At 65.2% G+C, this 55,456-nt stretch carries 60 protein-coding genes (2 of these 60 cut by a window edge); 38 read left to right on the top strand and 22 right to left on the bottom strand.

All coding sequences use genetic code 11. The features are described from left to right. On the bottom strand, positions 1-35 hold the start of the coding sequence (locus G9408_RS08785; protein WP_168453660.1) for a lipopolysaccharide biosynthesis protein. Its footprint begins 1,510 nt before the window's first position; the window shows 35 of its 1,545 coding nt (coding positions 1-35); the start codon lies at positions 33-35; its stop codon lies beyond the left edge, outside the window. Positions 36-346: 311 nt separating this feature from the next. Between G9408_RS08785 and G9408_RS08780 the strand changes: the two genes are divergently transcribed. From G9408_RS08780 to zapE, 5 genes are read left to right on the top strand one after another with little or no spacing between them, the layout of a single operon-like run. Beyond that, the gene (locus tag G9408_RS08780; protein ID WP_120215432.1) at positions 347-1,129 is read left to right on the top strand and encodes a succinate dehydrogenase iron-sulfur subunit; all 783 of its coding nucleotides are present in this window, start codon (positions 347-349) and stop codon (positions 1,127-1,129) included. Beyond that, positions 1,129-1,374, top strand: coding sequence for a hypothetical protein (locus G9408_RS08775; protein ID WP_168453659.1), 246 nt, complete (start codon positions 1,129-1,131; stop codon positions 1,372-1,374). The genes G9408_RS08780 and G9408_RS08775 overlap by 1 nt, the downstream gene beginning before the upstream one ends. An 11-nt stretch (positions 1,375-1,385) precedes the next feature. Continuing rightward, the gene (locus G9408_RS08770) at positions 1,386-2,102 is read left to right on the top strand and encodes an MBL fold metallo-hydrolase (protein ID WP_168453658.1); all 717 of its coding nucleotides are present in this window, start codon (positions 1,386-1,388) and stop codon (positions 2,100-2,102) included. Further along, a complete protein-coding gene (locus G9408_RS08765; RefSeq protein ID WP_168453657.1) occupies positions 2,099-2,596 on the top strand; it encodes a PaaI family thioesterase in 498 nt (165 codons plus the stop codon). The genes G9408_RS08770 and G9408_RS08765 overlap by 4 nt, the downstream gene beginning before the upstream one ends. Beyond that, entirely contained in the window at positions 2,593-3,717 is a 1,125-nt protein-coding gene (zapE, locus tag G9408_RS08760; protein WP_168454082.1) for a cell division protein ZapE, read from the top strand. The genes G9408_RS08765 and zapE overlap by 4 nt, the downstream gene beginning before the upstream one ends. A 116-nt stretch (positions 3,718-3,833) precedes the next feature. Here the strand turns inward: zapE and G9408_RS08755 are convergent, their stop codons facing one another. Further along, positions 3,834-4,877 (bottom strand): polysaccharide deacetylase family protein, encoded by a 1,044-nt coding sequence (locus tag G9408_RS08755; RefSeq protein ID WP_168453656.1) that lies wholly within the window; start codon positions 4,875-4,877, stop codon positions 3,834-3,836. Positions 4,878-5,189: 312 nt separating this feature from the next. Between G9408_RS08755 and mdh the strand changes: the two genes are divergently transcribed. The 9 genes from mdh to G9408_RS08710 all read left to right on the top strand — a co-directional run bounded on the left by mdh (position 5,190) and on the right by G9408_RS08710 (position 16,069). Beyond that, positions 5,190-6,152, top strand: a complete 963-nt coding sequence (gene mdh, locus G9408_RS08750) for a malate dehydrogenase (RefSeq protein WP_137870134.1) — start codon at positions 5,190-5,192, stop codon at positions 6,150-6,152. 7 nt (positions 6,153-6,159) lie between these two features. Further along, positions 6,160-6,471, top strand: a complete 312-nt coding sequence (locus G9408_RS08745; RefSeq protein ID WP_168453655.1) for a hypothetical protein — start codon at positions 6,160-6,162, stop codon at positions 6,469-6,471. Beyond that, positions 6,468-7,358, top strand: coding sequence for a succinate--CoA ligase subunit alpha (sucD, locus tag G9408_RS08740; protein ID WP_168453654.1), 891 nt, complete (start codon positions 6,468-6,470; stop codon positions 7,356-7,358). Before G9408_RS08745 ends, sucD begins: the two co-directional genes overlap by 4 nt. Before the next feature lie 90 nt (positions 7,359-7,448). Beyond that, positions 7,449-10,271: a 2-oxoglutarate dehydrogenase E1 component gene (locus tag G9408_RS08735; protein ID WP_168453653.1), complete on the top strand. Its 2,823-nt coding sequence runs from the start codon at positions 7,449-7,451 to the stop codon at positions 10,269-10,271. A gap of 32 nt (positions 10,272-10,303) precedes the next feature. Then, a complete protein-coding gene (gene odhB, locus G9408_RS08730) occupies positions 10,304-11,530 on the top strand; it encodes a 2-oxoglutarate dehydrogenase complex dihydrolipoyllysine-residue succinyltransferase (RefSeq protein ID WP_168453652.1) in 1,227 nt (408 codons plus the stop codon). 100 nt (positions 11,531-11,630) lie between these two features. Then, positions 11,631-13,034, top strand: coding sequence for a dihydrolipoyl dehydrogenase (gene lpdA / locus G9408_RS08725; RefSeq protein ID WP_168453651.1), 1,404 nt, complete (start codon positions 11,631-11,633; stop codon positions 13,032-13,034). Between the two features lie 25 nt (positions 13,035-13,059). Continuing rightward, complete coding sequence (locus G9408_RS08720; protein WP_168453650.1) at positions 13,060-14,397, top strand: amidohydrolase; 1,338 nt, start codon at positions 13,060-13,062, stop codon at positions 14,395-14,397. 6 nt (positions 14,398-14,403) lie between these two features. Continuing rightward, complete coding sequence (locus tag G9408_RS08715; RefSeq protein ID WP_168453649.1) at positions 14,404-15,036, top strand: trimeric intracellular cation channel family protein; 633 nt, start codon at positions 14,404-14,406, stop codon at positions 15,034-15,036. Between the two features lie 130 nt (positions 15,037-15,166). Next, entirely contained in the window at positions 15,167-16,069 is a 903-nt protein-coding gene (locus tag G9408_RS08710; RefSeq protein WP_168453648.1) for an alpha/beta fold hydrolase, read from the top strand. A 125-nt stretch (positions 16,070-16,194) separates the two neighbouring features. On the opposite strand, the gene sppA is transcribed toward G9408_RS08710, so the two are convergent. From sppA to G9408_RS08680, 6 genes are all read right to left on the bottom strand, one after another. Continuing rightward, the gene (gene sppA / locus G9408_RS08705) at positions 16,195-18,177 is read right to left on the bottom strand and encodes a signal peptide peptidase SppA (RefSeq protein WP_168453647.1); all 1,983 of its coding nucleotides are present in this window, start codon (positions 18,175-18,177) and stop codon (positions 16,195-16,197) included. 180 nt (positions 18,178-18,357) lie between these two features. Next, positions 18,358-19,275, bottom strand: coding sequence for an NAD-dependent epimerase/dehydratase family protein (locus G9408_RS08700; RefSeq protein ID WP_235957648.1), 918 nt, complete (start codon positions 19,273-19,275; stop codon positions 18,358-18,360). Positions 19,276-19,417: 142 nt separating this feature from the next. Then, positions 19,418-20,524, bottom strand: a complete 1,107-nt coding sequence (gene proB / locus G9408_RS08695) for a glutamate 5-kinase (RefSeq protein ID WP_168453646.1) — start codon at positions 20,522-20,524, stop codon at positions 19,418-19,420. Positions 20,525-20,817: 293 nt separating this feature from the next. Next, positions 20,818-21,624: a MipA/OmpV family protein gene (locus G9408_RS08690; protein ID WP_168453645.1), complete on the bottom strand. Its 807-nt coding sequence runs from the start codon at positions 21,622-21,624 to the stop codon at positions 20,818-20,820. Between the two features lie 64 nt (positions 21,625-21,688). Next, positions 21,689-22,732, bottom strand: coding sequence for a GTPase ObgE (gene obgE / locus G9408_RS08685; RefSeq protein ID WP_168453644.1), 1,044 nt, complete (start codon positions 22,730-22,732; stop codon positions 21,689-21,691). 176 nt (positions 22,733-22,908) lie between these two features. After that, positions 22,909-23,517, bottom strand: a complete 609-nt coding sequence (locus G9408_RS08680) for a TetR/AcrR family transcriptional regulator (RefSeq protein ID WP_168453643.1) — start codon at positions 23,515-23,517, stop codon at positions 22,909-22,911. 58 nt (positions 23,518-23,575) lie between these two features. Between G9408_RS08680 and G9408_RS08675 the strand changes: the two genes are divergently transcribed. From G9408_RS08675 to G9408_RS08665, 3 genes are all read left to right on the top strand, one after another. Continuing rightward, positions 23,576-24,466, top strand: coding sequence for a metal-dependent hydrolase (locus G9408_RS08675; RefSeq protein ID WP_168453642.1), 891 nt, complete (start codon positions 23,576-23,578; stop codon positions 24,464-24,466). Between the two features lie 185 nt (positions 24,467-24,651). Further along, on the top strand, positions 24,652-25,212 hold the full coding sequence (locus G9408_RS08670; protein ID WP_210423299.1) for a hypothetical protein: 561 nt from the start codon (positions 24,652-24,654) through the stop codon (positions 25,210-25,212). A 31-nt stretch (positions 25,213-25,243) separates the two neighbouring features. Next, entirely contained in the window at positions 25,244-25,774 is a 531-nt protein-coding gene (locus tag G9408_RS08665) for a GNAT family N-acetyltransferase (RefSeq protein ID WP_168453640.1), read from the top strand. 134 nt (positions 25,775-25,908) lie between these two features. Here G9408_RS08665 and G9408_RS08660 read toward each other — a convergent pair whose 3' ends face one another. Both G9408_RS08660 and G9408_RS08655 read right to left on the bottom strand, forming a co-directional pair. Beyond that, positions 25,909-26,355: an NfeD family protein gene (locus G9408_RS08660; RefSeq protein WP_168453639.1), complete on the bottom strand. Its 447-nt coding sequence runs from the start codon at positions 26,353-26,355 to the stop codon at positions 25,909-25,911. Between the two features lies 1 nt (position 26,356). Further along, positions 26,357-27,277 carry an SPFH domain-containing protein gene (locus G9408_RS08655; RefSeq protein ID WP_120215452.1) on the bottom strand — a complete coding sequence of 307 codons (921 nt, stop codon included), beginning with the start codon at positions 27,275-27,277 and terminating at the stop codon, positions 26,357-26,359. Positions 27,278-27,371: 94 nt separating this feature from the next. Between G9408_RS08655 and G9408_RS08650 the strand changes: the two genes are divergently transcribed. Both G9408_RS08650 and G9408_RS08645 read left to right on the top strand, forming a co-directional pair. After that, entirely contained in the window at positions 27,372-28,163 is a 792-nt protein-coding gene (locus G9408_RS08650) for an HpcH/HpaI aldolase/citrate lyase family protein (protein WP_235957646.1), read from the top strand. 176 nt (positions 28,164-28,339) lie between these two features. Beyond that, the gene (locus tag G9408_RS08645) at positions 28,340-29,845 is read left to right on the top strand and encodes a M28 family peptidase (RefSeq protein WP_235957644.1); all 1,506 of its coding nucleotides are present in this window, start codon (positions 28,340-28,342) and stop codon (positions 29,843-29,845) included. Positions 29,846-29,958: 113 nt separating this feature from the next. On the opposite strand, the gene G9408_RS08640 is transcribed toward G9408_RS08645, so the two are convergent. Next, positions 29,959-31,332: a class II 3-deoxy-7-phosphoheptulonate synthase gene (locus tag G9408_RS08640; RefSeq protein WP_168453636.1), complete on the bottom strand. Its 1,374-nt coding sequence runs from the start codon at positions 31,330-31,332 to the stop codon at positions 29,959-29,961. Between the two features lie 253 nt (positions 31,333-31,585). On the opposite strand from G9408_RS08640, the gene G9408_RS08635 reads away from it, so the two are divergent. Genes G9408_RS08635 through G9408_RS08625 form a run of 3 tightly spaced genes read left to right on the top strand, consistent with a single transcriptional unit; the run spans position 31,586 to position 33,742 of the window. Further along, entirely contained in the window at positions 31,586-32,263 is a 678-nt protein-coding gene (locus tag G9408_RS08635) for a Crp/Fnr family transcriptional regulator (protein ID WP_232014800.1), read from the top strand. 58 nt (positions 32,264-32,321) lie between these two features. Further along, positions 32,322-32,672, top strand: a complete 351-nt coding sequence (locus G9408_RS08630; protein WP_168453635.1) for an ArsC family reductase — start codon at positions 32,322-32,324, stop codon at positions 32,670-32,672. Beyond that, entirely contained in the window at positions 32,669-33,742 is a 1,074-nt protein-coding gene (locus G9408_RS08625; protein ID WP_168453634.1) for a glycerophosphodiester phosphodiesterase, read from the top strand. Before G9408_RS08630 ends, G9408_RS08625 begins: the two co-directional genes overlap by 4 nt. A gap of 227 nt (positions 33,743-33,969) precedes the next feature. Here the strand turns inward: G9408_RS08625 and G9408_RS08620 are convergent, their stop codons facing one another. The 3 genes from G9408_RS08620 to G9408_RS08610 are packed head-to-tail and all read right to left on the bottom strand — an operon-like array spanning position 33,970 to position 34,778. After that, entirely contained in the window at positions 33,970-34,191 is a 222-nt protein-coding gene (locus G9408_RS08620) for a helix-turn-helix transcriptional regulator (protein WP_168453633.1), read from the bottom strand. Further along, positions 34,184-34,324 (bottom strand): hypothetical protein, encoded by a 141-nt coding sequence (locus G9408_RS08615; protein ID WP_168453632.1) that lies wholly within the window; start codon positions 34,322-34,324, stop codon positions 34,184-34,186. Before G9408_RS08615 ends, G9408_RS08620 begins: the two co-directional genes overlap by 8 nt. 34 nt (positions 34,325-34,358) lie before the next feature. Beyond that, positions 34,359-34,778 (bottom strand): hypothetical protein, encoded by a 420-nt coding sequence (locus tag G9408_RS08610; protein ID WP_168453631.1) that lies wholly within the window; start codon positions 34,776-34,778, stop codon positions 34,359-34,361. Positions 34,779-34,903: 125 nt separating this feature from the next. Between G9408_RS08610 and panB the strand changes: the two genes are divergently transcribed. From panB to G9408_RS08580, 6 genes are all read left to right on the top strand, one after another. Beyond that, positions 34,904-35,767 (top strand): 3-methyl-2-oxobutanoate hydroxymethyltransferase, encoded by an 864-nt coding sequence (gene panB / locus G9408_RS08605; protein ID WP_168453630.1) that lies wholly within the window; start codon positions 34,904-34,906, stop codon positions 35,765-35,767. Positions 35,768-35,874: 107 nt separating this feature from the next. Further along, positions 35,875-36,648, top strand: a complete 774-nt coding sequence (locus G9408_RS08600) for a tetratricopeptide repeat protein (RefSeq protein ID WP_168453629.1) — start codon at positions 35,875-35,877, stop codon at positions 36,646-36,648. A 1-nt stretch (position 36,649) separates the two neighbouring features. Then, on the top strand, positions 36,650-37,984 hold the full coding sequence (locus tag G9408_RS08595; protein ID WP_168453628.1) for an outer membrane protein assembly factor BamB family protein: 1,335 nt from the start codon (positions 36,650-36,652) through the stop codon (positions 37,982-37,984). Positions 37,985-38,033: 49 nt separating this feature from the next. Then, positions 38,034-39,413 (top strand): ribosome biogenesis GTPase Der, encoded by a 1,380-nt coding sequence (gene der, locus G9408_RS08590; RefSeq protein WP_168453627.1) that lies wholly within the window; start codon positions 38,034-38,036, stop codon positions 39,411-39,413. Further along, on the top strand, positions 39,403-39,630 hold the full coding sequence (locus G9408_RS08585) for a sulfurtransferase TusA family protein (protein WP_168453626.1): 228 nt from the start codon (positions 39,403-39,405) through the stop codon (positions 39,628-39,630). Before der ends, G9408_RS08585 begins: the two co-directional genes overlap by 11 nt. Before the next feature lie 115 nt (positions 39,631-39,745). After that, the gene (locus tag G9408_RS08580) at positions 39,746-40,150 is read left to right on the top strand and encodes an Hpt domain-containing protein (protein ID WP_210423298.1); all 405 of its coding nucleotides are present in this window, start codon (positions 39,746-39,748) and stop codon (positions 40,148-40,150) included. Here G9408_RS08580 and G9408_RS08575 read toward each other — a convergent pair. Further along, positions 40,144-41,406: a DUF418 domain-containing protein gene (locus G9408_RS08575; protein WP_168453625.1), complete on the bottom strand. Its 1,263-nt coding sequence runs from the start codon at positions 41,404-41,406 to the stop codon at positions 40,144-40,146. The genes G9408_RS08580 and G9408_RS08575 overlap by 7 nt on opposite strands. A gap of 28 nt (positions 41,407-41,434) precedes the next feature. Continuing rightward, a complete protein-coding gene (locus tag G9408_RS08570; protein ID WP_120215467.1) occupies positions 41,435-42,109 on the bottom strand; it encodes a nitroreductase family protein in 675 nt (224 codons plus the stop codon). Positions 42,110-42,223: 114 nt separating this feature from the next. Between G9408_RS08570 and G9408_RS08565 the strand changes: the two genes are divergently transcribed. After that, entirely contained in the window at positions 42,224-43,006 is a 783-nt protein-coding gene (locus tag G9408_RS08565) for a ubiquinone biosynthesis protein COQ4 (RefSeq protein WP_235957641.1), read from the top strand. Between the two features lie 145 nt (positions 43,007-43,151). Here the strand turns inward: G9408_RS08565 and G9408_RS08560 are convergent, their stop codons facing one another. The 4 genes from G9408_RS08560 to G9408_RS08545 all read right to left on the bottom strand — a co-directional run bounded on the left by G9408_RS08560 (position 43,152) and on the right by G9408_RS08545 (position 47,320). Continuing rightward, positions 43,152-43,892, bottom strand: coding sequence for a DUF72 domain-containing protein (locus tag G9408_RS08560; protein ID WP_168453624.1), 741 nt, complete (start codon positions 43,890-43,892; stop codon positions 43,152-43,154). 112 nt (positions 43,893-44,004) lie between these two features. Continuing rightward, positions 44,005-46,248, bottom strand: a complete 2,244-nt coding sequence (gene purL / locus G9408_RS08555; RefSeq protein ID WP_168453623.1) for a phosphoribosylformylglycinamidine synthase subunit PurL — start codon at positions 46,246-46,248, stop codon at positions 44,005-44,007. 81 nt (positions 46,249-46,329) lie between these two features. Then, positions 46,330-46,626, bottom strand: a complete 297-nt coding sequence (locus G9408_RS08550) for a hypothetical protein (RefSeq protein WP_168453622.1) — start codon at positions 46,624-46,626, stop codon at positions 46,330-46,332. Between the two features lie 277 nt (positions 46,627-46,903). Beyond that, positions 46,904-47,320 carry a DUF2177 family protein gene (locus G9408_RS08545; protein WP_120218053.1) on the bottom strand — a complete coding sequence of 139 codons (417 nt, stop codon included), beginning with the start codon at positions 47,318-47,320 and terminating at the stop codon, positions 46,904-46,906. Positions 47,321-47,430: 110 nt separating this feature from the next. Here G9408_RS08545 and G9408_RS08540 point away from each other — a divergent pair, with 110 nt between their 5' ends. From G9408_RS08540 to queA, 5 genes are all read left to right on the top strand, one after another. Next, entirely contained in the window at positions 47,431-47,706 is a 276-nt protein-coding gene (locus G9408_RS08540; RefSeq protein WP_168453621.1) for an exodeoxyribonuclease VII small subunit, read from the top strand. Between the two features lie 72 nt (positions 47,707-47,778). Further along, positions 47,779-48,633, top strand: a complete 855-nt coding sequence (locus G9408_RS08535; protein WP_168454079.1) for a polyprenyl synthetase family protein — start codon at positions 47,779-47,781, stop codon at positions 48,631-48,633. After that, a complete protein-coding gene (gene coaD, locus G9408_RS08530; protein WP_168453620.1) occupies positions 48,633-49,139 on the top strand; it encodes a pantetheine-phosphate adenylyltransferase in 507 nt (168 codons plus the stop codon). Before G9408_RS08535 ends, coaD begins: the two co-directional genes overlap by 1 nt. Before the next feature lie 86 nt (positions 49,140-49,225). Continuing rightward, complete coding sequence (locus tag G9408_RS08525; RefSeq protein WP_235957639.1) at positions 49,226-50,020, top strand: peptidylprolyl isomerase; 795 nt, start codon at positions 49,226-49,228, stop codon at positions 50,018-50,020. Positions 50,021-50,034: 14 nt separating this feature from the next. Beyond that, positions 50,035-51,072 (top strand): tRNA preQ1(34) S-adenosylmethionine ribosyltransferase-isomerase QueA, encoded by a 1,038-nt coding sequence (gene queA, locus G9408_RS08520; RefSeq protein ID WP_168453619.1) that lies wholly within the window; start codon positions 50,035-50,037, stop codon positions 51,070-51,072. A 29-nt stretch (positions 51,073-51,101) separates the two neighbouring features. On the opposite strand, the gene G9408_RS08515 is transcribed toward queA, so the two are convergent. Beyond that, entirely contained in the window at positions 51,102-51,770 is a 669-nt protein-coding gene (locus G9408_RS08515; protein WP_168453618.1) for a helix-turn-helix domain-containing protein, read from the bottom strand. Between the two features lie 146 nt (positions 51,771-51,916). Continuing rightward, positions 51,917-52,240, bottom strand: coding sequence for a hypothetical protein (locus tag G9408_RS08510; RefSeq protein ID WP_168453617.1), 324 nt, complete (start codon positions 52,238-52,240; stop codon positions 51,917-51,919). Positions 52,241-52,285: 45 nt separating this feature from the next. Between G9408_RS08510 and G9408_RS08505 the strand changes: the two genes are divergently transcribed. From G9408_RS08505 to G9408_RS08490, 4 genes are all read left to right on the top strand, one after another. Next, positions 52,286-52,822 (top strand): hypothetical protein, encoded by a 537-nt coding sequence (locus G9408_RS08505; protein WP_328804421.1) that lies wholly within the window; start codon positions 52,286-52,288, stop codon positions 52,820-52,822. A gap of 145 nt (positions 52,823-52,967) precedes the next feature. After that, complete coding sequence (locus G9408_RS08500) at positions 52,968-53,741, top strand: hypothetical protein (RefSeq protein ID WP_168453616.1); 774 nt, start codon at positions 52,968-52,970, stop codon at positions 53,739-53,741. A 97-nt stretch (positions 53,742-53,838) separates the two neighbouring features. Next, a complete protein-coding gene (locus G9408_RS08495) occupies positions 53,839-54,645 on the top strand; it encodes a fimbrial biogenesis chaperone (protein ID WP_168453615.1) in 807 nt (268 codons plus the stop codon). Between the two features lie 251 nt (positions 54,646-54,896). Beyond that, positions 54,897-55,456: the 5' portion of a fimbria/pilus outer membrane usher protein gene (locus G9408_RS08490; protein ID WP_235957637.1), read on the top strand. The gene runs 1,813 nt beyond the window's last position; only the first 560 of its 2,373 coding nucleotides appear in the window; it begins with the start codon at positions 54,897-54,899; the stop codon falls past the right edge of the window.

Raw genomic sequence — 55,456 nt, 5'->3', positions numbered from 1 at the left:
CTGGTGACGGCGGGTTGGGCGGCGCTTTCGCTCATCGCTGCGCACGTAGCGTTTGTTGGCTGACGAATAAAGCAATCTTCCCTCCCCCCTTGATGGGGGAGGCAGCGAGACTTGCCAGCTTGCTGGCTTACTCGCAGCGGAGGGGGTGCGCTGTCGGCCTGAAACCACGGTGCCAGGGCGCACCCTCACCCCCATCCAACTTCGCCTAGCCGCTTTGCGGCAAGGCTGAGTATCCTTCGCCTATCAAGGGGGAAGGCAATTTCAGGGCGATTTCACCCTATCCAACCCCTTGTCGTCCCTGCCAATCGGGTCTAGTCAGCCCGCAATCGTACAGGGAGCCCGCGACATGGCCGAATTCCGTCTGCCCAAGAACAGCCGCCCGCAAAAGACGGGCAAGGTCCACAAGGCCGAAGGCGCGGCCGCGGTCAAGACGTTCAAAGTCTATCGCTACGACCCCGACAGCGGCCAGAATCCGCGCTTCGATACCTTCGAGATCGACACCCAGAAGTGCGGCCCGATGGTGCTCGATGCGCTGATCAAGATGAAGAGCGAACAGGATAGCTCGCTGACCTTCCGCCGCTCGTGCCGCGAGGGGATTTGCGGCAGCTGTTCGATGAACATGAACGGCAAGAACGGCCTCGCCTGCACCACCGCGATCGAGGATCTGAAGGGCGACATCACGATCACGCCGCTGCCCGCGATGGACGTGATCAAGGATCTGGTTCCCGACTTCACCCATTTCTATGCGCAATATGCGTCGATCGAACCCTGGCTGAAAACCAAGACGACGACGCCGAGCGGCAAGGAGCGGCTGCAATCGCCCGCCGAGCGCGAAAAGCTCGACGGGCTTTATGAGTGCATCCTGTGCGCCTGCTGCTCGACCAGCTGCCCCAGCTATTGGTGGAACAGCGACAAGTTCCTGGGCCCCGCGATCCTGCTTCAGGCGTATCGCTGGCTCGCCGATAGCCGCGACGAAATGACCGGCGAGCGCCTCGACGAGCTGGAAGACCCCTTCCGCCTCTATCGCTGCCACACGATCATGAACTGCTCGAACGCCTGCCCCAAGGGACTGAGCCCCGCGCGCGCGATCGCCGAGATCAAGAAAATGGAAGCCGAGCGGCAGGTCTGATGCGCTGGGGGGTGTTCGCCGCGCTGGCGCTCGCCTCCTGCACGGCAACGCCCGCAGTCGAAACCGTTCCGGCGCCGCGCACTTATGCGCACGGAATTGGCGGCGCGACCTTCCTGATCGGCGGCACTTTCCCGCCCGGCCGCTCGCCGGACGGCAACAGCGTGATCCTGTATGGGCCGGAGGGGGCGATCGTTGTCGACACGGGGCGCCATGCCGAGCATCTGACCCTGATCAAACGGGGCTGAGCGGAATCGGCATGTCGCTGGTCGCCATCGTCAACACCCATTGGCATCTTGACCATGTGAGCGGCAATCCGGCGCTGAAGGCAGCTTTCCCGAGGCTCAAGGTCTATGGCACCTCGGCGATCGACGGCGCGCTGATGGGCTTTCTCGCGAACAGTGCTGCCGCCTCGCGCAAGGCGCTTGCCGAGGGCGCCGTCCCCGCCGCGGCCGTCGGCGACGTCGAGGGCGACTTGGCGACCATCGCGCGGGGGACGGAGCTTCGGCCCGATGTGATCGTCGACGAAACGCGCGACATGGTCATCGCCGGGCGTCCGCTGTCGCTTCGCGTCGCCCACCTCGCGGCGACCGAGCGCGACCTGTGGATTTACGATGCGGACCAGAAACGCGCGATCGTGGGCGATCTGGTCACGTTACCCGCACCATTCCTCGACACCGCCTGCCCCGAAGGCTGGCTGGCGGCGCTGGATGACGTCGCCGCTTCGGGTGCCGAACAGGTCGTCCCGGGTCATGGCCCGATCATGTCGACCGCCGATTTTCATCGCTGGCGCGACGCCTTTGGCGATTTTATCGCTTGCGCGCGCGGCGCAGGCGCGCTTGAGGGCTGCTCGGCGGGCTGGCTCGCGGCCGCGTCGCGGTGGATCGGCGATGACAGCGTGCGGGCCAAAGCGATGGCGGACTATTATGGCGGGCTGATCCGCGCGGGAAAACTGGACGGATATTGCACGGCATGAACGACGGGATCGAGGAACCGAAGCGGCGTGACCATTTCAGCGCCGAGGCACTCGACGACGGCTGGCTGAGCTGGGATCTCAAGGACGCGAGCCGCTTCAACAGCTTTATCGAGCCGCTGACGGTACGGGTCGAGCCGCCCACGTCCGACGGCCGCCCCTGTGCGCGGGTGCGCATGATCCCGGAGCGCAAGCACAGCAATCTGGGGGATAATGTCCACGGCGCGGTCACGCTGGCACTGGTCGACATTGCGCTGTTCGCGGCGTCGCACCAGTTCGGATCGCTCAATGCAGGCCATTCGGTGACGCTCGACCTGTCGACGCAGTTTGTCGGCGCGGGTCGGCTCGGCGAACCATTGGACGCGGTGGTCGAGCTGGTCCGCGAGACCGGTCGCCTGATCTTTCTGCGCGGACTGGTGGTGCAGGGTGAAGACGACAGTCATATCGTGCTCAGCTTTTCGGGCACCATCCGCAAGGCGAGCAAGGATCGCGGCTGATGTCGGTTCTCGCCGCCTATGATGCGCTCGTCGCGGGCGGCGAACTCCGCCCCGACGCCGAGCAGCGCGCCGCCGCCGAACGGTTGAACGCGTTGCAGGCCGAACTGGAAGCGGTGCCGCCGCGCGGGAGCCTGCTTTGGCGGCTGACCGGGCGCAAGCCCGAGAGCCCGCGCGGCGTCTATCTGTGGGGCGCGGTCGGGCGCGGTAAGTCGATGCTGATGGACCTGTTCTACGACCAGCTGCACATCCAGCGCAAGCGGCGCGTCCATTTCCACGCCTTCATGCTCGACGTCCATGCGCGGATGCGCGAGGTGCGCAAAAGCGAGGCCGGCGACCCGATTCCGCTCGTGGCCGACGCGCTGGTCGAAAATGTCCGCTGCCTCGCGTTCGACGAAATGGTCGTGAACAACAGCGCCGATGCGATGATCCTCTCGCGGCTGTTCACCGCGCTGATCGACCGCGGCGTCACGGTGGTCGCGACCTCGAACCGTCCGCCGTCCGACCTTTACAAGGACGGGCTCAACCGCGAGCATTTCCTGCCATTCATTGCGCTGGTCGAGGCGAAGCTCGACGTGATGGGCCTGAACGGGCCGACCGATTATCGCCGCGACCGGCTGGGTGATGGCGCGCGTTGGTTCGTCCCCGCCGATGAGGCGGCGAGCGCCGCGCTGTCGGCGGCCTTTTTTCGCCTCACCGACTATCCGCCCGAAGACCGCGCGCATGTCCCGACGCTCGATCTCGACCTTGGCGGTGGGCGGACGCTACACGTGCCAAAGGCGCTGAAAGGGGTCGCGGTCTTTTCGTTCAAGCGGCTGTGCGCCGAGGCGCGCGGCGCATCGGACTATCTGGCGGTCGCGCGGCATTTTCATACCGTCATCATCGTCGGCATTCCGCGCATGGGGCCGGAAAATCGCAACGAGGCGGCACGCTTCGTGACGCTGGTCGACGCGCTGTACGAATATAAGGTCAAGTTGCTGGCTAGCGCCGCGGCGATGCCCGATGATCTGTATGTCGCGGGCGACGGCGCGTTCGAATTCGAACGCACCGCAAGCCGCTTGTCCGAAATGCAGTCGGACCACTACCTCGCGCTAGGCCATGGCGAGCAGGACGCCACCGTTTAGCATATTGCTCCGGCCAATCTGAGCCGTAGCCCTGAGCCTGTCGAAGGGCGCTTCTTGGGTAAGCGCTCTTCGACAGGCTCAGGGCTACGGTTAGAGTCGACCCGCCCGAAGCAGGCTCAAGCCATGGCGAGCAGGACGCCGGTGGCAATTTTGCCCCAGCGTGACGAATTGATCGTCACCGCGATGACATCGCGGACATAGCGCACCTCATGCGCGAGGTGGCCCAGCCCTTGCTGAATGACCCGGCGCAACGTGCGAAACGGGCGCGGCGCGGGAACATGGATACGGCGGGGGCGCGCGGGCGGCGCGGGCAGGGTGATCAGCCCGCCGCTGGTCACGCGGGCATCGTCGGCAACGGCGCGGCACAGCGCCTCCATCCGCGAAATCGCCAGCCGGTTGGCGACCTTGCGGTCGCGGCTCAGCAATTCGAAGCTGTGGCTGAACGCTGAAAACTGGATCGCGCCGCTGGCGGCATTATGGTCGAGCGCGTCGCGCATTTCCTCTTCGGACATCGCGCACAGCTGCGCCGGGCGAAAGCGGTTGGCGCGGTCCATCAGGCCGCTGACCGGCACTTCGATCACGCCATGATGCTCGCGCATGCCCTGGTTGCCCGCGTCGAGCGAGATGGCGCAGCCATGCCCCAGATAGGCCGCGTTGAAACTGCTGTCGAAACGAAAGCCCAGCGCGGCGAGCGCGCGCAGCGTATCGTCGTTGGCGCCGAAATTTCCGGCCCGAAACGCGGTCGGTCGGGGCGCCCCCGCGCCGACCAGAATGTCGCGCGCGAGCGCGATGAGCCTTTTCTGTGCCGCCAGCGGAAAGTCGCCGATGTTCCGTCCGGTCAATCGCCCGACCGGGTTGAAACGGGCGAAGGCGAGCCATTCGGTGTGGATATGGACCTGCACCTCGTGCCCACGGTCCAGCACCGGGCGGACGATCGCATCGATGACTTCGGGGCCGTAAACCAGCGCCGGCATCGGATCGATAAAGAACACCCCGGTCAGGCCGTGGCGTTCGAGCATGTCCATCTGGAAATGGATGCCGAAATCGCCTTCGCGGCAGCGCCCCAGGATCGAGCTTTCGAAATTGGCGCGCGCATCGGCGCCGCGCTGGTATAGCCCGGCGGACAGCTCGGTATCGAAACTGATGATTGCCCGCGTCATCCGCTCGCGCCTATCACCCCAGCGATAAAGGAGGGTTAACTTCGCCGGGTGGCCGTTCCCCGACGTCAATCAGCCTGTCATGCATGCACGCTATTGTCCATCCAAACCCGCGCAGGATCGGTTACATCGCCGCTTGTTGTTATTGCGAACTATTTGCAGAAAAAGGCGGAATTTCGCGCTTTTCGCGGTTGTTTCGTTAACGGAATCGGCGTAGGGGCGACCCAAGTCTTGGGATCGGCACGGCACTTTGGCCCGTGTGCCGCCGGTCTGTGAAGCATTGCCGGGCTTGCCAGGAAGGGAGTGCCGCGCGCCATGGGACGCAAGAAGATCGCATTGATCGGAGCCGGGAATATCGGCGGAACGCTGGCGCTGCTCGCCGCGCAGAAAGAACTCGGCGACGTCGTCCTGTTCGACGTCGTGGAAGGCGTGCCGCAGGGCAAGGCGCTCGACCTGTCGCAGGTCGGCCCGATCGCGGGCTTCGATGCCAAGATCACCGGCTCGAACGATTACAAGGACATCGCGGGCGCCGACGTCATCATCGTCACCGCCGGGGTCGCGCGCAAGCCGGGCATGAGCCGCGACGACCTGCTCGGCATCAACCTGAAGGTCATGAAGGCGGTCGGCGAAGGCATCAAGGCGAACGCTCCCGATGCGTTCGTCATCTGCATCACCAATCCCCTTGATGCCATGGTCTGGGCGCTGCGTGAGTTTTCGGGCCTGCCGCACAACAAGGTCGTCGGCATGGCCGGCGTGCTCGACTCGGCGCGCTTCAGCCACTTCATCGCAGACGAATTCGATGTGTCAGTGAAGGATGTGAACACCTTCGTGCTCGGCGGCCATGGCGACACGATGGTTCCCGTCGTGCGTTATTCGACCGTCAACGGCATCCCCGTTCCCGATCTCGTCAAGATGGGCCTGTCGTCGCAGGACAAGATCGACGCGATCGTCAAGCGCACCCGCGGCGGCGGCGGCGAGATCGTCGCGCTGCTCGGCACCGGATCGGCTTTCTACGCGCCCGCTGCTTCGGGCATCGCGATGGCCGAAGCCTATCTGGGTGACCAGAAGCGCATCCTGCCCTGCGCCGCCTATGTCGACGGCCAGTACGGCCTCGACGGCCTTTATGTGGGCGTTCCGGTGCTGATCGGCGCCGGCGGCGTCGAGAAGATCGTCGAGATCGAACTCGACGATGCCGACAAGGCCGGCCTGCAGGTCTCGGTCGACGCGGTCAAGGAACTGCTCGACGCGTGCAAGGCGCTGGATCCGTCGCTGGCTTAAGCCGGATATGGTCGCCATCCTCTTCCTGCTTCTTCCCCTGCCGTTTTTGCTGCTGGGGTATTTCGGGAAATGGAAGGTGACGGCGGCTATCGTCGGGTTGCTGGGCTTGTGGCTGGTATACATCTTATACCTCCATTGGACTGGCGACCCGAACGATCCATCGTTGAATGAATATGGCGCCCAGATTTTCCCTTATTTCTTGGGCGTGCTGATCGCAGGAATGTCTTTGGCCCACTGTATCGGTTGGAGCGTTCGCTATTTGAAGACTCGGTTCGATGACAATCGCGCTAGGTCAAAACTCGGAGAGACTTTCGAATGAGCATCCTCATCGACAAGAATACCAAGGTCATCACGCAAGGGATGACCGGTGCCACCGGCACCTTCCACACCGAACAGGCGCTCGCCTATGGCACGCAGATGGTCGGCGGCGTGACGCCGGGCAAGGGCGGCACGACGCACATCGGCCTGCCGATGTTCGACACCGTTGCCGAAGCGAAAGATGCGACCGGCGCGACCGCAAGCTGCATCTATGTGCCGCCGCCGTTCGCCGCGGACTCGATCCTCGAGGCGATCGACGCCGAAATCCCGCTGATCGTCTGCATCACCGAGGGCATCCCGGTGCTCGACATGGTCAAGGTGAAGCGCGCGCTGTCGGGTTCGAAGTCGCGCCTGATCGGCCCGAACTGCCCCGGCGTGCTGACGCCGGGCGAATGCAAGATCGGCATCATGCCCGGCAGCATCTTCTCGAAAGGCAGCGTCGGCGTCGTCTCGCGTTCGGGTACGCTGACCTATGAAGCGGTGTTCCAGACGAGCAACGCGGGCCTCGGCCAGACCACCGCGGTCGGCATCGGCGGCGATCCGGTCAACGGCACCAATTTCATCGACGTACTCGAGCTGTTCCTGGCTGACGAAGCGACCAAGTCGATCATCATGATCGGCGAAATCGGCGGCGACGCCGAGGAACAGGCGGCGCAGTTCCTGATCGACGAAGCCAAGCGCGGCCGCAAAAAGCCGATGGCCGGCTTCATCGCGGGCCGCACCGCGCCTCCGGGCCGCCGCATGGGCCATGCCGGCGCGATCGTATCGGGCGGCAAGGGCGACGCCGAAAGCAAGATCGCGGCGATGGAAGCCGCGGGCATCACCATGTCGGCGAGCCCGTCCGAACTCGGCACGACGCTTGTCGAAGTGCTGAAAGAACGCGTTTGATTTAAGCGCCCGCTGTCAACAGCCGTTGTCAGCGGGCGTCGCTCCCATACCCTCCCCGGAGCCATTTCTCTTTCGAGAATGGAAAAGACAATGAACCTCGAACGACAAAGCTTTGACATCGACGAGCCGCAGGCTGGTCCCAGCTGGGCGCCGAAGAACTGGCCCCAGATCGACAGCGACGACCTGACCGCCGCGCTCGATCCGCAGCAGATGCAGGTCGCGGTCAAGGCCGCCGCGGCCAAGGCGGGTGCGCCGCTGTCGAATGCTGAAGTCGAGCGCGCGGCGAATGATTCGATCCGCGCGATGATGCTGATCCGCACCTATCGCGTGCGCGGGCATCTCGCCGCCAATCTCGATCCGCTGGGGCTCAGTACGCGCGAGCTGCCCGCCGACCTGACCCCCGAATATCACGGTTTCGTTGGCGCCGATCAGGACCGCCCGGTCTATATCGGCGGCACGCTGGGCCTGGAAAAAGCGACGATCCGCGAGATCGTGGCGATCCTGCGCGCCAATTATTGCGGCAATGTCGGCCTCGAATATATGCACATCGCCGACCTCAAGGAACGCCAGTTCCTGCAGGAGCGGATGGAAGGCGCCGACAAGATCATCGAATTTTCGGTCGAGGGCAAACGCGCCATCCTGAACAAGGTGATCGAGGCCGAGGAATGGGAGAAATTCCTCGCCAAGAAATATGTCGGGACCAAGCGTTTCGGCCTCGACGGCGGCGAAAGCATGATCCCCGCGATGGAAGCCATCATCAAATATGGCGGCCAATATGGGGTCAAGGAAATCGTCTATGGCATGGCGCATCGCGGGCGGCTCAACATGCTCGCGAACGTCATGGCGAAGCCGTACAAGATCATCTTCCACGAATTTGCCGGCGGATCGGCGAACCCCGACGACATCGGCGGTTCGGGCGACGTCAAATATCACCTCGGCACCTCGACCGACCGCGAGTTCGGCGGCGCGTCGGTGCATATGTCGCTGGTTCCCAACCCTTCGCACCTCGAAGCGGTCGATCCGGTCGTGCTCGGCAAGGTGCGCGCGCAGCAGGTGGTGCGTGACGACCTCGCCAAGCATGAACAGGTGCTGCCGGTGCTGATCCATGGCGACGCGGCGTTCGCGGGGCAGGGGATCGTGTGGGAATGCCTCGGCTTCTCGGGCATCCGCGGTTACAATACCGGCGGCTGCATCCACTTCATCGTCAACAACCAGATCGGCTTTACCACCAGCCCGCAATATGCGCGCTCGTCGCCCTATCCGTCGGACGTGGCGAAGGGCGTGATGGCGCCGATCCTGCACGTCAATGGCGACGATCCCGAAGCGGTGACCTTCGCGTGCAAGCTCGCGATCGATTTTCGCCAGCAGTTCAAACGCGACGTCGTGATCGACATGTGGTGCTATCGCCGCTTCGGTCATAACGAGGGCGACGAACCGTCGTTCACCCAGCCTTTGATGTACGAACGCATCCGCAAGCACCCGCCGGTGTCGCAGCTCTGCGCCGCCAAGCTGGAAAGCGAAGGCGTGATCGACGCCGGTTGGGCCGACGCGCGCCGCGCCGAGTTCATTGCGCGGCTCGAAAGCGATTTCGAGGGCGCCAAGAGCTATAAGCCGAACAAGGCGGACTGGTTCGCCGGGCGCTGGTCGGGGCTACACGCTCCCGCCGATCCCGAAAATGCCCGCCGCAACATCTCGACCGGGGTTTCGGACAAATTGTTCGATTCGATCGGGCGCGTCCTGACGACGATCCCCGCCGACGTCGAAGTCCACAAGACGCTGCGCCGCGTCATCGACGCACGCGGCGCGATGTTCGCCGACAAGAGCGACGGCGAAGTGTTCGACTGGGCGACCGCCGAAAGCCTCGCCTTCGGCACCTTGCTCAGCGAAGGCTATCAGGTCCGCCTGTCGGGCCAGGATTCGGGGCGCGGCACCTTCAGCCAGCGCCACGCGGTCTGGGTCGATCAAAAGACCGAGGCGAAATATGTGCCGCTGACCACCGTCCCGCACGGCCGGTTCGAGGTGCTCGACAGCCCGCTCTCCGAATATGGCGTGCTCGGTTTTGAATATGGCTATGCGATGGCCGATCCGAAATCGCTGGTATTGTGGGAAGCGCAGTTCGGCGATTTCGCCAACGGCGCGCAGATCATGATCGACCAGTTCATTGCGTCGGGCGAAGCCAAATGGCTACGCGCCAACGGGCTCGTGATGCTGCTCCCGCACGGTTATGAAGGGCAGGGACCGGAGCATAGCTCCGCACGCCTCGAGCGCTTCCTCCAGCTCTGTGCGGGCGACAATATCCAGGTGTGCAATATTTCGACCCCGTCGAACTATTTCCACGTCCTGCGCCGCCAGATGCTGCGCCCGTTCCGCAAGCCGCTGATCATCATGACGCCGAAGTCGCTGCTCCGGCACAACCTGGCGGTGTCGCAGCGCAGCGACTTTATCGGTGACGCGCATTTCCGCCGCATCATGTCCGACCGCACGCCGCCCGCTGACGCCGACATCAAGCGCGTCGTGCTGTGTTCGGGCAAGGTCGGTTACGACCTGATGGAAGCGCGCGACGCCGCGGGGCTGACCGACACGACGGTGATCCGTATCGAACAGCTCTATCCCTTCCCGGGCGATCCGCTCGCGGTGCGCTTGAAGCGGATGCCGAAGCTGGAGGAGGTCGTCTGGGCGCAGGAAGAACCGCGCAACAACGGCAGCTGGTTCTTTGTCGAGCCCTTTATCGAAGAGGCGCTGAACGAAGCGGGCCACAAGGGCATGCGCCCGCGCTATGCGGGACGCGCCGCCGCGGCGTCGCCCGCGACGGGCCTGATGAGCCGCCACCAGACCGAGCAGTCGGCGCTGGTCGCCGACGCACTGGGCCTCAGTGTCCGTGCCGAAATTCGCCGCAGCAAGAATAAAGCCTGAGCCAGGCACAAGACCCCCAAGGAACTGCACCTATGAGCACCGAAGTCAAAGTCCCCACGCTGGGCGAAAGCGTCACCGAAGCGACGATCGGCGAGTGGCTGAAACAGCCGGGCGAAGCCGTTGCACTCGACGAGCCGATCGCGAGCCTTGAAACCGACAAGGTCGCGGTCGAAGTGCCTTCGCCGGTCGCGGGCGTGATGGGGCAGCAGGTTGTCGCGGTTGGCGACACGGCCAATGTCGGCGCGGTGATCGCCACGATCGAAGCCGGTAGCGCCGCTGCCGCTGCGCCCGCCCCGGCGGCAAAGGCTGAAGCCGCCGCGCCGGTGCCTGCCGCGACCGCTCCGGCGGGCGAGGGCGTCGATACGGTCACGACCATGTCACCCGCGGTGCGCCGCCTCGTGCTCGAACATGGCGTTGACCCGACGAAGATCCAGGGCAGCGGCAAGGACGGCCGCCTGACCAAGGAAGATGTACTCGCCGCCGCGAGCGCGGCGCCCGCAGCCGCCCCGGCTCCGGCTGCTGCGCCCGCCCCCGCTTCCGCCGCCAGCGGTGCATCGGGCCGCCGCGAAGAACGCGTCAAGATGACGCGGATGCGCCAGACGATCGCCAAGCGGCTCAAGTCGGCGCAGGACACTGCGGCAATGCTGACGACGTTCAACGACGTCGATATGTCGGCGGTGATGGCGACGCGCGATAAATATCGCGAAAGCTTTGAAAAGAAGCATGGCGTGCGCCTTGGCTTCATGAGCTTTTTCACCAAAGCGGTGGCGCTCGCCGCGCATGACATTCCCGCGGTCAACGCGCGCATCGACGGCGACGAGATCGTCTATCACGACTATCTCGACGTCTCGGTCGCGGTCAGCGCGCCGAACGGCCTGGTCGTCCCCGTCGTGCGGGGCGCCGACAGCCTGTCGTTCGCCGACATCGAAAAGGCGATCGCCGATCTTGGCAAGCGCGCCAAGGAGGGCACGCTGACGATGGACGACATGACCGGCGGCACCTTCACCATTTCGAACGGCGGTGTGTTCGGCGGCCTGATGTCGACCCCGATCATCAACCCGCCGCAGTCGGCGGTGCTCGGCCTCCACCGCATCGAGGACCGCCCGGTCGTGCGCAACGGCGAGATCGTCATCCGTCCGATGATGTATCTGGCGCTCAGCTATGACCACCGTCTGATCGATGGTCGCGAGGCGGTAACCTTCCTCAAGACGATCAAGGAAGCGATCGAGGATCCGACGCGGTTGTTGATCGACCTTTGAACTGGTTTACCCGTCATCCCGGCGAAGGCCGGGATCTCGACGGTAAGGTCCGACGCAACGTAGAGATCCCGGCCTCCGCCGGGATGACGAGAGAAGAGACATGAGCGAGCAATCCTACGACTACGACGTCCTTGTCATCGGTGCCGGTCCCGGCGGTTATGTCGCGGCGATCCGCGCAGCGCAGCTGGGGCTGAAGACCGCCTGCGCCGACGGGCGCGAAACGCTGGGCGGCACCTGCCTCAACGTCGGCTGCATCCCGTCGAAGGCGATGCTGCATGCGTCGGAATATTTTGACGCAGCCGCCAACGGCGCGATGGCGAAGATGGGGATCGACGTGACGCCCAAGCTCAACCTGCCCGCGATGCATGCGCAGCGCGTCGATGCGGTGAAGGGGCTGACCGCAGGCATCGAATTCCTGTTCAAGAAGAACAAGGTCGACTGGCTGAAGGGCTATGCCGCGTTTACCGGCAAGGACAGTGTCGAGGTTGCGGGCAAGACCTATCGCGCCAAGAATATCATCATCGCCACCGGATCGTCGGTAACCCCGCTGCCCGGTGTCGAGGTCGACAATGACAAGCAGGTGATCGTCGATTCAACGGGTGCGCTCGAACTGGCGAAGGTGCCGGGGCATATGGTCGTGATCGGCGGCGGCGTGATCGGGCTTGAGCTGGGCAGCGTATGGCGCCGTCTGGGCGCCAAGGTCACCTGCGTCGAGTTTCTCGACCAGATCCTGCCCGGCATGGACGCCGACGTGCGCAAGGATGCCAACCGCATCTTCAAGAAACAGGGCATTGAATTCAAGCTGAAGACCAAGGTCACCGGCGCGGTCGTGAAGGGCAAGAAAGCCGTTCTGACGCTCGAACCCGCGGCGGGCGGCGAGGCGGAAACGCTCGAGGCCGATGTCGTGCTGGTGTCGATCGGACGGCGGCCGAACACCGACGGGCTCGCGCTCGACAAGGCGGGGCTCGCGGTCAATGCGCGCGGCCAGATCGAAACCGACCATGATTTCAGCACCCAGGTGCCCGGCATCTGGGCGATCGGCGACGTCATCCCCGGTCCGATGCTGGCGCACAAGGCCGAGGACGAGGGCATCGCCTGCGCCGAAAATATCGCGGGCCAGACCGGCATCGTGAACCATGATGTGATCCCGTCGGTCGTTTACACCTGGCCCGAAATCGCCGGGGTCGGCCTGACCGAAGAGCAGGCGAAGGAAAAGAGCGAGGTCAAGGTCGGCAAATTCCCGATGGCGGGTAACAGCCGCGCCAAGACCAACCACGAACCCGACGGTTTTGTGAAGATTATCGCCGACGCCAAGACTGACCGGGTGCTCGGCGTGTGGTGCATCGCAAGCGTCGCGGGCACGATGATCGCGCAGGCGGCGCAGGCGATGGAGTTCGGCGCGACCTCCGAAGACATCGCCTATACCTGTCATGCGCATCCGACGCACAGCGAGGCGATCAAGGAAGCCGCGATGGCGGTGACGGGCAAACCGATCCACGTCTGACACGAATATCGAGGGGGAGAGAATTATGGCGAAGCATTGGCTCGGGGTAGCGGCTTCGCTGTCTCTCTCCCTCACCGCAACGAGCGCGCAGGCGGCGCCCGACCTTGTCGCCGCCAATGCGCGGCTGACCGCGCTGCTCGACAAAAATTATCCGGCGCTCGACGCGCTGTATCGCGATCTGCACCAGAACCCCGAACTCGGGATGCAGGAGGTCCGCACCGCGGGCATCCTCGCGCAACATCTGCGTAAAGCAGGCTTTACCGTCACCGAAAAGGTCGGCGGCACCGGCGTCGTCGGCGTGCTCAAGAACGGCGAGGGGCCGACGATCCTGATCCGCGCCGACATGGACGCGCTGCCGATGGAGGAAAAGACCGGGCTCGCCTGGGCGAGCAAGGCGCGCGCCACCTATGAGGGCAAGGATGTCCCCGTCATGCACGCGTGCGGCCATGACACGCATGTCGCCTATCTGGTCGGGGTCGCGCAGGCGCTCGCCGCGATGCGCGACAGCTGGTCGGGCACCGTCGTGCTGATTGGCCAGCCTGCCGAGGAGATTTTGAAGGGCGCGAAAGCGATGCTCGACGACGGGCTGCTGACGCGCTTCCCCAAGCCCGATTATGGTTTCGCGGCGCATGTGCTGAACGGCCCGACAGGGACGGTGGGGATCAAGGCGGGGACCGCCTTTTCGGCGTCGGACAGCTATTCGATCACGTTCCACGGTCGCGGCGGTCATGGCTCGATGCCGTCGGCGACGCTCGACCCGATACCGATCGCGGCGCGCTTTGTGACCGATGTTCAGACGGTGATCAGCCGCGAAAAGGATCCCTACGCATTCGGCGTGCTGACGATCGGCGCGATCAACGCGGGCAGCGCGCCCAACATCATCCCCGACAGCGCCGAGGTAAAGGTCAACATCCGCTCGCTCACCCCCGAGGTGCGCCAGCTGTTGCGCTCGGGCGCCGAGCGTTCGGCGAAGGCGGCGGCGATGATGGGCAATGCCCCCGAACCGACGATCACCTACCTGACCGGCACCGCGAGCCTGGTGAACAATGAGTCGATGGCCGCCAACGGCTTCGAAATCCTGAAACCGGTGTTCGGCGACAAATTGCTGTTCGCCCCCGCCAGCGCGGCGCCGGTTTCGGCGAGCGAGGATTATTCGGAATTCGTCGATGCCGGCATCCCGTCGCTCTATTTCGCGATCGGCGGCTATGATCCCGCGGTCCTCGCCGACCTGAAGGCGAAGGGGCAGCCGATCCCGACCAACCACTCGCCTTTCTTTGCGCCCCAGGCCGAGCCGGTGATCCGCGGCGCGGTGTCGGCGATCGTCCTGTCGGTCATCGGCGGGGTATGGCCGAGCGCGAAATAGGCGCCGATGCTCGACGTCGACAATGCGCTGATCGTTCGCCTGCTCGACCTGGCGGGGATTGGCGTGTTTGCCTTGTCGGGCGCGTTGATGGCGGTGCGGCTGCGCCAGACGTTGGTCACCGCCGCCTTCTTTGCGCTGGTCACCGGGGTCGGCGGCGGCAGCGTGCGCGACCTGTTGATCGGCGCGCCGGTGTTCTGGGTGCAGGATGGCGCGATATCGGCGGTGTGCATCGCGATCGCGCTGATCGTGTGGCTGACCCCCGAACGCTGGTGGCAGGGGCAGTTGCTCGAATGGGCCGACGCGGTCGGGCTGGCGGCCTACGCGGTGTTCGGCACCGCCAAGGCGCTTGCATGGGGGGTGCCGCCCGCCCCGGCGCTGCTTATGGGCGTCATCACCGGCTGCGTTGGCGGCACGATCCGCGACATATTGGCAGGGGTGCCGTCGATCATCGTGCGCCCCGAAATTTACGTTACCGCGGCGGCGCTCGCGTCGGGGCTGTTCCTGCTCTTGCTGTGGCTCGGCGCCGGAACCCCGGTTGCGGCGGTGGTCGGCGCGGTTGCCGGGTTCATCCTGCGCGGCGCAGCGATCCGCTGGTCGCTAGCTTTGCCCGCCTATCGCGATCCCAAAACAGGCGCTTAGGGCGCTGTCCACCATCCCGTTCGCTCGACACGAACGGACGAGAGGCGGCGCGTAAGGTTCTGGATGCCCGACTTGACGTTCGCGTCAACTGCGCCATGCTAAGGAAAACCGGCCGAAGGATTTCCGCAGCATGACCACCGCGCAGACGACCGCCAATGGCATAACGATTACCTATGAAGACAAGGGACCGCGCGATGCGCCTACGATCCTGCTCGTCATGGGGCTGGGCGGGCAGCTGACCTTGTGGCCCGACGAGTTTGTCGATGCGCTGAACGCGCACGGATTCCGTACCATCCGTTACGACAATCGCGACGTCGGCCTGTCGACGCGCTTCGACGCGGCGGGGGTGCCGAACGTCAAGTGGATGGTCGTCAAGTCGATGTTGGGGCTTCCGGTCCGTTCCGCCTACACGCTCGCCGATATGGCCGCCGACGGCGTCGCGCTGCTTGATCATCTGGCGATCGAGCGCGCGCATATCGTCGGTGCGTCGATGGGCGGAATGATTTCGCAGCATATCGCCGCGCGCTATCCCGATCGCACCCTGTCGCTGACTTCGATCATGTCGAGCACCGGCAACCGCCGCCTGCCGCGCGCGCGTAAGGAAGCGATGCAAGTGCTGGCGAACCGGCCGATGAGCGGCGATCCCGAAGACATGATCGCCTATTCGGTGCGCGCCGCGCGGGTAATCGGCAGCCCCGCCTATCCCGCTGCCGAGGAGCGGTTGCAGCGCCGTGTCCGTGCCGATTTCGAGCGCGGTTGGTACCCACAGGGGGTCGCGCGGCAGATGGCGGCGATCGTCGCCGACGGCGACCGGCGCCCTTTGCTGAAGACGATCACCGCGCCGACCTTGGTCGTGCATGGCGAGGATGATCCGCTGGTACCGCTCGCCGCAGGGCGCGATACGGCGGCCAACATCGCGGGCGCGCGACTGCTGACGATCCCGGGGATGGGGCATGACCTGCCGCTGGCGCTGGTCGATACGCTGGCCGACGCGATTGCGGGGCATGCCAAGGGGGGCGCGGTGGCGGCGTAAAGCAGGGCATTGGAAATGAGCCTGTTCTCCCGCGAAGGCGGGAGCCCATCTCCCGTCGGTGCAAGGTTGCGCCAGCAGGAGATGGATCCCCGCCTTCGCGGGGAAACAGGCCATAAAATGTCGCTTTATTTCAGGAACAACGCCACCGTCGCGAAGAACCCCTTCGCTTCCGCCGCACCCGACCGCGGCACGGCGGGCAGGTAGCCGCGGCAGTCGAGGCACGCGGCCTGCACCGATCCCGTCTGCGTCAGCAGCGCCATATCCTGCACCAGCCGCCGTTCGGTCAGCTGGCGGTTCATCGCCGCGATGCCGAACCAGCCGCGCGGTGCGGCGGCGACTTCCTCTTCGCTCTTGCCCAAATTGGCCAGCATCTTGGCGAATTCGCTCGGTTCGTCCTCATAATATTGAGCGTGAAAATCGCCCTCGACCTTGGCGAGTTTCGCCGCCGCGGCCAGCGCGTCGGGCAGGCCGCCGAACTGGTCGACCAGCCCCAGCTGCCGCGCGGTGCCCCCGGCCCAGACGCGGCCCTCGGCAATCGCCTGCACCTTTTCGAGTGGCTGCTTGCGGCTTTTCGCGACGAGCCCGGTAAAGCGCGCATAGACGTCCTCGACGCTCGCCTGCGCCAGCGCGTTGAACTCGTCGTTGACGCCGCCGACCACGTCGGGCTGACCCGACAACGGCGTCGTCGCGATGCCGTCGGCGGTGACCCCGATCTTGGCGAGCGCCTGCTCGAAGCTCGGCAGGATTCCGAACACCCCGATCGATCCGGTGATCGTTTCGGGTTCGGCAAAGATGCGGTCGGCGGGGGTCGAAATCCAGTAACCGCCCGATGCTGCGACATTCGCCATCGACACGACGATCGGCAGCTTTTTCGCCTTGGCGACGAGCAAGGCCTGACGGATCTCTTCGGACGCCAGCACCGATCCGCCGGGCGAATCGACGCGGAGCACGATCGCCTTCGTGCTGTCGTCGGCCGCGGCGTCGAGGATATGCTGCGCGACCGTGGTGCCGCCCGCGACCCCGGTCGGCGCCTCGCCATCGACGATCTCGCCGACGACGGGAACGACCGCGATGGCGCTGCCCTTTGTTGCAGGCGGGTTGGCGGCGACCCAGTTTTCGAGCGGGATCGCATTATATTCCCACGGCTTGCTGTCGTCATAAGCGCCGCTGATTTCGGCGACGCGGGTGTTGAACGCCATCCGGCTGCCGAGCTTGTCGACCAGCCCCGCGTCGAGCGATGCCTTGGACAGATCGTTGCCCGCGGCGCGCACCGCGCCCGCGGTGTCGGCGATATAGGCGTCGATCTTGGCCGCCGGGCGCGCCTTTTTGACGTCGGTCAGCCAATTGTCCCACAGCACGCTGGCGTAGGCGAGATTGGCCTCCTTCGCTTCGGGCGACTGGTCGCTGCGCAGGAAGGGTTCGACCGCGCTCTTGAACGTGCCGACGCGGTAGATGTTCGCGGTGATGCCAAGGCGGTCCATCAACCCCTTGTAATAGAGCCGCGAACCACCAGGACCCGCGATCGCCACCCCGCCGACGCTGTCGGCCCAGATTTCACTGGCGTGCGAGGCGATCTGATAGCTGTCGGTGGTGTAGGCGGTGGCAAAGGCGAGTACGGGCTTTTTCTTGGCGCGCACCTTGTCGACCGCAGCGCCGATTTCGGCGAGCGACACCTGGCCGCCGCCCAGAAAGCGGTCGAGGTCCAGCACGACCGAGGTCACGCGCTTGTCGTTGGCGGCTGTTTCCAGCGCATGAACGACGTCGCGGACGCGGATTTCCTGCAGCTGGTCGCCGCCCGACAGCGCGGTGACAGTGTCGACCTCGGCGGGCTGTTCGCTGACCACCCCATCGAGTTCGATCAGCAGCGCGCCCTCGCTGACCGGCAGACCGGCGTTGGGACGGCCCGCGAGCAGGCCGAAAATCGCGACGAAGAACAGCAGCAGGAAAATCAGCGCCAATCCATCCTTGATCGCAACCAGCAACCGCCACACCTTGCGCGGAAAGCTGGTTCCCGATTTCGGCTTGTCGTCGCCGGGTAGCGGGCGGCGTACCGGAATGGCCCAGGGGCCGGCTGGATCGTTCGGGGTGTTGGCGGTGGTGTCGGTCATGGCTGCAAACCTAGGGATGCGGCTGGCCGTTGGCAATGCACGCTTCGACGGGTGGGGAACCCAGTCCTATGGACGACTACGTCCCCAAATCCCCGTTCGCATCGAGCGAAGTCGAGATGCCCATCGGCTTTGCGCGTTTTCGCGGTGTCTCGACTTCGCTCGACACGAACGGAACCAAGGCTAGAGCCAGCCGGCACGCAGGTACCAGCCTACCGTTTCGGCGAGCGCGTCGTCGGTCGCCCATTCGGGTTGCCACAGCGCAGCGGGGGGCTGGGCGCCGCTTGCCGCAACCCAGTCGGGATGCGCGATATAGCGCGCGCGGTCGGGGGTCAGCTTGGCGCCACCGCGGCGCACCAGCTTGTCGATCCGACCTCCGGCCTTCAGCACCGCGCCGGGAACCGCTAGCGTCGCGATCCGGCGGCGCCCCACCGCCCGTCCGATCGCGTGGGCAAAGCCTCGGTGCGACCAGCCGCCCGCCTGGCCGTCATCGGGTTCGTAGATGGCGCCGATGCTTGTGCTGCGATCGGCGGCGAGCGCGACGAGCAGCCGCGCCAGATCGTCGACATAGATCGCCGACATGCGTCCCTTGGGCGGCAGCAGCGCGATGCCGCGACGAGCCATGCGGAATAGGTCGAGCATTTCGGTATCGCCGGGGCCGAAGACCGCGGGTGGGCGGACGATCGTCCAGTCGAGCCCGCTTGCGGTCACGGCGGCCTCGGCGCGTTCCTTCGACCAGCCATAATCTGACAGGCCGGGCTCGCGCGCCGCGAGTGACGAGACATGGACGAAGCGCGTCACCCCGGCACCGCGCGCCGCATCGATGACATGGCCGGTCGCTGTGGCATTGCCTGCCTCGAACGCGGCGCGCGTCGGGACATTGACCACCCCGGCGATGTGCATGACGACGTCGCTGCCCGCGGTCATTTCGTTGAGGCTGTCCGGGTCGTCGAGCGCGCCCGCGATCCAGGTCACGCCCTCGCGGTCTGGTTGCGGACGGCGGGTGAGGGCGCGGACATGCCACCCTGCGTCGATCGCCTGCCGCATCGTGGCGCCGCCGACAAAGCCGGTCGCGCCGGTCATCGCCAGCACAGCGCTCATAAAATCCTCCCCACTTGTGGGGAGGGGGACCGCCGCGAAGCGGTGGTGGAGGGGGGTGGCGGTGTTTCGCTACGTCGCTGAAGGACGCACCCCCCCTCCGTCAACGGCTGCGCGTCTGCCACCTCCCCATGAATGGCGAGGATCATAAGAGCACCATATGGTCGCGGTGAACCATCGCGCTGCGCGGGGCATAGCCGAGCGCAGCCTCCTGCGCGTCGCGGCCAAGGCCGACGATCGCCGCGGCGTCGGCGCCGGTATATTCGGACAGGCCGCGCGCGATCACCGCGCCGTCGGGGCCGACGATGTCGAGCACGTCGCCGCGGGCAAAGCTGCCCGTGACGCCGCTGACTCCCGCCGCGAGTAGGCTGGCGCCGCCGCGCAGCGCCTTTGCTGCTCCGGCGTCGATCGTCAGCCGTCCCTTGGCGGTCAGCCCTCCCGCCAGCCACGCCTTGCGCGCACTCGCGCCCTTTTCGGCGACGAACAGGCTGTGCCGGGCGGCGGTCGACAGTGGCCGGTCGATGCGTCCCGAGGCGATGGCGAGGTGCGCGCCCGCGGCATTGGCGATGCGCGCTGCGGCGATTTTCGACACCATGCCGCCCGATCCCATGCCCGACGCCGATCCGGTATCGGCCATCGCCTCGATCGCCGCATCGATGCGCTCGATCCGTGCGATATGGCTGGCGCCGGGTAGCGCCGGATTCTTGTCGTAAAGCCCGTCGATGTCGGACAGTAGCACCACGCCCCCCGCGCCCGCCGCCTGCGCGACGCGCGCGGCGAGGCGGTCGTTGTCGCCAAAGCGGATTTCCTCGGTCGCGACGCTGTCATTCTCGTTGATGATCGGAACCACGCCCAGCGTGAGCAAGCGGTCGAGCGTCGCGGCGGCGTTCAGATAGCGCCGCCGGTCTTCGAGATCGTCGAGCGTCACCAGCATCTGCGCCGCGGTCAGCCCTTCAGCGGCCAGCACCTCGGCCCATACTTGCGACAGCGCGATTTGCCCGGTGGCCGCGGCGGCCTGCGCATCCTCCAGCGTCCCGCGCCCACCCTTCGCCAGCCCGAGCCGCCGCGCCCCGAGCGCGATCGCGCCCGACGAGACGACCGCGACCTGCTGCCCCGCGCGCGCTCGCTCGGCGATGTCGGCGGCGATCCCGACCAGCCAATCGCGCCGCACCGCGCCCGCGGGATCGACGAGCAGCGCCGACCCGATCTTGACGATCAGGCGGTGGCAGGCGGCGGGCGGAAACAGGCTCATCGCGCCGCCGATAGCGCGATGCACCGCCGCCGCCAATGCGAATGTCTCGAGGGCATCGGTCAGCGTAATTTTATTCCAAAGTTGTCGGACTTGTCACTGCATCGGCCCCTAGGGGCGGAGCTTGGCGGTGATGCGTGGCGAGCTGCCGTTCCAATAGACCATCGGCCCCCGCGCAGGCGGGGGCCGCAACCGGCCTTGTTCTGCGTCGCTGCGTAAACCGACAGCGGCACCCGCCTGCGCGGGGGCGACGTCTTACTTCGGTCGAATGCGGTCGGAACGGCCGACCAATCCGATCAACCCCCGCCCCCGAAGGTATAACTCAGCGCAACCCCCACCGACGGTTGGCCGCGGCTGCCGAGTTCGCGGGTGATCGGCGAGTCGGCGGCGTCGCCGACCAGCCGGTCGTAGCGGCCATAGACCGCCACGCCCCAGCGGCGCCCGAGCATCCGGTGATAGCCGGCGGTCAGGCCGACCGATTGGATGCCGCCATCGACGACATAGGCCGCGAGGCCGGAGGTCGTGGCTGCGGCGGGGGTCACCCCGAAATAGGCGCTCTTATATTTGGCGTCACCCAGCGTCACGCGCGGGCCGATCGAGAGCAGCCAGTCGTCGCCCTCGCGCGCGACATAATCGGCGCTGACTTCGCCCGCCCAGCCCTCGTGGCCGCTCACCGCCTTGCGGCCTTCGACGCGGACGCGGAGCGCCGGGGTCAGGTTGACCTGCGCGAACCCGCCGACCTCGAACGAAAAGCCGACTTTGGGGAGGTCCGCGCCAATGTCGGCGGCGGTGCGTTTGCCGATGAACCCCAGCGACGGTCCGAACGCAAAGTTTCCGCTTTGAATGAGCGGTCCGCCAAAGCTTTCGTCGGCGGCTTCGAAAGTGAATTCGGTGCCGACACGTTCGCGCGAGACGTCGATATAGGGACCGACCGACAAATCCTTCGATCCCGGCCATGACGGCGACAGCTGCGGACCCAAAATGACGCGGGTGCGCGTTTCCGAGCCGCCGGCGGTTTCCTGCGCATGGGCGGGGAGGGCGGCGACGCCCAGAAGGGGCGCAATACAGAGCAGAAGCTTGGTCGCACGGGGGTGGGAGAACATCCGGAATTCCTTGTTGTTTATGCTACAAAGCGCCCCCGCCCAATTCGTTCCTGAAATCAGGACGCTAAACCGGCGACCATCCCGCGTCGGCGTCGTCGCCGGGATCCTCGCCTGCCTTGTCGCCGACGATGATTTCGAGCAGCTTGTCGAGCACCGCAGGCACGCCCGCACCGCTCGCGCCCGACAGTGCCATCACCGGATGGCCGCTTTCGGCGGCAAGCTCGGCCGACAGCGCCGCGACCAGTTCGTCGTCGAGCGTATCGATCTTGTTGAGCGCCACGATCACCGGCTTGTCGGTCAGGTCGGCGCCATAGGCCTCCAGCTCGTCGCGGACGATGCGGTAGCTGGTGGCGACATCCTCGTCATTGGCGTCGACCAGATGGAGCAGCACGCGGCAGCGTTCGATGTGGCCGAGGAAGCGGTCGCCGACCCCGGCGCCGTCGGCGGCGCCCTCGATCAGGCCGGGGATGTCGGCGACGACAAACTCATTGCCCTTGTGGCTGACGACGCCGAGCTGCGGACGCAGGGTGGTGAAAGCATAGGCGCCGACCTTGGCCTGCGCGTTGGTGACGCCGTTGATGAAGGTCGATTTGCCCGCGTTGGGCAGGCCGACGAGGCCCGCGTCGGCGAGCAGCTTCAGCCGCAGCCACACCCACATCTCCTCGCCCGGCCAGCCGGGGCCGTGCTGGCGCGGGGCGCGGTTGGTCGAGGTCTTGTAGCTGGCATTGCCGCGCCCGCCGTCGCCGCCGCGCAGGAAGACGAGGCGTTCGCCCTCCTTGGTCAGGTCGGCGAGCAGGCTGCGGTCCTCGTCGTCGTCCAATATCTGCGTGCCGATCGGTACCTGGATGACGAGGTCGGGGCCGCCCGCGCCGGTGCGGTCGCGCCCCGCGCCGGGGGTGCCGCGCTTCGCTTTGAAATGCTGGGTATAGCGAAAGTCGATCAGCGTGTTCAGCCCGGCGACGGCTTCAAAGATGACGTCGCCGCCCTTGCCGCCATTGCCGCCGTCGGGGCCGCCATATTCGACATATTTTTCGCGCCGGAACGACACGGCGCCGGGGCCGCCGTCGCCGGACTTGATGAAAATCTTGGCTTGGTCGAGGAAATGCATGGCGGAGCCTTTTGGGGGGCTGGTGGAGAGCGCTACTACTAAGTCCCGTTCGCATCGAGCGAAGTCGAGATGCCCCTCAGCCGTGCATGCCCGCGGGGTGTCTCGACTTCGCTCGACACGAACGGGGAGGAGGGATGGGCGGCCCCTTAGCCCCTGCGTAATAAAATTGCCAGCCCTCAGCCCTCCGACTTGCCGCCATGTTCGGCCCAGAAGCGGGCGATGCGGCCGGTGATCAGCTCACATGCCAGCACGCGCGACGTATCGCGGGGCAGGTCGAGCGCTTCGGCCATCGGGCCGCCCATCTGCGCGTCGCCGAGCGCCATCAGCACAAGCGCCAGCGTGTCTTCGTGCATCAGCCGCTTTTCATGCGCGTCGGGCGCCATGCCGTCGATCAGGCGGTGGATCGCTTCCACGATCGGATCGAGCGCGTCCTCGTTACCGGTCGCCGCCATCCACGTCGCCAGCGCGCCGGCGCCGCCGCTGTTGAACGCGTCGAACGCGAGGTCGACGATTTCGCGCACATTGCGTTCGCCCGGCGGCGATTCGGCCATTTTCCGCCCGATCGTCGCGCACACCGTTTCGGCGAGATAGGCGGCGAGCGCCTTTTGCAGCCCGGCGGCGCTGCCGAAATGGTGCAGCAGATTGGCGTGGGTGCGATCGATGCGCGCCGCCACCGCCTTCAATGTTACCGCCGCGGGCCCGGTTTCGATCAAAATCTCCCGCGCCGCGTGCAGCGCTGCGGATCGGCTTTCCTCAGGACTCAGGCGCTTCTTCACTATTGACATATATGTAAGTAAACCCTATTCAACCACCCCATCGCCCCTTTTCGACGGTATGAACCATATGTCCAGCCTTTCCCTCTCCCCGACCCCCGCCGACCTGTCGATCACCCCGCGCGACATGCGCTTTGGCCGTGACGACAAACAGGGGCGCTGGTGGCTGAACGGCGACCCGATCGCATCGGCCTTCCACACCGCGCTGTCGGTGACCTTCCCGCGCGGTGAAGCGATGTTCATCGAGGCGGTGAAGGCGCATCGCGACGGGGTTCCGGAGAAGCTGGCGCGCGAAATCCGCGCCTTTACGCAGCAGGAAGTGATCCACAGCCGCGAACATGTCGTGTTCAACAAGAAAGCTGCGGAGGCGGGCTACGACCTCAGCGAGCTGGAAGACGACGTCAATCAGGTGCTCGACCTGATCAAGACGCGCCCGCAGATCGTCAACCTGATGGCGACGATCGCGCTGGAACATTACACCGCGATGATGGCCTCGGTGATGCTGCGCGACGAGAGCATGTATGCGGGCGCAGAACCCGAATGGGCGGCCTTGTGGAAATGGCACGCGATCGAGGAGATCGAGCACAAGGGCGTCGCATACGATACCTGGCTGCACGCGACAAAGGACTGGAGCCGGTTCAAGCGCTGGCGCGCCAAGTCGATCATGATGCTGCTCGTCACCAGCCGTTTCTGGCCGAAGCGGATCAAGGGCATGAAAAATCTGCTGAAGCAGGACGGGCTGACCGGTTGGCGCATCACTGCGCGCATCTGGTGGTACTTGCTCGGCAAGCCCGGCGTGCTGCGCAAAAGCTTCCTGCCGTGGCTGAGCTATTTCCTGCCGGGCTTCCACCCGTGGAACCATGACGATCGCGCGCTGATCAAGCTGTACGAGAGCGATTATGCCGATGCGGTGATGCCGGCGCAGGCGTCGATGGCGGATCGGGTCGCGGCGGCGGCCTGATTTGGACTGCTACCCGCCATTTCGTTCACATCATATTCTACCGTAGCCCTGAGCTTGTCGAAGGGCGCTTCTCGGTGAGGCGCCCTTCGACAAGCTCAGGGCTACGGTGACGGGCGACCCGGATGACAGGACCGCCCTAGACGCCGCGCCCCGCGTCCCATATCCCCTTGCCAGTGGAGGGGACCATGCAACCACAGATGACGGCGGCCGAGGTCATACAGTTCGAGCTGCAACTGGCGGGGCTGTCGTCGCTTCTGGAGTTCGGCTGCGGCGGCAGCACATTGATCGCGGCGCGGCAGGTGCGGCGGATCGTCAGCGTCGACAGCGATGCGGCCTGGCTGGCGAAGGTGCAGGCCGATCTTGCGGGCGCGGCGGTCGAATTCACGCCCGTGCATATCGACATCGGCCCGGTCGGCGAATGGGGTTATCCGACCGATGAAGGCCGCCTCCGCGACTGGCCGCGCTATCACAGCCAGATCTGGCGCGGGATGGGGGGCAGCCCGGATGCGGTTCTGATCGACGGGCGTTTTCGCGTCGCGTGCCTGTTGCAGGCGATCATCCACTGCAAGCCCGAATGCGTCTTTCTGTTCCACGATTTCACCGACCGGCCGCATTATCATGTGGTGCAAAAACATGTCGATGTGCTGACCCGCGTCGACACGCTCGCGGTGATGCGGGCCAAGCAGCAGGTCGATGGCAAGGCGGTGCTGCACGACCTGTTCGATCATTATTTGATCCCCGATTGACCCGCTGCGCGGGCTTCGGCACACCCCGCGCATGTTCCATATCGCCCCCGTCATCGAAACTGAGCGCCTGCGCCTGCGCCCCGGCCGTCTGTCCGACAAGGACGTCCATATCGCCATGTGGGCTGACGCGCGCGTCACCCGCTTCATCGGCGGCGAACCGCGCGCGCCCGATGTCAGCTGGGGCAAGTTTTTGAGCTCGGCGGGGCTGTGGCCGGTGATGGGGTTCGGTTACTGGGTGTTCGCCGACAAGGCGAGCGACGCGCTCGTCGGCATGGGGGGGCTGTCCTATTTCGGCCGCGGGATTCCCGAGCTGGAAGGGTTGCCCGAGGCGGGCTGGGCGTTCGACGCCGACCATTGGGGCGCTGGATATGCGACCGAGGCGATGCGCGCGATACTCGGCTGGGCCGACGCCAATCTCGATGCCGGCGAGGTGCGCTGCATCATCGATCCGGGGCATGACGCGTCGGAGCGGGTGGCGGCGAAGCTGGGGTTCCGGCGGATCGGCGACAGCGACGCGCTGGGGCATGTGGTGGCGATTTATGGACGGCCGCGCGGGGGATAAGATCCTCCCCGGAACGGGGAGGGGGACCGCGAAGCGGTGGAGGGGGCTATCGGCATTGAGCGGCGGTTGCAGGACGCGACCCCCCTCCGTCAGCGGCTACGCCGCTGCCACCTCCCCGCGAGCGGGGAGGATTTTTACGCCGCCTCGACCACCAACACCCCGCCGTCGGCGCTGATCACCCGAACCCTTGTCCCCTCGGCGGCATCCGGCCCGCGCACCGGCCACTCGCCGTCGCCGACCTTGGCGCGCCCGCGGCCGTTTTCGATCGCGGTCACCAGCGTCAGCACTTCGCCGACCAGCCGCCCGCCGCGCTGGTTGAGCAGCGGGTCGGTCGACTCGATCGGATTGGCCTTGAGCCAGCGGCGCGCGCCGTAGAGCGCGATGAACGCCAGCACGGCAAAGATACCGAGCTGCATCGGCACCCCGACCGGCAGCAGAAAGGCGAGGACGCCGGTGGCGATCGCGGCGACCCCCAGCCATACGAGGAAGAATCCCGGCGCAACGATTTCGGCGGCGCACAGCAGCACCCCGATGGTCAGCCAGGCCCAATGCGGTGACATATTGCTCAGCCAATCGGGCATGTCAGGCTCCCGTCTTGCGTTCGATCGCGTCGCGCGCCAGCTCGCCGATGCCGCCCAGCGTGCCGATCAGCTGTGTCGCCTCGACCGGGAACAGGATCGTCTTGCTGTTCGGGCTGGTCGCGAACTGGCTGACCGCCTCGACATATTTTTGCGCGATGAAATAATTGATCGCCTGCGCGTTGCCGCCGGCGATCGCGTCGCTGACCATCATCGTCGCCTTGGCCTCGGCCTCGGCTTCGCGTTCGCGCGCTTCGGCGTCGCGGAAGGCGGCTTCGCGGCGGCCCTCGGCCTGCAGGATCTGGCCCTGCTTCTCGCCCTCGGCGCGCAGGATTTCCGACGCCCGCATGCCTTCGGCTTCGAGGATGTTGGCGCGCTTTTCGCGCTCGGCCTTCATCTGGCGCGCCATCGCGTTCGAGATGTCGGCGGGCGGGCGGATGTCCTTGATTTCGACGCGGGTGATCTTGACCCCCCACGGCGTTGTCGCATCGTCGACGACGTGCAGCAGGCGGGCGTTGATCTCGTCGCGTTTCGAAAGCGTTTCGTCGAGGTCCATCGAACCCATCACGGTACGCAGGTTGGTGGTCGTGAGGTTCATGATCGCCAAGTAAAGGTCGCTGACCTCATAGGCCGCCTTGGCGGCGTCGAGCACCTGAAAGAACACGACGCCGTCGACCGCGACCATCGCATTGTCCTTGGTGATGATTTCCTGGCCCGGGATGTCGAGCACCTGTTCCATCATGTTCACCTTGCGCCCGACGCGGTCGAAGATCGGCATGATGAAATTGAGGCCCGGCTGCGCAGTGTGGGTGTAGCGGCCGAAGCGTTCGATCGTATAGCTGTAACCCTGCCGAACCGGGGTCAGCGCCCACAGCAGGAACACCGCCGCGAGTACGACGAGTGCGATCGGAAACCAATAATCCATCGAAAATCCCCTCCGCGATGCAGGCCGCCCGGGCCGCACTCCTTTATTGCGGGAACCGCTGCCTTGCGCCAGACAAAAGCGCATGACCCAACACATGTTCGCGCCCCGCTCGCTGCTCTATGTTCCCGGCTCCAACGCGCGTGCGCTGGAAAAGGCAGGCGGGCTGGCCGCCGAGATGCTGATCATCGATCTGGAGGACGCGGTTCCCGCGGATCGCAAGGACGAAGCGCGCGCCGCGATGCGCGCCGCGGTGATCGCGGGCTTTGCCGGCAAGCGCGTCGCGGTACGGATCAACGCGACCGGGACGGCGGAGCAGGCCGCCGACATCGATGCGATCGCGGACCTGACGCTCGATGCGCTGGTGCTGCCCAAGGTCGATGCCCCCGCCGATCTTGATCCCGCGCGCGGATTGGGACTGCCGCTGCTGGCGATGATCGAGACGCCGACGGCCATCTACGCGGCGCGCGACATCGCCGCCGATCCGGCGGTCGCGGGGCTGATCGCGGGCCTGAACGACCTTGCGCACGAATTGAAACTGCCCGCCGGAATGGACCGCGGGGCGATGAGCCACGCGATCCAGGCAATCGTGCTGGCGGCGCGCGCCGCCGGGGTGTGGGCGTTCGATGGCGTCTATAATGCGATCGACGATGCGGCGGGCTTTGCCGCCGAAGCGGACGAGGGGCGGCGGCTGGGCTTCGACGGCAAGTCGCTGATCCACCCGTCGCAGGTCGATCCGTGCAACGCCGCCTTTGCCCCATCGGCGCGCGAGATCGCCGCCGCCGAGGCGCTGGTCGCCGCGGCCACCGGGGGCGCGCAGCGGCATGAGGGGCGGATGATCGAGGATATGCACGTCGCGGCGGCACGGGCGCTGCTGGCGCGGCGCTGAATATGTCCGTCATCCCGGCGAAGGCCGGGATCTCGGCGGTACGTTAGGATGCGACGGTGAGACCCCGGCCATCGCCGGGTTGACGAAGCCAGAATGGCAGCGCAACGCCCAACGGCATTTGTCGTTCGACGAACGCGCCTTGCCTGACCGGGGCGGAAATGCCATGCGGCGGCGCCATGAAGATCATTCATTTCCGCGCCGCAATCGCGGCCGTCGCCCTTGTCACCTGTGTCCCCGCCGCCGCCGCGGCCGCGCCCGCCAAGGCCGACCCGCCGGTCACCGAGGCTCAGCTGGCCGCGCATATCAAGATACTCGCCGACGACGCGTTCGAAGGGCGGGCGCCGGGAACCGATGGCGAGGATCGCACGATCGCCTATATCGTCGGCGAATGGGCCAAGGCAGGCCTCCAAGCCGTGCCGGGCAGCGCGACGCCATGGTTGCAGCCGATCCCCTTTGTCGAGAGCCGCGCCGTCAGCGGCACCGCCAGGTTCAAGGTGCATGGCCGCGATTTCGCGATCGAGGATGACGGCATCATCCTGACCGGGCGCGAAGCGTCGGCGGCGCTGACCAATGTCCCCGCGGTGTTTGTCGGCTACGGGGTCGATGGCACGGGCAAGGTCAATGCCGACGTCGCCGGCAAGCTGGCGATCATGTTGTTCGACAATGCGCCGTTCGGCGACAAGCTGCCGCGGTATCGCGAGCGGCGCCAACTGCTTGCCGACGCGGGTGCTGCGGCGGTGCTGGTGATAGCGACCGATGCAGTGCCATGGGCGCAGCTGCACGACAGCGCGGGCGCTACGTCGATGCGGCTCGCCGATGCCAAGCCTGCGGCGCCGGTCAGCGGCTTCCTGTCGCTCGAAGCCGCCGACGCGCTGCTCGCCAAGGCGGGTCAGGATGGCGGGACGCTGCGGGAGGCGGCAAAGTCGCCCGACTATCGCGGCGCGGTACTGCCGGTCAGCGCCGATCTGACGACACAGTCGGCGATCCGGCCCTTTATCAGCAACAATGTCATCGCAAAGCTGCCCGGCGCCAAGCCCGACGGCAAGGCGGTGCTGTTCCTTGGCCATTGGGATCATCTCGGCATTTGCGGCGACGAAGGCGAGGCCGACCGGATCTGCAACGGCGCGGTCGACAATGCCAGCGGCATCGCAGTGCTGATCGAGGTTGCCAAGCGACTGGCGTCCGGCGCGCGTCCCGACCGCGACATTTATTTCCTGGCGACGACGGCCGAAGAAAAAGGCCTGCTGGGTGCGCGCTATTTTGCCGACCATCCCGTCGTGCCGCTGACCAACATTACCGTCGCGCTCAACGTCGACACGATCGCGATTTCGCCGCGCGGCACCCCGGTTGCGACGATCGGCCGCGGCCAGCCCGCCTATGACGCGGTGGTGCGCCAGGTGGCGACGAAGCTTGGCCGCAAGCTCGACGAGGATGGCGAGGCCGACGCCTTTATCCAGCGTCAGGACGGCTGGGCACTCGGCGCGAAGGGCGTGACGTCGCTGATGGTCGGCGGCAGCTTTTCGGACATGCCGCTGCTCGAAGCGTTTCTGAGCAGCGACTATCATGGGCCCAACGACAATTTCAGCGACAAGATCCCGCTCGGCGGCGCGGCGGAAGATGCCGACCTGCACGTCGGGCTTGGGCGGGCGTTCGCCGATGTGAAGGCGTGGCCGGGGAAGTGAGCTTCGCCGAATAATGGCAGAATGATAACGTCGCCCCCGCGAAGGCGGGGGCCGCTGGCAACCTTACGCAAGGCCGATAGCGGCCCCCGCCTTCGCGGGGGCGACGGTAAAAACTAAGCCGCCTGCTTCGCCCGCTCGCTCATTTCCTGATTGAGCATCTCAGCCAGCAGGAACGCCAGCTCCAGCGATTGCCCCGCGTTGAGCCGCGGGTCGCAATGCGTGTGATAGCGATCGGCGAGGTCCATTTGCGTCACGTCCATCGCGCCGCCGGTGCATTCGGTGACATTCTGGCCGGTCATCTCGATATGGATGCCGCCGCCATGCGTGCCCTCGGCGCGGTGGACGGCAAAGAAGCCGCGCACTTCGGCCAGGATGCGTTCGAACGGGCGCGTCTTGTAGCCGGTCGAGGTCTTGATGACATTGCCGTGCATCGGATCGCACGACCAGACGACGGGATGCCCCGATTCCTTCACCGCGCGCACCAGCTTGGGCAGATGCGCCTCGATCTTGTCATGGCCGTAGCGCGTGATAAGCGTCATGCGCCCCGCGACATGATTGGGGTTGAGCGTGTCGAGCAGGCGCAGCAGCACGTCGGCCTCGAGGCTCGGCCCGCATTTCATGCCGACCGGATTGCCGATGCCGCGCAGAAACTCGATATGCGCCGATCCCTCGAAGCGGGTGCGGTCGCCGACCCACAGGAAATGGCCCGACGTGTCGTACCAGCCGCCGGTCAGGCTGTCCTGCCGGGTGAGCGCCTGTTCATAGGGGAGCAGCAGCGCTTCGTGGCTGGTGTAGAAGCTGGTGCCCTTGATCTGCGGCACCGTCTCCGGCGTCACGCCGCAAGCTTCCATGAAGGCGAGCGCTTCGGAGATGCGCGCGGCGGTTTCCTGATATTTCTTCGCCCACGGGCTGCGGTCCATGAAGTCGTGGGTCCAGGCGTTGACCTGGTGCAGATTGGCATAGCCGCCGTTCGCGAAAGCACGCAGCAGGTTCAGCGTCGCCGCCGACTGGTTATACGCCTTCACCATGCGCGTGGGGTCGGGTTCGCGGCCCGCTTCCTCGAACGCGATGTCATTGATGATGTCGCCGCGATAGCTCGGCAGCGACACGCCATCGACCTCTTCCATGTCGGCCGAGCGCGGCTTGGCGAACTGGCCCGCCATGCGGCCGAGCTTCACCACCGGCATTTTCGAGGCAAAGGTCAGCACGACCGCCATCTGGAGCAGCACGCGGAAGGTGTCGCGGATGTTGTTCGGATGGAATTCGGCAAAGCTTTCGGCGCAGTCGCCGCCCTGGAGCAGGAACGCCTTGCCTTCGGCGACGCGGCCAAGGTCGGCGGTCAGGTCGCGCGCTTCGCCGGCAAAGACCAGCGGCGGGTAATTGCTGAGCTCATGCTCGGCCGCCGCGAGCGCTTCGGCGTCGCGATAGGTGGGCAGCTGGCGGGCGTCGTGCGAGCGCCAGCTATGCGGTTGCCAATTCTTCGTCATCTGCCTGTCTTCTTGTCTTCAAACCGGGCGCCGCCATGGCGCGAATGTCGCGTCGATGCAATCTATGCCAATTCGCGAACGATAAAATTAGCATTATCGTGACATTTGCGCACCTATGCTTTTCTTGGGGACCAAAAACTGATAGTTTGTTTCATGGTTTTGGAATGCAACCGGCGCATCCAAGGCATCTGGCTATCGGCGACGTTATGGATGCAACGACCCGATACCGGGTCTCCACGCAAAGCGACTGGCTATGGCGAATTTCGAGTCCGCATGGTTTGTATATGGGGCATTGCTGTTGCTGCTCGCGACCAGCTTTGTCGTGCGCATCGATTATGTCCGGATCGGGTTGGCCGCGGCAGCGCTGGTCGCGGTGCCATTGGTTTTGTTCCGCGAACCCGACGTCGGCTATGGCATGCTGGTGCTGGCGATCCTCGTCGTCAACCTGGGCATTTTGGCGCGGTTGTGGCTGCGCCAGCGCCAGGTGAGCTTTTCGGCCGAGGAAGAGGCGCTGCGGCGCGAGCATTTCAACGGCCTCAATCCCGTGGCGGCGCGCGGGCTGATCGATCAGGGGCATTGGATTTCAGCAAAGCGCGGCGAAATTCTGATCCGCGAAAATCAGGCGGCGCCCAGCCTCTTCTATCTGGCCGAAGGACAGGCAGCGATTCTCCGCGATGGCACCGAGGTCGGCAAATTGACCGACGGCGCGCTGATCGGTGAAGCGACGGTGCTCGACGGCACCCACGCGACCGGCACCGTGCTGCTGGGCAGCAATGCACGGTTGTGGTTTGTCCCCGCAGCGGCGCTGCGCGCCTATCTGGCGGCCAATCCCGCCATCGCGAGCACGCTGCACGAGGGTTTTGCGCGCGCGCTGCGCGGCAAATTGGCCAGCGCGAATACCCGGATCGCCGACCGGGCGCCGATCGTGTGAGCGTGATAACCGCTGCGACGCCTCGAACTTGTCATCGCGGCCTGCTAATCCCGCCGCCATGACGATGATTCTCTATGGCATTTCGAATTGCGACACGGTGAAAAAGGCGCGGCGCTGGCTCGACGAACAGGGTGTCGCGTACCGCTTTCACGATGTTCGCAAGGACGGGCTGGACGCTGAACGGCTGCAAGGCTGGATCGATGCGCTGGGCTGGGAAAAGCTGCTCAACAAGGCAGGCACGACCTTTCGCAAGCTGCCCGACGCGCAAAAGGACGGGCTCGACGCGGCTTCGGCCAAGGCGCTGATGCTCGATCAACCGGCGATGATCCGCCGCCCGGTCGTCGATGCCGCGGGCGCGATCAGCGTCGGTTTTTCGCCCGCCGACTGGCAGGCCCGTTTTGCGGCATGATCCGCTGGCTGCTGGCGTCGCTCGCCCTGCCGCTGCTCGCCGGCTGCGCGGCTGATCCGGTGACGATGCAGCCGACCCTCGACGGCCAGCCGCCGATCGTCATCGCGCATCGCGGCGCGTCGGGCGAGCGGCCCGAACATACGATCGCGGCGTATCGGCTGGCGATCGCGCAGGGCGCCGATTTTATCGAGCCCGACCTGGTGCTGACCAAAGACGGCATATTGGTCGCGCGGCACGAGAATGAAATTTCGGAGACCACCGACGTCGCCGACCGCCCCGAATTTGCGGATCGCAAGGCGACCAAGACGATCGACGGGCGCGAGGTCAGCGGCTGGTTTACCGAGGACTTCACGCTCGCCGAACTCAAGACGCTGCGCGCGCGCGAACGGCTGCCGAAACTGCGCTCGACCGACTATGATGGCCAGTTCGATATTCCGACGTTCGAGGAAATTCTGGCTTTGCTGGCCGAGGTTAACCGCGGCCGCGACAAGCCGGTCGGCGTCTATCCCGAAACCAAGCATCCCAGCCATTTCATCGCGATCGGCCTTCCGCACGAAGCGCCGCTGCTCGCGCTGCTCGATCGCTTCGGCTATCGCGGGCGCAAGGCGCCGGTTTTCATCCAGAGTTTCGAAGTGCGGAACCTGATGGACCTGCGCGCCAAAAGCGACCTGCCGCTGATCCAGCTGATAGATAGCGAAGGGGGGCCGCCCGACATGCCCGAAACCAGCTATGCCGTGATGGCGACGCCTGCGGGGCTGACGCGGATCGCCAGCTATGCCGACGGGATCGGCCCGAACAAGGCGATGGTGATCCCGCGCGCGACGCTCGGCTCGCTTGGCGAACCGACCAGCCTAGTGCGCGATGCGCATGCCGCAGGGTTGAAAGTCCACCCGTGGACGTTCCGGCGCGAGAATTATTTCCTGCCGCTGGGCGACAAGGGCGGGCTGAACCCGTCGGCGCACGGCGACCTGGGGGCCGAGATCGCCGCCTATCTGGCGACCGGGATCGACGGCCTGTTCAGCGACAATGTGCGCGAGGCGGTGGCGGCGACGAAAGTGGCACAACGCTAAGCATTCGCTAGTGACGGGTTGCGATCGGAAGCAGCCGCCCAATCCAATTCCCGTTTGTATCGAGCGAAGTCGAGATACGCGTGGCTTGGCGTGAGCGGTCGGCGTGTCTCGACTTCGCTCGACACGAACGGAATAGGAGACGTCTGAAAACCACCCCAAAGCCGCCCAAAACCCGGCCCGACGCCCCCGGGGGGAAGCGTGGGCCGGGCCGCGCGGCCGCGCTGTCTTCAACCGGTGCCATTTTCCCATTGGAATACCGCTTCGAGCGGCTTGCCGAAAACATGGGCGATGCGAAACGCGACCTCTAGTGACGGCGAATATTTGCCCTGTTCGATCGCCGCGATCGTCTGGCGCGTCACGCCGACGCGCTCGCCAAGATCGCCCTGTGTCATCTCGCCCGCCAGAAAGCGCAGGGTGCGGATGTCGTTGGTGAAGGGGAGTCTAGCCATGTTGGTCCCTCCAAAGGCAGAGTGTCATTGCGGCCAGCGGAACGAAGTCCGGAAGCGGGCCGCGAAAATGGTGGCCGTAGTCGCAAATGACGCCGATCAGCGTCAGCCATCCGATTTGTTCGATCAGCAGCATGTGCGAATCCCAGCTCAAAGGTCAGCAAAGGCGCTCAGGACCGCCGATACAGCCAAATCTGCGATCCGATCCGCACGAGTTCGGACAGCACGACCATCGCCAGCAGCAGGTTGAGTAGGATCGCGGGCGGCGCGCCGGTGAAGATCAGCCCGATGCAGGCCCAGGTACCAACGACCATCGGATAATAGGCCAGATGCGTTCCGCGCCAGTGGATCGCGCGGTCGCGTTCATCTTCGGCCAGATTCACTTCGCTGCGGTTGCGGATTGCCATGATCGCGGTCGCCACGGTCATGGCGACGATGATTCCCAGCGTCAGCGGGATGAGCATGCCGCCCGCGGTCCACAGCGCCCCGGGCGATGCAGCATCGCGCCAGGGAAAGGCCAGAAAATACCAGCCAAAGGCGAGCAACATGGTGACGAAGGCCACCCAGTGAATTTTCTCGCGAAACGCCATGTCAAACTCCATGTCATATGATTCGAACTCAATGTCTAATATTCTTAACATTGAGTCAACCGTCAATGACATCACCGGGCTTTGCCGCTTTCGCACCGCAACATAAGCCGCTAAGCCCGCATCCTATGTCCACGCTGCCCAAAACGCTCACCCTCGACACCTCCACCAGCCGCGCCAATCCGACGCCGCAGCCGATGAAGCGCCTGACGGTGCCGCGTATCCGCCAGCGCAAGGGTGGCGAGCCGATCGTCATGCTGACCGCCTATACGGTGCGTATGGCGCAGCTGCTCGACCCGCATTGCGACATGCTGCTGGTCGGCGATTCGCTGGCGCAGGTGATCTATGGCCTGCCGCATACGGTCGGGGTGACGATGGACATGATGGCGCTGCACGGCGCCGCGGTCGTGCGCGGCAGCTATCACGCTGCGGTGATCGTCGACATGCCGTTCGGCAGCTATGAGGGCAGCCCCGAACAGGCGTTCGACAATGCTGCGCGGTTGCTGAAGGAAACCGGCGCCGCCGCGGTGAAGGTCGAGGGCGGCAAGGTGCTGGCGCCGACGATCGAATTCCTGACCCAGCGCGGCATCCCGGTGATGGGTCATGTCGGGCTGACCCCGCAGGCGGTCAACATCCTCGGCGGTTATGGCGTGCGCGGCAAGAGCGAGGAAGAAGCCCGCTCGATCGTCGAAGATGCGGTTGCGGTGGCGCAGGCCGGGGCGTTTTCGATCGTGATTGAGGGCGTGCTCGAATCGATCGCGATCGAGATCACGAACAAGGTAGATTGCCCGACGATCGGGATCGGCGCGTCGGCACAGTGCGACGGGCAGGTGCTGGTCACCGACGACATGCTCGGCATGTTCGAACGCGTTCCCAAATTCGTGAAACGATACCAGGACATGGCGGGCGTCGTCAGCGGTGCGGTCAAGGACTATGCCGATGAAGTCAGGTCTCGTTCATTCCCGACCGAGGATCAGACCTACGCGGGTTGAGACGGCGCGCGGTACCGATCAAGGCACAGTGAATCGCTTGGCCTTTTTCGACGCCGTCGCTAAGGAAGCCGCGGCCCCAGAGCCATGAATGACAAATGGAGGTTTGATTGGCCCTGAGCCCGACCAACGATGCCGCGCTGTTGCAAGAAGTCGACGAAGCCGTCCGCAAGGACCGGCTGGACACGATCGTGCAGCGCTATGGCCGCTGGATTTTCGGCGGGGTAATCGCCGCTTTGCTGGCCTTCGGCGGTTATCTGTACTGGAGCCATCGCCAGGATGCCGCGCGCGGGGAGCAGGCCGAAGAATTGATCGCCTCGTTCCAGAAACTGTCGACGAACCAGCCGCGCGCCGCCGCCGCCGAACTTGAAAAGATCGCGGCGGAGGGCGATCCCGCCTACCGCGCGGTCGCGATGATGCAGCAGGCAAATATCAAGGCGCAGGGCGGCGACCTGAAAGCCGCTGCCGCGCTGATGGCGAAAGTCGCTGCCGACACCAAGCTCGATCAGGCGCTGCGCGACCTGGCGCTGATCCGCCAGACCGCGTTCGAATATGACAGTCTGAAACCCGAAGCGGTGATCGCGCGCATGAAGCCGCTGGTCGATGCCAAGGATCCCGTGTCGAGCTGGTTCGCCAGCGCCGCCGAACTGTCCGCGACCGCCCATTATCAGCTCGGCCAATATGATCAGGCAGGCGCGCTTTATGGCCGCATCGCCAAATCGCCCGGCGTGGCCAAATCGCTGCAATCGCGGTCGGTGCAGATGGCGGGCATGCTCGGCGTCGATGCGGTCGCCGACCGCGCGGACGAAAGCGCCGCAGAGGACCAGAAAGGCAATGCCGCGCCGAAGGCAGCGGCAGCCGCCCCAGTTGAGGAAGCCAATTAATATGCGGAAGACGCGTTACGGATTCTATGCGGCGCTGCTGGCGCTGCCTCTCGCGGGTTGCGGCGTGCTGAAGGGCGACGGCGGCCCCAAGACGCCGACCGTCGGCGAGCGGGTGTCGATCCTGTCGAACGACAATAGCATCAAGGTTGATCCGGCAACCGCGGCGATCGCCGTCGTCCTGCCCGAACCCGCGGTCAACGCCGCTTGGGCGCAGTCGGGCGGCAACGCATCGAAATCGATGGGCCACCCGGCGCTCGGCGCGACGCGCAGCAAGCTGTGGCAGGCGAATATCGCCGGCAGCAACAAGAAGCAGCGACTGGCCGCTTCGCCGGTGATCGCCGACAACCGCCTGTTTGCGGTCGATACCGAAGCGGTCGTTCAGGCGTTTGCCGCCGACACCGGGGCGCCGCTGTGGCGCACCTCGATCGGCAGCACGGGCAAGGATTTCAAGGACTCGCTGTTCGGCGGCGGTGCCGGGGTCGACGGCAATGTCGTCTATGCAACCAGCGGCGTCGGCGACGTTGCGGCGCTGAATGCCGCCGACGGATCGGTGATCTGGAAGGTGAAGCCCGCGGGGCCGCTGCGCGGCGCGCCGACGATTGCCTTTGGCGGTGTCTATGTGATCAGCCAGGACAACCAGATCATCGCGCTGAATGCCGCGAACGGAGCGGTGCTGTGGCAGGCGACCGCTTCGCTCGAACCCGGCAGCGTGTTCGGGGCGGCGTCGCCCGCGGCGGGGCAGGGGACGATCGTCGCCGGCTATTCGTCGGGCGAAGTCCAGGCCTATCGGTACGAAAATGGTCGCGACCTGTGGGAAGATGCGCTGGCGCGCACCTCGATGGCGCTGTCGGTTTCGACGCTGACCGACGTCGATGCCGACCCGGTCGTCGACAATGGCCGCGTCTTTGCGCTGGGCCAAGGCGGCCGCATGGCGAGCTACGAGCTCCTCACCGGCCAGCGCAGCTGGGAAATCTCGATCGCGGGCATTTCGACGCCTTATGTGGTCGGCGAATGGGTCTATGCGATGACCGACGACGGCAAGCTGCTGTGCGTCGCGCGCACGACGGGCAAGGTGCGCTGGCTGCAACAGCTCGCGCGCTTCCGCGTCGAAACCGAAAAGAAGAAGAAGGATCCGATCCGCTGGACCGGCCCGATTCTGGCCGGTGGCCGCCTGATCGCGGTCAACAGCGAAGGGATGATGCAGGAATTCTCGCCGACCGACGGCTCGCTGCTCGGGTCAACCGAATTCAAATCGTCGCTTTCGCAGGCGCCGGTGGTGGCGAACAATATTTTATATATTTTGGCGGATGACGGGCAAATCACGGCCTGGCGCTGACAAGCGTCCGGGCCGGGGCGGCCCGGCGCAACAACAGGGATAAATTGTCATGTCGCGATTCGCGACGATCGCCATTGTCGGCCGCCCGAATGTGGGCAAATCGACGCTGTTCAACCGGCTGGTCGGCAAGCGGCTGGCGCTGGTCGACGACCAGCCCGGGGTGACGCGCGACCGGCGTGAGGGCGACGCCAAGCTGCTCGGGCTGGAATTTCGCATCGTCGACACCGCGGGCTTCGAGGATCAGGATGCCGCGACGCTGCCCGGACGGATGCGTGTCCAGACCGAAAAGGCGGTGCGCGAGGCCGATGCCGCGCTGTTCATGATCGATGGCCGTGCCGGGGTCACGCCGCTCGACGAGGAAATCGCGCGCTGGCTGCGCAGCGAGGACACGCCGATCATCCTGCTGGTCAACAAGGCGGAGGGCAAGCAGGGCGAGAATGGCTTGATGGAAAGCTATTCGCTCGGCTTCGACAATCCGATCGCGCTCAGCGCCGAGCATGGCGAAGGCGTCGTCGACCTGTTCGACGCGCTGCGCCCGATCGTCGAGCCGTTCGATGCGATCGAAGACGACGTTGCTGCCGCAAGCGATGAGGATGAGGACGCCCCGCTCGGCCCGATGAAGCTCGCGATCGTCGGGCGGCCGAATGCGGGCAAGTCGACCTTGATCAACCGCATGATCGGCGAAGACCGGCTGATCACTGGCCCCGAGGCGGGCATCACCCGCGATTCGATCCGCGTCGACTGGCAATGGGAAAAGGACGGCGAGGTCCACGAAATCCAGCTGTTCGACACCGCGGGCATGCGCAAGCGCGCCAAGGTGGTCGACAAGCTCGAAAAATTGTCGGTCGCCGATGCGCTCCATGCGGTCGATTTCGCCGAGGTCGTCGTGCTGCTGCTCGATGCGACCAAGGGGCTGGAGGCGCAGGATCTGCGCATTGCCGACAAGGTGCTGCAGGAAGGGCGCGCGCTGATCGTCGCGCTCAACAAATGGGATGTCGCCGAGGAGGCGTCGGCGCTGTTCAACGGCGTGCGAAACGCGCTCGACGATGGGCTCAGTCAGGTCAAGGGCGTCCCCGTGCTCACCGTTTCGGGCGCGACGGGGAAGGGCATCGACACATTGGTGCGCGTCGCGTTCGAACAGCGCGCGATATGGTCGGGCCGGGTATCGACGGCGCGGCTCAACCGCTGGTTCGAGGGTGCGGTGGATGCCAACCCGCCGCCCGCGCCCGGCGGCAAGCGGATCAAGCTGCGCTATATCACCCAGGCACGGACGCGGCCGCCGACCTTTGTCGTGTTCGGTTCGCGCACCGATAGCCTGCCGGGCAGCTATGAACGCTATCTGGTCAACGGCATGCGCAAGGAACTGGGGTTTCAGGGCGTGCCGGTGCGGCTGAACTTCCGCAATTCGCGCAACCCCTATGACGAATAGAGCGTCGGCGCTGGTCGTCGATGCGCGGGGGATGCGCTGCCCCTGGCCCGCGCTGCGGCTGGCGCGCGCAATGCGCGATTCTGCCGAAGTGCAGCTGATCGCCGATGATCCGCAGGCCGGGCGCGAAGTGACGGCGCTGGCCGCCGAACATGGCTGGACGGTCGAGGTCGAGGCGGCGGCCGACGATGCCCAGCGCTGGCGTGTGCGTCGCCGCTGACCCAAAATGGGGCGGCTTTGGTGGCAAAGGCCCGCCGTCGTAACGTCTTTTTTACCCAAACTGGGCATGTGTCGGGCGGGACCACGACCGAATTTGAATACCAAGGGACACGACATTGGACGAAGTGCTGGTCGATTGGGATGAATTCCGCGCCACGCGCACCCAGCTGGGCGCCGCGTTTGTCCGGATTCTGGGCTATTTTCGCGAAGACGGCACCAAATCGGTGGCGGCGATCGAGGACGCCATGCGCGCCCGCGACGCGCGCGGGCTGGTCATGCCCGCGCATACGCTGAAAAGTGAAGCGCGCCAGTTCGGCGGCGAAAGACTGGGTGCGGTCGCCGAGGACATCGAAATGTTCGCGCGCCACTGTGTCGAAAGTCAGATCAGCCCCGAGGAATATCTGCCGCGCGTCGTCGAACTGCGCCAACTGTTCGAAGAAACGCTGAGCGCGCTGGAGCGCGAGGCCAATCCGCTGGTCCAACGCCGCCCTACCGGGTTCGGCCGCGCGGTCGGTTACTGAACCGGCGGCGATTTCCGCATCGGCTGAACCGCACCGCGCGACAGGCTGCGCCACAGCCATTCGAACGGGCCATAGTGAAAACGGTCGAGCCACGGCTTCGACCACAAGAGCATGGCCGTCCACATGCCGAAGCAGAAAAGATAGAGCGCAGCGCGCCCGACGCTGCCGAACAGCCCCAGCCCATAGCCGTAAAAGATCGTCGTCATCACGATCGAGGTGACGAGATAGTTGGTGAACGCCATGCGGCCCGCGGCGGCGAGCTGCTCGCGCACGGCGTCGCTGGCCACCGACTTGATCAAGAGCATGATCAGCGCGATCCAGCCGACCGTCAACAGCGTGTCAAAGGGGATCGATAGCGCGAGCGAAGCGCCGAAAATCGCCACCGCGTCATAGCCTGAGCGCATCTGATACAGCGCCAGCATGACCAGCGGCGGAATCGCGATCAGGAAGCAGGCGATCGCCCATTTGCGATAGCGCGCGATCGGCCAGTCGCCGGTCAGCATCCGCGATTTGAACAGCGCCATGCCGATCAGCATCAGCCCCATCGCCTCCCACAGGAACATGCCGACGAAATAGAGCGGATCGCCAGCCATCGCGCTGGTACGATGTCCAACAATGCTGGCGTAGCTGCCGAGGTAGAGCGCCGTCTCTTTGCCATAGGTCGGCGTCGACGGACCCATATCGGCGTTCATCTGCCGCAGCGCTTCCTGCATCTCTGCCGCGGCCTCGGCAGGAAGCCCACCAGCCTGCGCCATCGACAACATGGCCCACAGGCTCGCCGGCAAGCCGATCCCGACAAGGAAAAACGGCAGCGACCAGAGCAGCAGCGCCTTTGCCGACAGGTTGCGGAACAGGAACAGCAGCAGCCCGCAAATCGCATAGAGGAACAGAATGTCGCCGAACCAGACCAGATAGAAATGCGCGAGGCCGAACAGCGCCAGCCAGAACATGCGCGAATAATGGGCGCCGGCGGGATTGCGCCCGGCCATCGCCGCGCTGTCGATCACCAGCAGCGTGCTGGCGCCGAACAGCAGCGAAAACATCCCGCGCATCTTGGAATCGACAAAGACGAAATTGAAGAACCAGGTCGCGAGGTCGATGTCGCTCGGCGGCCCGCCCGCGGCGGGATTGGAATAGGCCGGAAAGGGGAGCGCAAAGGCTACGATGTTCATCGCCAAAATGCCCATCACCGCAACTCCGCGGATCGCGTCGAGCGAGACGAGGCGGCCGGGCAAAACGGGTTGATCTTCGCGCATGCCGCTCTCCATCTGTACTAGTTCTATACTACAGCCAGGTGGTGATCTGGTCGAGCGGCTTTTTCCGTGTCGCATAGACGGGAACGGTGGCGTCGGGCGCGGGGTGGCCGGTCACGATCAGCATCAGCGGCTTTTCGTCGGCAGGGCGCCCGCAAATCTCGCGCAGGAAACCCATTGGCGACGGCGTGTGGGTCAAGGTCGCGAGCCCCGCGCTGTGCAGCGCGGTGAGCAGCAGGCCGCACGCGATGCCGACGCTTTCGGTGACATAGTAATTCTGCCGCGTGTCGCCGGGATCGATGCCGCCGCGCCGCTGTCCGAATACGACGATCAGCCAGGGCGCGACATCGAGAAAGCCCTTGTCCTCATCGGTCCCCAGCGGCGCGAGCGCCTCCAGCCATTCCTGTCCCGCCCGGCTCGCATAGAATTCGCGCTCCTCGGCTTCCGCGGCCATGCGGATCTGGTGCTTGATGGCGGGGCTCGAAACCGCGGCGAAGTGCCACGGCTGGTGGTTGGCGCCGCTCGGCGCAGTTCCGGCGGCGGCGATCGCGGCTTCGATCACCGCGCGCGGGACCGGGGTGTCGGCGAACATCCGGCACGTCCGACGCGCCGCGACATGATTGCGAAACGCCTCTGCTGCGGCGACGCGGTCGGCGTCGGTGATCGAGGGCAGGGCGGTATAGGGGATGGTGGCGTGCGGTTTCATGATCGACGGTCTATCGTCGATGCGACGATCTCGCCAGCTTCCGTTTACCGACTATTGACATTTGTGTCAGTAGTGCTATCTGACAATCCGCAACCGACCCTAACGAGACCCGCCATGACCCCGACCATCTTCTCCCACCCCGACCGCAAGATGCCGACCTTTCGCCCGTTCAAGGCGCTGTCGCATTTCCGCAAGCTGATCAAGGACAAGGAAGACACCGAACAGGTGTTCCACATCTTCGAAAGCCTGCCGCGCAAGGGCTTCATGGACGACGCGCGCGCTTTTGTCGAAAGCGAAAAGGGTCGCCAGTTGATGGCGAGCGAACCCTATCTGCCCGACCTACTCGACGATCATGCGTGGATCGATGCGCTGCCCGAGGGCAGCGTTGGTCACGCCTATGTCACCTTCATGCGCCGCGAAGGACTGTCGGCGGCGGGTCTAGTGGCCGAGGCCGACAAGATGGGCCGCCCGAAATTCGACGATCAGGTGCAATGGTATGCCAATCGCCTGCGCGACACGCATGATTTGTTCCACATCCTGACCGGCTATGGCCGCGATGCGCTGGGCGAACAGTGCGTGCTCGGCTTCACCTATGGCCAGACCGGCAATTACGGAAATTTCTTCATCGCCTATGCCGGCGGTTACGAGGTGAAGCGCAGCGTCAAGGCCAATGCCCCCGTGTTCGGCGCGATCCGCCAGGGACAGCGCCATGGCAAGGCGGCGAAGGCGATCATCGAACAGGACATCCGCGCGCTGCTCGCCGAACCGCTCGATGCCGCGCGGGCGCGGCTCGGGATCGGCGAGCCGACGCTGTATCAGGAAGCGCACCGCGCGTACCGCAGCCGCGGTATCGATCCGTATAATTTCCTGGCCGCGCCGCAGGCGATGGCGGCCTGAACCAGATCCTCCGTGTCGCGCAGCGATGGGGAGGGGGACCGCTCATCGCAGATCAGTGGTGGAGGGGCCGCGCCGTTGGCGCCAAAGCCCCTCCGTCAGCGCTTCGCGCTGCCATCTCCCCATCGCTACGCGACAGGGCGGATCGTCAGCCCGCCAGCTTGGCGATCAGCGCCTGTGCCGCCGCGGGGTTGCGGACCTTTGCGCCCGAAATGAAGAAGAGAAAGACGTCGCGGTCGCCCTTGGCCCAGTCTTTTGCTTGAGCCGCCCAACGGTCTAGCGTCTTGTCGTCATAGCCCGTCTCGATATCCTCCTGACTGCGCTGGAGCCGGGCATAGGTGAAATCGGCGGTCTGTTCTTCGATGCACGGAAATTCGTCGCTGTCGGCAAAGACGACCGCCATGTTGCGCTCGCGCGCCAGGTCGATGAACGCCGGGTCGCGGAAGCTTTCGTGGCGGACCTCGATCGCGTGGCGGAGCGCAAGGCCGCCTTGGCTGTCGGGCAGCAGGTCGAGGAAGCTGGCGAAATCGTCGCGGTCGAACTTCTTCGTCGCCATGAACTGCCAGTGGATCGGGCCAAGCCGGTCGCCGAGCCGCGTCAGCCCCTGCGTCAGGAATTTCTCAATCGATGCGGCGCCCTCGGCGAGCACCCTGCGGTTGGTGCAAAAACGTGACGCCTTGACGCTGAACTTGAAGCCGTCGGGAACCGCCGCCGCCCAGCCCGCGAACGTCTCGGGCTTCTGGCTGCTGTAATAGGTGCCGTTGATCTCGATCCCGGTCAGATGCTGCCCGGCATATTCGAGTTCGCGTTTCTGCGGGTGCTTGGGAGGGTAAAAGGTGCCGCGCCAGGGCTCGTAGGTCCAGCCGCCGATGCCGATGTGGATGGTCATCTGTCCGTTATCTCCACCATTATCGTCATCCCGGCGAAGGCCGGGATCTCATCGTCGCGCCATGCCGCACCGGCGAGATTCCGGCCTTCGCCGGAATGACGGGGTGGGGTTGTTACGCCAAAGCCGCGTCGGCGCCCATCAGGTTCGGGAAAAAGCCCTCATGCGCTTCGCGAAGTTCCGCCAGCGTGACCTGATGATCGCTGCCTTCCAGCTCGAACACGATGCGATCCTTGATCGTGCGGCCGACCGGATCGACCGGCACGTCGGCACGGCCCGCGGCGTCGAGGAAGTCGGCGAGGCAGGTGTCGCACACCGTCACGAGGTAAAGCCCCTGATCCTCACCGAAGAAGCTCTCGGCGACGCCGAACGGCTGTTCTTCGCTCACCAGCACGCCGATGTTCGACTTCAGCGCCATTTCGGCGAGCGTCACCGCCATGCCGCCGTCGGACACGTCGTGGCACGCGGTGATCCAGCCTGCGTTGATCGCGGTGCGGATGAAGTCGCCGGTGCGCTTTTCGCAGCGCAGGTTCACCTGGGGCGGCGGGCCTTCTTCGCGGCCATGGATTTCGCGCAGCCACACCGACTGGCCGAGATGGCCGGCGCGTTCGCCGACCGCGAGCACGATGTCGCCCGTGCGTCTGAAACCGATGCCGACCGCCTTGTTAAGATCCTCGATCACGCCGACGCCGCCGATCGCGGGGGTGGGCAGGATCGCGCTGCCGCCGCCGGTCGCCTTGCTCTCGTTATAGAGGCTGACGTTGCCCGAGACGATCGGATAGTCGAGCGCGCGGCATGCCTGCGCCATGCCGTCGAGACAGCCGACGATCTGCCCCATGATCTCGGGGCGCTGCGGGTTGGCGAAGTTGAGGCAGTTGGTAATCGCGAGCGGGGTCGCGCCGACGGCGCTGATGTTGCGCCAGGTTTCGGCAACCGCCTGCTTGCCGCCCTCGACCGGGTCGGCGTAACAATAACGCGGGGTGCAATCGGTGCTCATCGCGAGCGCGCGGTTGGTGCCGTGGATGCGGACCAGCGCGGCGTCGCCGCCGGTTTGGAGCGTGTCGGCGCCGACCTGGCTGTCATATTGCTCCCAGATCCAGCGGCGGCTGGCGATGTCGGGGGTGCCCATCAAGGTCTTGAGGTCGGCGGCGACGTCGGTCGTTTCCGGGACGTTGGTCAGTTCGGGCTGCTTCGGCGTCGGGACGTGTGGGCGGTCGTAGAGCGGCGCGTCGTCGGCGAGCGGGGCGAGCGGGATGTCGCAGACGATCTCGCCATGATGCTCGAGCACCATGCGGCCGGTGTCGGTCACGGTGCCGATGACCGCGAAGTCGAGTTCCCATTTGTGGAAGATCGCTTTCGCAAACTCTTCCTTGCCGGGCTTCAGCACCATCAGCATGCGTTCCTGCGATTCGGACAGCATCATCTCATAGGCGGTCATGCCGGTTTCGCGCTGCGGCACATCGTCCATCTTGAGGTGGAGGCCAACGCCGCCCTTCGACGCCATTTCGACCGACGAGCTGGTGAGGCCAGCGGCACCCATGTCCTGGATGGCGACGATCGCGTCCGACGCCATCAGTTCGAGGCACGCCTCGATCAGCAGTTTTTCGGTGAAGGGATCGCCGACCTGCACCGTCGGGCGCTTCTCCTCGGCATCCTCGCCGAAGTCCGCCGATGCCATGGTCGCACCGTGGATGCCGTCCCGGCCGGTCTTCGAGCCGACATAGACGATCGGATTGCCGACGCCCGATGCGGCCGAATAGAAGATCTTGTCCTGCTCGGCGACGCCGACGGTCATCGCGTTGACGAGAATATTGCCGTCATAGGCCTTGTGGAAATTGACCTCGCCGCCGACCGTGGGAACGCCGACGCAATTGCCATAGCCGCCGATGCCGTGGACGACGCCCGAGATGAGGTGCTTCATCTTCGGATGGTCGGGGCGACCGAAACGCAGCGCGTTGAGGTTGGCGACGGGGCGCGCGCCCATCGTGAACACGTCGCGCAAAATGCCGCCGACCCCGGTCGCCGCGCCCTGATAGGGTTCGATGTACGACGGGTGGTTGTGGCTCTCCATCTTGAAGATCGCGGCGAGCTTCTTGCCACCTGCGCCTTCGCCGATGTCGATGACGCCGGCATTTTCGCCGGGACCGCAGATCACCCAGGGCGCTTCGGTGGGCAGTTTCTTCAAATGGATGCGCGAGCTTTTGTAGCTGCAATGTTCGGACCACATGACCGAAAAGATGCCGAGTTCGACAAGATTCGGTTCGCGCCCGATCGCGGCGAGGACGCGATCATATTCTTCGGGCGAAAGCCCGTGTTCGGCGACGATTTCGGGGGTGATGGCGGGCGCGGGCTGAGTCATGGCGCGCCTTTAGCGATGTAGGCGCAAAACGAACAGACCCCATGATGCGAAAAGCACCATGGGGTCTGTGGTTGATCGGCGTCAGCGCGAAGCGAGTGTCGTCGCGGACTTGGTCAGCGGCGCGACGTCGCGCAGCGCAAAGCTGACCTGCTGCGACCCGACGGTGCCGCGCACGCGGTGCTGGCCGACGCGGAGCAGGAACGGCTTGCCGGTCCGTTCTTCGACGCCGCTGATGACGCGAACGTCGCCGACCCGGGTGACGGTGTAGCTGTAGCTGCTGCCCTTATGCTCGAACCGCTGCGTGGCGGGTTCGTCGGCACGGGCGATTGCGGGGGTGAACGCGAGCAGCGCGATGGCGGGGAGGAAGAATTTTTTCATGATGCAAGTCCTTGTTTACCAGAACAAAACTTGCCTTTACGCCCCTCTCTCTTGTGCAGTGCAGCATGCGTGGCCGCGCGCGGCGCGGCAATTGCAAAAAGCGGAATCGTGATTGCCGAAAGTGGAGCGGGCGTGGCGTTTATCCCTTCGAGAAGGACAAGAAGATGTTCCCCGGCGAAAGCCGGGGTCCAGGGCGTCCAAAAACAGGCGTTGCTCTATGGCGCTCTGGACCCCGGCTTTCGCCGGGGAACAGGAAAAGCCTGAAGGCCAAGCGGGGTCACGCGGGTCGCGGCAGCAGCGTCAGCACCAGCCAAGCCGCGGCGCCCGCGGCAAAACCGGTGGCGAGCGTCCCCCACGCGATGTCGAGCAAGGTCACCTTGGTCGACCAGATCTTCATCGTCGCATGGTTGGTGAGGTCGTAGGTCATGTAGCAGAAAAAGCCGAACATCGCGCCCCACTGCGCCGCGACCTGCCATTTGCCCGCCGCCAGCGCCGGGGCGACGGCGAAAATCTGGATACCCAGCATATAGAGCGCATAGAAGATCAGCGCCGGCGCCGGGCGCCAGCCATCCATCAGCAGCGCGCCGATTTCGGGGCGATAGACTTTCGTCAGCATCGTACGGAGCCAGACCGCGTCGAGAATACCAAAGATGATCGCGGTGGCGAAATAAGCAGCGACGGTTTGCAGGGTCATGACGGAGCTTTCGTCCTGGCGATCGGATGCGGGCAGCCTAGGCGGACGCGGTGCGACGTCAAGCCTGACCGCACTTGACCATTGGGGGGCGAAAGGGCCAAAGCAGGGCCATGACGGACACCCCCGACGCCGCTGCCGCGCCCGCCCCGGACCCTGCCATCGCCGCGCTTTCGTTCGAGGCCGCGATGGGCGAGCTGGAAACGATCGTGCGGCGGCTGGAAAGCGGCGATGTCAGCCTGGAGGAATCGGTGGCGCTTTATGAGCGCGGCCATGCGCTGCGCAGCCATTGCGAAGCGCGGCTCGCCGCGGCGCAGGCGCGGATCGAGCAGGTGAGCCTGGGCGCCGACGGGCGACCGGCGGGAACCACCCCCTTCGGCGAAAGCTGAACCGTCATGACGTCCCCCAGCGACGATCTTTCGAGCGGAACGCAGTTGCTGCTTGCCACGCAGGCCGAGGTGATGGCGGGCATCGACCGGCTGTTCGACCAGCTGCTGCCGGTTCCCAAGGACCCGCGCGCGCCGCTTTACGAAGCGATGCGGCATGCCGCGATTGCTGGCGGAAAGCGGCTGCGCCCGCTGCTCGTGCGCGCCGCGGGCGACCTGTTCCATGTCGATCGCGGGCTCAGCCTGCGCGTCGGCGCGGCGGTCGAGGCGATGCATGTCTATTCGCTGATCCACGACGATCTGCCGTGCATGGACGATGACGACCTGCGCCGCGGCAAGCCGACGGTGCACAAGGCGTTCGACGAGGCGACCGCGGTGCTCGCGGGCGATTCGCTCCATGCGCTGGCGTTCGAATGGCTGTGCGATCCAGCGACGAGCAGCGATCCGTTCGTGCGCGGTGAGCTCTGCTGCGAACTGGCGCGCGCCGCCGGGCCGGCAGGGATGGCGGGCGGCCAGATGATGGATCTCGCCGCCGAAATATCGAACTTCGACCTGCCGACGGTGACGCGGCTGCAACAGCTCAAGACCGGAGCGCTGATTGCCTTTTCGGTCGAGGCCGGGGCGATCCTGGCGCGCATTCCGCCCGAGGGACGGACCGCGCTACGCGCTTATGCGCGCGACATCGGGCTCGCCTTCCAGATCGCCGACGACATCATGGACGTCGAAGGCGACGAGGCGCTGGCGGGCAAGGCGCTGCACAAGGACGAGGCGGCGGGCAAGGGTACATTCGTCACGCTGATGGGACTGGAACGCGCCCGCGGACAGGCGACCGCGCTGGTCGACCAGGCGATCGGGCATCTGGCGAGCTTTGGCGACGAGGCGACGCTGCTCCGTGCCATCGCCCGCTATGTGGTGGAAAGGGACCGTTGATGCGCATTGGGGTCTATCCCGGAACCTTCGACCCGATCACGCTGGGGCATATGGACATCATCCGCCGCGGCGCGAAGCTGGTCGACCGGCTGATCATCGGGGTGACCACCAACATCGCGAAATCGCCGCTGTTCGACGACGATGAGCGGATCGCCATGGTGAAGGCCGAAGTCGCGGGCATCGAGGGGAATATCGAGGTTGTCGGCTTCAATTCGCTGCTGATGGACTTCGCCGACGCGCAGGGGGCGTCGATCGTCGTGCGCGGCATTCGCGGCGTCACCGATTTCGAATATGAGTATCAACTGACGGGCATGAACCGCCAGCTCAACGCCCGCGTGGAAACCGTTTTTTTGATGGCGGACGTCAGCCTGCAACCAATCGCGTCGCGGCTGGTCAAGGAAATCGCGATCTTTGGCGGCGACATCCACAAATTCGTGACGCCTTCGGTGCGCGACGCCGTCGTCGGGCGTATTGCCGAGCGCGGGCTGCTCCAGGGCGATCGCTGATACCGATCATTGAGCGTTCAGCTTTTTCCCGCTAGGGCGCGCCAACGGGGCGCAAGATCCGATTTTCTGACAGAGGCCGATCCAGCATGAAATTTTCTTTCCGCCCCATGATCTTCACGGCGATGGCGTTCGGTCTCGCGGCTTCGGCCGCCGCGCAAGAGGCGCCGCCCGCGCCGAACCCGATGCCCGAAACGGCGCAGCCCGTGCCGCCGACGGACGCCCCGCCACCGCCGGTCGATGTTCCGCCCGCGCCCGACGCCGGCGCTGCGACGGAGGCCGCACCCGCTGCCGCAGCGGCCCCGACGATGACGCCCGACCAGTACATCAACAACCCCGAATATATGCTCAACCTGGACCTTTCGACCGGTGGGCGGGTGGTGATCCAGCTTTATCCGCAGGTCGCCCCGAACCATGTCGAGCGCGTCAAGCAGCTGGCGCGCGCGGGCTTTTACGACGGGGTCAAATTCCACCGCGTGATTGACGGCTTCATGGCGCAGACGGGCGATCCGACCGCGACCGGGCAGGGCGGCTCGCAGCTGCCCGACCTCAAGGCCGAATTCAACGTCACCCCGCACCTGCGCGGCACGGTGTCGATGGCGCGTGCCGAAAGCGAAGACAGCGCGAACAGCCAGTTCTTCATCATGTTCCAGCCGCGCTTTGCGCTCGACAATCGCTACACCGCTTTCGGCCGCGTCATATCGGGTATGCAATATATCGATGCGATCCAGAAGGGCGAGCCGCCCGCGGTGATGTCGAGCATGGTGCAGGTGTCGGTCGCCGCCGACAACAAGCCGATGCCGCCCGCGTCGATGCTGGTCGAAGCGGCGCCGGCACCTGCGGCCGAGATCACCGCCGACCAGCTCAACGCCCCGATCCGGTAAGAGAGCCGCGCGCGATGCGCGTCGACGCCTTTGATTTCGACCTGCCGAACGAGCGCATCGCGCTGCGCCCGGCGCGGCCGCGCGATGCGGCGCGGATGCTGGTGGTCGATGGCGGGACGATCGTCGATGCAGGGGTCGGCGACCTGCCGACATGGCTGCGCCCCGGCGACTGCCTGGTGTTCAACGACACGCGCGTGATTCCTGCGCAGCTGGAGGGGCGGCGCGGCGACGCGCGGGTCGGCGCGACCTTGCATAAGCGGATCGACCTGCGCCGCTGGCAGGCGTTCGTGCGCAACGCGAAACGGCTACGCGTTGGCGAGACGGTCGATTTCGGCGCGGATGTCGCGGCCGTGGCCGAGGAACGCTTGCCTGACGGCAGCTTCATCCTGGCCTTCGCGGGGGACGAACCGGTCGAAGTGCTGCTCGAACGCGCGGGAACGATGCCGCTGCCGCCCTATATCGCGGGCAAGCGCGCGACCGACGACGACGATCGGTCCGATTATCAGACGATGTTCGCGGCCAAGGATGGCGCGGTGGCGGCGCCGACCGCGGCGCTGCATTTCACCCCGGGCTTGCTCGCGGCGCTGGAAATTGCGGGCGTCGCGACCGAAACGCTGACGCTGCACGTCGGCGCGGGCACCTTCCTGCCGGTGAAGGCCGACGATACCGACGATCATGTGATGCACGCCGAATGGGGGCGGATCGAGCCCGACACCGCGGCGCGGCTGAACGCGGTGCGCGCCGCGGGCGGGCGGATCATCGCGGTCGGCACCACCAGCCTGCGCCTCCTCGAAAGCGCCGCACAGGACGACGGCACGATCACGGCCTTCGCGGGCGACACCGCGATCTTCATCACCCCCGGCTACCGCTTCAAGGCGATCGACGGGCTGATGACCAATTTCCACCTGCCGAAGTCGACCTTGTTCATGTTGGTTAGTGCGCTGATGGGGCTGGAGACGATGCAGGCGGCCTATGCCCACGCGATCGCAAGCGAGTATCGCTTTTACAGCTATGGCGACGCCAGCCTGCTGCTGCCCAACCGCGCGGGATAGCGTTTTCGTCGCGCGCTGCGCGCGACCGTTCAGATTTCGATGATGATCTTGACGTTATCGGCGCTGATCGCGGCGGCTTCGGCGACCTGGGCCTTGGCACGCGCGACGACATCGCGCAGGCTGTGTGCCTCATCGATCCCCAGCAATTCGGTCACTTCGACGTTCAGAAGGATCGCCAGTGCCTTGATCCGCCCTGCCTTGGGCCGCGCCTTGTTCTGCTCCCACGCCGAGATCGACTGCTCGCTGACTCCCAGCTCGCCCGCAATTTCCAATTGCGTCAGCCGCCGGGCGGTCCGCAGGCGGTGGAGTCGGTCGCCAAAACTCTCGTCGGCGGGTTCGTTTGCAGGGACGTCCTCCGTGCGATCACCGCTGACGACGGCGCGAAGCTGCGCCGCGCTCAGCGTCGCGGATGAGATCGGGGTTTCGAACTGACAGCCATAGAGCGAACCGCTGACCCAGATGACCCTCGCGCGGGTCACCCCGGCATGCGGCAAGTCGATGTCGACGCGGTCGTCAACCGCGAGCGCGGCATCGCCTTCCAGCAACAGACCCGTCGCCGAGATATTGTGCACCGACACGTTCAGATCGCCGCCGCCAGCCCGGCCTTGCAGCCGCAGTCGCAACGTCCGCCGCGTGCTGCGCGCTGTGCCGCCTGACGGGGCTTTTTCGATAAATGCCGGGATTGCCATCGCGTCCATGATCGGTGCTCTGGGGTTAAGGCGGCGTTACCGGAACCGATATGCGGCCATGCGTGCGCGCTTGGCGACCGCCGTCGAGGCGCGATGCGCGGCGTTGCGGGCGGTGCCGACCCGGGCGGCGGGGCGCACGGCCAAGACCAGCTAAGTTAAAAGTTTAGTTTGCCTATCGCGCTCAGTTGACGCCGAGCTTTGTCAGGAGCGATCCGATTCGCGCGCCATCCGGCATCGCCAAAGCCCCGAGAATCCGGCGATTCCGCTTTTTTCCATGATATTAATGTGTTGTCGATCACTGTCTCAAAGGGGAACAGAGTCCCGATGCACGCCCGAAACGGGTTCAGCCGAATGGTATCGGCATTGCCAATGTAAATATTTTGTTTATTTTCTCTATCAGATTTGAACGATTCTTTGACCACCGGGGGTGGCGGGAACAAGAATAGCGCGCGGCGCGATGCCTTGGGGAAATCAGGCATCGGGCCCGGCATTGGGGTTTTTTGGCACATTGTCTTCACCGCAAGGTGGCGCGATTCGGCGCGGGGGCAGCTTTGATGCTGTTGTCGGCGGCCTTTGCCACCGCCGCCAGCGCCAAGGACATCCAGAACGTCCGCTCGCTCGACATCGCGGTCAGCGGCGCGATCCGCGCCCACTGCGCCATGGGCAACATCGGCAACATGGATTTCGGCAATCTGGAACGCCGCGGCCTCGGCGCCGAAACCCAGGTCGCGCTCGATTGCAATGTCCCCTTCACGATGACGATCAAGGGCGCGCGCGGCGGTCTGGCGCATACGACGATGCCCAACGGGCAGGGGCCGTACAGCGGCATGTTGCCGTACAGCCTGGCGGTCGAAATGCCGGTTCGCTTTCCGGCGCAGCAGACGATCAGCCGGTCTTTCAACAGCCGCCAGCTTTTGTCGGGCGGCGTCATTTCCAGCAACGGCGGCATCGCCACCGACGGCATGCGCCTGTCGGTCGACCTTGGCCAGCCTTCGGGCGAGGCCGGACTGCTGGCGGGCGATTATTCGGAGACGATCACGATCACCGTTTCCCCGCTTTGAAGAATTCGCCTGCGGCCTTTGTCGCGGGCGGACTTAAAACCGGCAGGGCAGGCACCGATGCCCTCCCGGTTCTCCGACCAACCGGTGCAAATATCACGCCCCGCCCGGCCTTGGGCGACGGCGTTATAATAGAGGGAAGAAGATTATGAAGAAGATCCTTAGCGGCGCCGTTGCCGCCATCGCTCTCGCCGCCGTCGCGACCCCGGCTGCTGCGCAGACCACCCAAGTGCACTATGCGGGTACAGCGCCGATCCCGTACACGATCACGAACCCCCAGAACGCGCCCTTTCCGCTCAACGTGATCGGTATTGCGGCTGGCGAACTTGGCGTAGATGACGGAGTCGGCACCCGCTACACGGTGCAGGCCGACGCGCCGAACACCACCGGCACGGTCGAAAACATCAGCCTGCAGTTCAACCTGACGGGTACGGTCCCGAAGGACTGCTCGTTCTACTCGGGCAATGGTTACACCAGCAACGTCCGCAACATCAGCTTCGGCGAAATCGGCATTCGCGCCGGCAACAATGAAAACGTCAATCAGGCGTTCGACATGGTCGGCCCGGCCGTTGCCGATATCGACACGCTGACCGCCGGTTGCAACTTCAACAACACCGTCAAGCTGGTGAAGAGCGACGTCCGCGGCTTGGTCAATGCCGCTCCGGGCGGTTACGACATCGACGAATTCCAGGCCAACATTCCGTATGAGGTTGTTGCGACCTGGACCGGCGTTGGCACTGGCGGTCCGGCTGTCGGTACCGGCCAGACGCTCGACGTTTCGACCACCGAACTGAGCGACCAGCTGGCGCAGGGCGCATGGCGTTCGGGCATGCACATCAAGATCACGGCGCCGGTTGCAGCCAAGGGTCTGGTCGCTGGTACCTACAGCGGCCACACCACGCTGACGCTGACGGCTTCCTGATTTCGGATAGTCCGTAAAGGGAAAGGGGAAAGAGCGATCTTTCCCCTTTCTTTATGAATAGCATGGATGATGCCGCCAGCGGCAGGGGATGGGGCTTATGACGGTTTTGGCGAGGTTGAAGCGTCGTGCACGCGCTTTGCTGGCGATATTCGCCGCGCTTACGCTGCTTGTCGTTAGCCCGGCCCTGGCGATGCGCGTATCGCCGATGGTGCTCGAAATGGAATCGCGCGGAAGCGATGCCGTTGCGCGTATCGAGGTCCAGAACGTCAATCAGGGCAATTTGGCATTTCAAACCCGAATTCTCCGGATGGATATCGACAAGGACGGCAACGTCACCGAGACGCCCGCCGACGATCAATTCCTCGTTTTTCCGCCGCAGGGTGTGCTGGCGCCGGGCGGCCGCCAGGTGATCCGCTTGCAATGGGTGGGAGATCCCAACCCGGAAACCTCGCAAGCCTTCTATGTTTCGGTCGAGCAATTGCCCGTCGCGCTCGAACCGTCGACGACCGAAGGCCTTGGTGCGCAGGTGCAGGTGCTTTATCATATGCGCGGGCTCGTCGTCGTTGCGCCGCCGGGTGCGACGCCCGACGTCAAAGCGAGCTCAGTCCATCAGCTGACCTATCAGCCGCCCGCACCGCCGGGATCCGACCAGCTTCCGCCGATGCAGGACGGGGTGGAAATCACCCTGCGCAATGCCGGCCGCCGTCATGCGATGATGGCAAATTTTGGCTGGCAACTGGAGGGTACAGGAAAAGACGGCAAGTGGTTGCGTGTCGATCTGTCACCTGAAGAGCTGAACCGCCTTGTCGGCTCTGGTTATGTTCCGGCGAGGGGCGAGCGGTCGTTCCGCGTTCCCGTTTCGGGCTTTGGCCCAGGACCGATCAAGCTGACCTTCGCTCAGTGAGGATAGCAGCCGCTCTCTGTTCTGTTGCGCTACCGGCGCTGTGTGCGAGCACAGCGGCGGCGCAGGTGTCGATTCCCTTGCCGCAGCGACCTGGGGGCCAAGGCCCAGCGACTGCGCCAACGGGCGCGCCTACCACGATTCCGCTGCCCGGAACGCCGATGCCGACACCGGCGCCGACGTCGCTGATTCCGCAGTTGCCGATCGGGCCGCACGGTCGGCCTGACATCAATCCCTATGACCGCGACATCGATATGACGGTGCCGCTGACGTTCCAGAACCGCAGCCTGGGTGATATCCCGATGCAGCTGACGGCCGACGACCGTTTTGCGCTCGACACGGCAACATTCATCCGGCTGATGCAGCCGATCTTGAACGACGAAGCACATGCAGGCCTGAGCAGTCGCCTTCAGGGTCTTGAAACCTTCGGCCCGGACGATCTCAGCAAGACGGGGGTGGAGCTTAACTACGATCCCAGCTCGCTCGCGGTCGTCGTCGTCGAGGTCATGCCCGATCAGCGCGCCACGCAGGATCTGTTCGCTCCGCCACGCGACGATCTGAATGACGTTTCGCTCCAGCCTGCGGGGCTCTCCGCTTTCTTGAATCTCAATCTGATCCAGACCTATATCTGGGAACTTGACCGGGCTGATCCGCCCACCGTCAATTTCGACGGCGCCGTTCGCTTCGGCGGGCTGGTTTTCGAAGGCGATGCACAATTTTCGCAGCAGTCCACGGCGAGCGGCGAAAAATACAAATTTGATCGTAATTATGCGCGTGTCGTGTTCGACCAGCCAAAACAATATCGTCGCTGGTT

It is taken from the genome of Sphingopyxis microcysteis (assembly GCF_012274265.1).
Taxonomy (GTDB): Bacteria; Pseudomonadota; Alphaproteobacteria; order Sphingomonadales; family Sphingomonadaceae; genus Sphingopyxis; species Sphingopyxis microcysteis.
The sequence above is the reverse complement of the archived record's forward strand: the minus strand, read 5'-3'. Positions and strand labels throughout refer to the sequence as shown.

Coding starts and splice junctions, on each gene's coding strand:
- G9408_RS08780 (WP_120215432.1), top strand. CDS start 347: ATGGCCGAATTCCGTCTGCCCAAGAACAGCCGCCCGCAAAAGACGGGC.
- G9408_RS08775 (WP_168453659.1), top strand. CDS start 1,129: ATGCGCTGGGGGGTGTTCGCCGCGCTGGCGCTCGCCTCCTGCACGGCA.
- G9408_RS08770 (WP_168453658.1), top strand. CDS start 1,386: ATGTCGCTGGTCGCCATCGTCAACACCCATTGGCATCTTGACCATGTG.
- G9408_RS08765 (WP_168453657.1), top strand. CDS start 2,099: ATGAACGACGGGATCGAGGAACCGAAGCGGCGTGACCATTTCAGCGCC.
- G9408_RS08755 (WP_168453656.1), bottom strand. CDS start 4,877: ATGACGCGGGCAATCATCAGTTTCGATACCGAGCTGTCCGCCGGGCTA.
- mdh (WP_137870134.1), top strand. CDS start 5,190: ATGGGACGCAAGAAGATCGCATTGATCGGAGCCGGGAATATCGGCGGA.
- G9408_RS08745 (WP_168453655.1), top strand. CDS start 6,160: ATGGTCGCCATCCTCTTCCTGCTTCTTCCCCTGCCGTTTTTGCTGCTG.
- sucD (WP_168453654.1), top strand. CDS start 6,468: ATGAGCATCCTCATCGACAAGAATACCAAGGTCATCACGCAAGGGATG.
- G9408_RS08735 (WP_168453653.1), top strand. CDS start 7,449: ATGAACCTCGAACGACAAAGCTTTGACATCGACGAGCCGCAGGCTGGT.
- odhB (WP_168453652.1), top strand. CDS start 10,304: ATGAGCACCGAAGTCAAAGTCCCCACGCTGGGCGAAAGCGTCACCGAA.
- lpdA (WP_168453651.1), top strand. CDS start 11,631: ATGAGCGAGCAATCCTACGACTACGACGTCCTTGTCATCGGTGCCGGT.
- G9408_RS08720 (WP_168453650.1), top strand. CDS start 13,060: ATGGCGAAGCATTGGCTCGGGGTAGCGGCTTCGCTGTCTCTCTCCCTC.
- G9408_RS08715 (WP_168453649.1), top strand. CDS start 14,404: ATGCTCGACGTCGACAATGCGCTGATCGTTCGCCTGCTCGACCTGGCG.
- G9408_RS08710 (WP_168453648.1), top strand. CDS start 15,167: ATGACCACCGCGCAGACGACCGCCAATGGCATAACGATTACCTATGAA.
- sppA (WP_168453647.1), bottom strand. CDS start 18,177: ATGACCGACACCACCGCCAACACCCCGAACGATCCAGCCGGCCCCTGG.
- G9408_RS08700 (WP_235957648.1), bottom strand. CDS start 19,275: ATGAGCGCTGTGCTGGCGATGACCGGCGCGACCGGCTTTGTCGGCGGC.
- proB (WP_168453646.1), bottom strand. CDS start 20,524: ATGAGCCTGTTTCCGCCCGCCGCCTGCCACCGCCTGATCGTCAAGATC.
- G9408_RS08690 (WP_168453645.1), bottom strand. CDS start 21,624: ATGTTCTCCCACCCCCGTGCGACCAAGCTTCTGCTCTGTATTGCGCCC.
- obgE (WP_168453644.1), bottom strand. CDS start 22,732: ATGCATTTCCTCGACCAAGCCAAGATTTTCATCAAGTCCGGCGACGGC.
- G9408_RS08680 (WP_168453643.1), bottom strand. CDS start 23,517: ATGTCAATAGTGAAGAAGCGCCTGAGTCCTGAGGAAAGCCGATCCGCA.
- G9408_RS08675 (WP_168453642.1), top strand. CDS start 23,576: ATGTCCAGCCTTTCCCTCTCCCCGACCCCCGCCGACCTGTCGATCACC.
- G9408_RS08670 (WP_210423299.1), top strand. CDS start 24,652: ATGCAACCACAGATGACGGCGGCCGAGGTCATACAGTTCGAGCTGCAA.
- G9408_RS08665 (WP_168453640.1), top strand. CDS start 25,244: ATGTTCCATATCGCCCCCGTCATCGAAACTGAGCGCCTGCGCCTGCGC.
- G9408_RS08660 (WP_168453639.1), bottom strand. CDS start 26,355: ATGCCCGATTGGCTGAGCAATATGTCACCGCATTGGGCCTGGCTGACC.
- G9408_RS08655 (WP_120215452.1), bottom strand. CDS start 27,277: ATGGATTATTGGTTTCCGATCGCACTCGTCGTACTCGCGGCGGTGTTC.
- G9408_RS08650 (WP_235957646.1), top strand. CDS start 27,372: ATGTTCGCGCCCCGCTCGCTGCTCTATGTTCCCGGCTCCAACGCGCGT.
- G9408_RS08645 (WP_235957644.1), top strand. CDS start 28,340: ATGAAGATCATTCATTTCCGCGCCGCAATCGCGGCCGTCGCCCTTGTC.
- G9408_RS08640 (WP_168453636.1), bottom strand. CDS start 31,332: ATGACGAAGAATTGGCAACCGCATAGCTGGCGCTCGCACGACGCCCGC.
- G9408_RS08635 (WP_232014800.1), top strand. CDS start 31,586: ATGGCGAATTTCGAGTCCGCATGGTTTGTATATGGGGCATTGCTGTTG.
- G9408_RS08630 (WP_168453635.1), top strand. CDS start 32,322: ATGACGATGATTCTCTATGGCATTTCGAATTGCGACACGGTGAAAAAG.
- G9408_RS08625 (WP_168453634.1), top strand. CDS start 32,669: ATGATCCGCTGGCTGCTGGCGTCGCTCGCCCTGCCGCTGCTCGCCGGC.
- G9408_RS08620 (WP_168453633.1), bottom strand. CDS start 34,191: ATGGCTAGACTCCCCTTCACCAACGACATCCGCACCCTGCGCTTTCTG.
- G9408_RS08615 (WP_168453632.1), bottom strand. CDS start 34,324: ATGCTGCTGATCGAACAAATCGGATGGCTGACGCTGATCGGCGTCATT.
- G9408_RS08610 (WP_168453631.1), bottom strand. CDS start 34,778: ATGGCGTTTCGCGAGAAAATTCACTGGGTGGCCTTCGTCACCATGTTG.
- panB (WP_168453630.1), top strand. CDS start 34,904: ATGTCCACGCTGCCCAAAACGCTCACCCTCGACACCTCCACCAGCCGC.
- G9408_RS08595 (WP_168453628.1), top strand. CDS start 36,650: ATGCGGAAGACGCGTTACGGATTCTATGCGGCGCTGCTGGCGCTGCCT.
- der (WP_168453627.1), top strand. CDS start 38,034: ATGTCGCGATTCGCGACGATCGCCATTGTCGGCCGCCCGAATGTGGGC.
- G9408_RS08585 (WP_168453626.1), top strand. CDS start 39,403: ATGACGAATAGAGCGTCGGCGCTGGTCGTCGATGCGCGGGGGATGCGC.
- G9408_RS08575 (WP_168453625.1), bottom strand. CDS start 41,406: ATGCGCGAAGATCAACCCGTTTTGCCCGGCCGCCTCGTCTCGCTCGAC.
- G9408_RS08570 (WP_120215467.1), bottom strand. CDS start 42,109: ATGAAACCGCACGCCACCATCCCCTATACCGCCCTGCCCTCGATCACC.
- G9408_RS08565 (WP_235957641.1), top strand. CDS start 42,224: ATGACCCCGACCATCTTCTCCCACCCCGACCGCAAGATGCCGACCTTT.
- G9408_RS08560 (WP_168453624.1), bottom strand. CDS start 43,892: ATGACCATCCACATCGGCATCGGCGGCTGGACCTACGAGCCCTGGCGC.
- purL (WP_168453623.1), bottom strand. CDS start 46,248: ATGACTCAGCCCGCGCCCGCCATCACCCCCGAAATCGTCGCCGAACAC.
- G9408_RS08550 (WP_168453622.1), bottom strand. CDS start 46,626: ATGAAAAAATTCTTCCTCCCCGCCATCGCGCTGCTCGCGTTCACCCCC.
- G9408_RS08545 (WP_120218053.1), bottom strand. CDS start 47,320: ATGACCCTGCAAACCGTCGCTGCTTATTTCGCCACCGCGATCATCTTT.
- G9408_RS08540 (WP_168453621.1), top strand. CDS start 47,431: ATGACGGACACCCCCGACGCCGCTGCCGCGCCCGCCCCGGACCCTGCC.
- G9408_RS08535 (WP_168454079.1), top strand. CDS start 47,779: ATGGCGGGCATCGACCGGCTGTTCGACCAGCTGCTGCCGGTTCCCAAG.
- coaD (WP_168453620.1), top strand. CDS start 48,633: ATGCGCATTGGGGTCTATCCCGGAACCTTCGACCCGATCACGCTGGGG.
- G9408_RS08525 (WP_235957639.1), top strand. CDS start 49,226: ATGAAATTTTCTTTCCGCCCCATGATCTTCACGGCGATGGCGTTCGGT.
- queA (WP_168453619.1), top strand. CDS start 50,035: ATGCGCGTCGACGCCTTTGATTTCGACCTGCCGAACGAGCGCATCGCG.
- G9408_RS08515 (WP_168453618.1), bottom strand. CDS start 51,770: ATGGACGCGATGGCAATCCCGGCATTTATCGAAAAAGCCCCGTCAGGC.
- G9408_RS08510 (WP_168453617.1), bottom strand. CDS start 52,240: ATGCCTGATTTCCCCAAGGCATCGCGCCGCGCGCTATTCTTGTTCCCG.
- G9408_RS08500 (WP_168453616.1), top strand. CDS start 52,968: ATGAAGAAGATCCTTAGCGGCGCCGTTGCCGCCATCGCTCTCGCCGCC.
- G9408_RS08495 (WP_168453615.1), top strand. CDS start 53,839: ATGACGGTTTTGGCGAGGTTGAAGCGTCGTGCACGCGCTTTGCTGGCG.